The 57,671-nt window shown below is 44.2% G+C and carries 57 protein-coding genes and 1 pseudogene (1 of these 58 cut by a window edge); 21 read left to right on the top strand and 37 right to left on the bottom strand.

Going from position 1 to position 57,671, the window contains the following annotated elements:
* Positions 1–250: 250 nt before the first annotated feature.
* Entirely contained in the window at positions 251–1,027 is a 777-nt protein-coding gene (locus OH460_RS05220) for an AraC family transcriptional regulator (RefSeq protein ID WP_269995716.1), read from the top strand.
* On the opposite strand, the gene leuA is transcribed toward OH460_RS05220, so the two are convergent.
* Positions 1,024–2,706: a 2-isopropylmalate synthase gene (gene leuA, locus OH460_RS05215; RefSeq protein WP_269995714.1), complete on the bottom strand. Its 1,683-nt coding sequence runs from the start codon at positions 2,704–2,706 to the stop codon at positions 1,024–1,026. The genes OH460_RS05220 and leuA overlap by 4 nt on opposite strands.
* Before the next feature lie 950 nt (positions 2,707–3,656).
* Here leuA and OH460_RS05210 point away from each other — a divergent pair.
* A complete protein-coding gene (locus OH460_RS05210; RefSeq protein ID WP_269995913.1) occupies positions 3,657–4,013 on the top strand; it encodes a MerR family transcriptional regulator in 357 nt (118 codons plus the stop codon).
* Between the two features lie 52 nt (positions 4,014–4,065).
* Complete coding sequence (locus tag OH460_RS05205) at positions 4,066–4,863, top strand: SDR family NAD(P)-dependent oxidoreductase (RefSeq protein WP_269995712.1); 798 nt, start codon at positions 4,066–4,068, stop codon at positions 4,861–4,863.
* A gap of 181 nt (positions 4,864–5,044) precedes the next feature.
* Here the strand turns inward: OH460_RS05205 and OH460_RS05200 are convergent, their stop codons facing one another.
* The 3 genes from OH460_RS05200 to OH460_RS05190 all read right to left on the bottom strand — a co-directional run bounded on the left by OH460_RS05200 (position 5,045) and on the right by OH460_RS05190 (position 8,287).
* A complete protein-coding gene (locus OH460_RS05200; RefSeq protein WP_269995710.1) occupies positions 5,045–6,058 on the bottom strand; it encodes a manganese-dependent inorganic pyrophosphatase in 1,014 nt (337 codons plus the stop codon).
* 436 nt (positions 6,059–6,494) lie between these two features.
* On the bottom strand, positions 6,495–6,920 hold the full coding sequence (locus OH460_RS05195; RefSeq protein ID WP_443088675.1) for a septal ring lytic transglycosylase RlpA family protein: 426 nt from the start codon (positions 6,918–6,920) through the stop codon (positions 6,495–6,497).
* 467 nt (positions 6,921–7,387) lie between these two features.
* Entirely contained in the window at positions 7,388–8,287 is a 900-nt protein-coding gene (locus tag OH460_RS05190) for a LysR family transcriptional regulator (protein ID WP_269995706.1), read from the bottom strand.
* A gap of 114 nt (positions 8,288–8,401) precedes the next feature.
* Here OH460_RS05190 and OH460_RS05185 point away from each other — a divergent pair, with 114 nt between their 5' ends.
* Positions 8,402–9,721: a serine hydrolase domain-containing protein gene (locus tag OH460_RS05185; protein ID WP_269995704.1), complete on the top strand. Its 1,320-nt coding sequence runs from the start codon at positions 8,402–8,404 to the stop codon at positions 9,719–9,721.
* Between the two features lie 261 nt (positions 9,722–9,982).
* Here OH460_RS05185 and OH460_RS05180 read toward each other — a convergent pair whose 3' ends face one another.
* From OH460_RS05180 to OH460_RS05170, 3 genes are all read right to left on the bottom strand, one after another.
* Positions 9,983–10,474, bottom strand: coding sequence for a VOC family protein (locus tag OH460_RS05180; protein ID WP_046223770.1), 492 nt, complete (start codon positions 10,472–10,474; stop codon positions 9,983–9,985).
* Between the two features lie 245 nt (positions 10,475–10,719).
* Entirely contained in the window at positions 10,720–12,096 is a 1,377-nt protein-coding gene (locus OH460_RS05175; RefSeq protein WP_269995700.1) for a uracil-xanthine permease family protein, read from the bottom strand.
* Positions 12,097–12,375: 279 nt separating this feature from the next.
* A complete protein-coding gene (locus OH460_RS05170) occupies positions 12,376–12,867 on the bottom strand; it encodes a VOC family protein (protein WP_016798106.1) in 492 nt (163 codons plus the stop codon).
* Between the two features lie 472 nt (positions 12,868–13,339).
* Here OH460_RS05170 and ahpC point away from each other — a divergent pair, with 472 nt between their 5' ends.
* Both ahpC and ahpF read left to right on the top strand, forming a co-directional pair.
* Positions 13,340–13,897, top strand: a complete 558-nt coding sequence (ahpC, locus tag OH460_RS05165; RefSeq protein ID WP_016798107.1) for an alkyl hydroperoxide reductase subunit C — start codon at positions 13,340–13,342, stop codon at positions 13,895–13,897.
* Positions 13,898–14,109: 212 nt separating this feature from the next.
* Entirely contained in the window at positions 14,110–15,702 is a 1,593-nt protein-coding gene (ahpF, locus tag OH460_RS05160; protein WP_269995697.1) for an alkyl hydroperoxide reductase subunit F, read from the top strand.
* 136 nt (positions 15,703–15,838) lie between these two features.
* Here the strand turns inward: ahpF and OH460_RS05155 are convergent, their stop codons facing one another.
* The gene (locus tag OH460_RS05155; RefSeq protein WP_123283021.1) at positions 15,839–16,438 is read right to left on the bottom strand and encodes a LysE family translocator; all 600 of its coding nucleotides are present in this window, start codon (positions 16,436–16,438) and stop codon (positions 15,839–15,841) included.
* Between the two features lie 122 nt (positions 16,439–16,560).
* Here OH460_RS05155 and OH460_RS05150 point away from each other — a divergent pair, with 122 nt between their 5' ends.
* The gene (locus tag OH460_RS05150) at positions 16,561–17,046 is read left to right on the top strand and encodes an Lrp/AsnC family transcriptional regulator (RefSeq protein ID WP_019825927.1); all 486 of its coding nucleotides are present in this window, start codon (positions 16,561–16,563) and stop codon (positions 17,044–17,046) included.
* Between the two features lie 113 nt (positions 17,047–17,159).
* Here OH460_RS05150 and OH460_RS05145 read toward each other — a convergent pair whose 3' ends face one another.
* Both OH460_RS05145 and OH460_RS05140 read right to left on the bottom strand, forming a co-directional pair.
* Complete coding sequence (locus tag OH460_RS05145; protein ID WP_269995691.1) at positions 17,160–18,530, bottom strand: L-serine ammonia-lyase; 1,371 nt, start codon at positions 18,528–18,530, stop codon at positions 17,160–17,162.
* A 26-nt stretch (positions 18,531–18,556) separates the two neighbouring features.
* Complete coding sequence (locus tag OH460_RS05140; protein ID WP_269995689.1) at positions 18,557–20,098, bottom strand: sodium:solute symporter family transporter; 1,542 nt, start codon at positions 20,096–20,098, stop codon at positions 18,557–18,559.
* Between the two features lie 338 nt (positions 20,099–20,436).
* On the opposite strand from OH460_RS05140, the gene OH460_RS05135 reads away from it, so the two are divergent.
* From OH460_RS05135 to OH460_RS05120, 4 genes are all read left to right on the top strand, one after another.
* The gene (locus OH460_RS05135) at positions 20,437–21,732 is read left to right on the top strand and encodes an MFS transporter (RefSeq protein ID WP_269995686.1); all 1,296 of its coding nucleotides are present in this window, start codon (positions 20,437–20,439) and stop codon (positions 21,730–21,732) included.
* A 132-nt stretch (positions 21,733–21,864) separates the two neighbouring features.
* The gene (locus OH460_RS05130) at positions 21,865–22,881 is read left to right on the top strand and encodes a nuclear transport factor 2 family protein (protein ID WP_269995684.1); all 1,017 of its coding nucleotides are present in this window, start codon (positions 21,865–21,867) and stop codon (positions 22,879–22,881) included.
* Between the two features lie 199 nt (positions 22,882–23,080).
* Positions 23,081–24,166 carry a porin gene (locus tag OH460_RS05125; RefSeq protein WP_269995682.1) on the top strand — a complete coding sequence of 362 codons (1,086 nt, stop codon included), beginning with the start codon at positions 23,081–23,083 and terminating at the stop codon, positions 24,164–24,166.
* 220 nt (positions 24,167–24,386) lie between these two features.
* Positions 24,387–25,412 carry a LacI family DNA-binding transcriptional regulator gene (locus tag OH460_RS05120; RefSeq protein ID WP_269995680.1) on the top strand — a complete coding sequence of 342 codons (1,026 nt, stop codon included), beginning with the start codon at positions 24,387–24,389 and terminating at the stop codon, positions 25,410–25,412.
* 68 nt (positions 25,413–25,480) lie between these two features.
* Here the strand turns inward: OH460_RS05120 and OH460_RS05115 are convergent, their stop codons facing one another.
* The gene (locus tag OH460_RS05115) at positions 25,481–26,983 is read right to left on the bottom strand and encodes an arylsulfatase (RefSeq protein WP_269995678.1); all 1,503 of its coding nucleotides are present in this window, start codon (positions 26,981–26,983) and stop codon (positions 25,481–25,483) included.
* Between the two features lie 9 nt (positions 26,984–26,992).
* The gene (locus OH460_RS05110; protein ID WP_269995676.1) at positions 26,993–27,382 is read right to left on the bottom strand and encodes a DUF4345 domain-containing protein; all 390 of its coding nucleotides are present in this window, start codon (positions 27,380–27,382) and stop codon (positions 26,993–26,995) included.
* Between the two features lie 139 nt (positions 27,383–27,521).
* Between OH460_RS05110 and OH460_RS05105 the strand changes: the two genes are divergently transcribed.
* Both OH460_RS05105 and OH460_RS05100 read left to right on the top strand, forming a co-directional pair.
* A complete protein-coding gene (locus tag OH460_RS05105) occupies positions 27,522–28,292 on the top strand; it encodes a DUF481 domain-containing protein (RefSeq protein ID WP_269995674.1) in 771 nt (256 codons plus the stop codon).
* Positions 28,293–28,657: 365 nt separating this feature from the next.
* Positions 28,658–29,248, top strand: coding sequence for a hypothetical protein (locus OH460_RS05100; RefSeq protein WP_269995672.1), 591 nt, complete (start codon positions 28,658–28,660; stop codon positions 29,246–29,248).
* Between the two features lie 56 nt (positions 29,249–29,304).
* On the opposite strand, the gene OH460_RS05095 is transcribed toward OH460_RS05100, so the two are convergent.
* The 3 genes from OH460_RS05095 to OH460_RS05085 form a co-directional block, all read right to left on the bottom strand.
* Positions 29,305–29,706: a globin gene (locus OH460_RS05095; RefSeq protein WP_269995670.1), complete on the bottom strand. Its 402-nt coding sequence runs from the start codon at positions 29,704–29,706 to the stop codon at positions 29,305–29,307.
* Between the two features lie 119 nt (positions 29,707–29,825).
* Positions 29,826–30,206 (bottom strand): VOC family protein, encoded by a 381-nt coding sequence (locus OH460_RS05090; RefSeq protein ID WP_105059217.1) that lies wholly within the window; start codon positions 30,204–30,206, stop codon positions 29,826–29,828.
* A gap of 76 nt (positions 30,207–30,282) precedes the next feature.
* Complete coding sequence (locus OH460_RS05085; protein ID WP_004736382.1) at positions 30,283–31,167, bottom strand: LysR substrate-binding domain-containing protein; 885 nt, start codon at positions 31,165–31,167, stop codon at positions 30,283–30,285.
* A gap of 104 nt (positions 31,168–31,271) precedes the next feature.
* Here OH460_RS05085 and OH460_RS05080 point away from each other — a divergent pair, with 104 nt between their 5' ends.
* Both OH460_RS05080 and OH460_RS05075 read left to right on the top strand, forming a co-directional pair.
* Positions 31,272–32,600 carry a 6-phospho-beta-glucosidase gene (locus OH460_RS05080; RefSeq protein WP_269995665.1) on the top strand — a complete coding sequence of 443 codons (1,329 nt, stop codon included), beginning with the start codon at positions 31,272–31,274 and terminating at the stop codon, positions 32,598–32,600.
* 130 nt (positions 32,601–32,730) lie between these two features.
* Entirely contained in the window at positions 32,731–33,495 is a 765-nt protein-coding gene (locus OH460_RS05075; RefSeq protein ID WP_269995663.1) for a carbohydrate deacetylase, read from the top strand.
* 17 nt (positions 33,496–33,512) lie between these two features.
* Here OH460_RS05075 and soxR read toward each other — a convergent pair whose 3' ends face one another.
* The 5 genes and pseudogenes from soxR to OH460_RS05050 form a co-directional block, all read right to left on the bottom strand.
* On the bottom strand, positions 33,513–33,953 hold the full coding sequence (gene soxR, locus OH460_RS05070) for a redox-sensitive transcriptional activator SoxR (protein WP_269995661.1): 441 nt from the start codon (positions 33,951–33,953) through the stop codon (positions 33,513–33,515).
* Between the two features lie 165 nt (positions 33,954–34,118).
* Positions 34,119–34,639: pseudogene (locus tag OH460_RS05065) on the bottom strand (NADPH-dependent FMN reductase).
* A 19-nt stretch (positions 34,640–34,658) separates the two neighbouring features.
* Entirely contained in the window at positions 34,659–35,450 is a 792-nt protein-coding gene (locus OH460_RS05060; RefSeq protein ID WP_269995659.1) for an arylamine N-acetyltransferase family protein, read from the bottom strand.
* 274 nt (positions 35,451–35,724) lie between these two features.
* Positions 35,725–37,287: a glutamate synthase-related protein gene (locus tag OH460_RS05055; protein WP_269995657.1), complete on the bottom strand. Its 1,563-nt coding sequence runs from the start codon at positions 37,285–37,287 to the stop codon at positions 35,725–35,727.
* A 226-nt stretch (positions 37,288–37,513) separates the two neighbouring features.
* Entirely contained in the window at positions 37,514–38,071 is a 558-nt protein-coding gene (locus OH460_RS05050; RefSeq protein WP_105059207.1) for a DUF1439 domain-containing protein, read from the bottom strand.
* Positions 38,072–38,233: 162 nt separating this feature from the next.
* Between OH460_RS05050 and OH460_RS05045 the strand changes: the two genes are divergently transcribed.
* From OH460_RS05045 to OH460_RS05030, 4 genes are all read left to right on the top strand, one after another.
* Entirely contained in the window at positions 38,234–38,620 is a 387-nt protein-coding gene (locus tag OH460_RS05045) for a thiol-disulfide oxidoreductase DCC family protein (RefSeq protein WP_105059206.1), read from the top strand.
* 221 nt (positions 38,621–38,841) lie between these two features.
* A complete protein-coding gene (locus OH460_RS05040) occupies positions 38,842–40,185 on the top strand; it encodes an ABC1 kinase family protein (protein WP_269995653.1) in 1,344 nt (447 codons plus the stop codon).
* Between the two features lie 84 nt (positions 40,186–40,269).
* The gene (locus OH460_RS05035; protein WP_239939500.1) at positions 40,270–40,815 is read left to right on the top strand and encodes a glutathione peroxidase; all 546 of its coding nucleotides are present in this window, start codon (positions 40,270–40,272) and stop codon (positions 40,813–40,815) included.
* Positions 40,812–41,279, top strand: a complete 468-nt coding sequence (locus OH460_RS05030; protein WP_269995647.1) for a DUF3429 domain-containing protein — start codon at positions 40,812–40,814, stop codon at positions 41,277–41,279. The genes OH460_RS05035 and OH460_RS05030 overlap by 4 nt, the downstream gene beginning before the upstream one ends.
* Positions 41,280–41,334: 55 nt before the next feature.
* On the opposite strand, the gene OH460_RS05025 is transcribed toward OH460_RS05030, so the two are convergent.
* The 6 genes from OH460_RS05025 to OH460_RS05000 all read right to left on the bottom strand — a co-directional run bounded on the left by OH460_RS05025 (position 41,335) and on the right by OH460_RS05000 (position 46,147).
* On the bottom strand, positions 41,335–41,769 hold the full coding sequence (locus OH460_RS05025; RefSeq protein WP_061031867.1) for a GNAT family N-acetyltransferase: 435 nt from the start codon (positions 41,767–41,769) through the stop codon (positions 41,335–41,337).
* A 39-nt stretch (positions 41,770–41,808) separates the two neighbouring features.
* Positions 41,809–42,585 (bottom strand): phosphotransferase family protein, encoded by a 777-nt coding sequence (locus OH460_RS05020; protein WP_269995644.1) that lies wholly within the window; start codon positions 42,583–42,585, stop codon positions 41,809–41,811.
* Positions 42,586–42,634: 49 nt separating this feature from the next.
* On the bottom strand, positions 42,635–43,249 hold the full coding sequence (locus tag OH460_RS05015; protein WP_269995642.1) for a LysE family translocator: 615 nt from the start codon (positions 43,247–43,249) through the stop codon (positions 42,635–42,637).
* Positions 43,250–43,375: 126 nt separating this feature from the next.
* Complete coding sequence (locus tag OH460_RS05010; RefSeq protein ID WP_269995640.1) at positions 43,376–43,693, bottom strand: hypothetical protein; 318 nt, start codon at positions 43,691–43,693, stop codon at positions 43,376–43,378.
* Between the two features lie 74 nt (positions 43,694–43,767).
* Positions 43,768–45,204: a lipopolysaccharide biosynthesis protein gene (locus OH460_RS05005; protein ID WP_269995638.1), complete on the bottom strand. Its 1,437-nt coding sequence runs from the start codon at positions 45,202–45,204 to the stop codon at positions 43,768–43,770.
* Between the two features lie 16 nt (positions 45,205–45,220).
* Positions 45,221–46,147 (bottom strand): glycosyltransferase family 2 protein, encoded by a 927-nt coding sequence (locus OH460_RS05000; protein ID WP_269995636.1) that lies wholly within the window; start codon positions 46,145–46,147, stop codon positions 45,221–45,223.
* Positions 46,148–46,434: 287 nt separating this feature from the next.
* Here OH460_RS05000 and OH460_RS04995 point away from each other — a divergent pair, with 287 nt between their 5' ends.
* Positions 46,435–47,580 carry a glycosyltransferase family 4 protein gene (locus OH460_RS04995; protein ID WP_269995634.1) on the top strand — a complete coding sequence of 382 codons (1,146 nt, stop codon included), beginning with the start codon at positions 46,435–46,437 and terminating at the stop codon, positions 47,578–47,580.
* Positions 47,581–47,682: 102 nt separating this feature from the next.
* Here OH460_RS04995 and OH460_RS04990 read toward each other — a convergent pair whose 3' ends face one another.
* From OH460_RS04990 to OH460_RS04970, 5 genes are all read right to left on the bottom strand, one after another.
* Positions 47,683–48,465, bottom strand: a complete 783-nt coding sequence (locus OH460_RS04990; RefSeq protein WP_269995632.1) for a ribonuclease H family protein — start codon at positions 48,463–48,465, stop codon at positions 47,683–47,685.
* An 81-nt stretch (positions 48,466–48,546) separates the two neighbouring features.
* The gene (locus OH460_RS04985) at positions 48,547–48,852 is read right to left on the bottom strand and encodes an NIPSNAP family protein (protein ID WP_269995630.1); all 306 of its coding nucleotides are present in this window, start codon (positions 48,850–48,852) and stop codon (positions 48,547–48,549) included.
* 46 nt (positions 48,853–48,898) lie between these two features.
* Positions 48,899–49,228 (bottom strand): AzlD domain-containing protein, encoded by a 330-nt coding sequence (locus OH460_RS04980; RefSeq protein ID WP_269995628.1) that lies wholly within the window; start codon positions 49,226–49,228, stop codon positions 48,899–48,901.
* Positions 49,229–49,230: 2 nt separating this feature from the next.
* Positions 49,231–49,959, bottom strand: a complete 729-nt coding sequence (locus tag OH460_RS04975) for an AzlC family ABC transporter permease (protein ID WP_269995626.1) — start codon at positions 49,957–49,959, stop codon at positions 49,231–49,233.
* Between the two features lie 104 nt (positions 49,960–50,063).
* Positions 50,064–50,897, bottom strand: a complete 834-nt coding sequence (locus tag OH460_RS04970; protein ID WP_004739967.1) for an AraC family transcriptional regulator — start codon at positions 50,895–50,897, stop codon at positions 50,064–50,066.
* Positions 50,898–51,144: 247 nt separating this feature from the next.
* Here OH460_RS04970 and OH460_RS04965 point away from each other — a divergent pair, with 247 nt between their 5' ends.
* Positions 51,145–51,483, top strand: coding sequence for a hypothetical protein (locus OH460_RS04965; protein ID WP_269995623.1), 339 nt, complete (start codon positions 51,145–51,147; stop codon positions 51,481–51,483).
* Positions 51,484–51,864: 381 nt separating this feature from the next.
* Here OH460_RS04965 and OH460_RS04960 read toward each other — a convergent pair whose 3' ends face one another.
* The 6 genes in view from OH460_RS04960 to OH460_RS04935 are tightly spaced (at most 2 nt apart) and all read right to left on the bottom strand, a layout consistent with a single transcriptional unit that may run on beyond the window.
* Positions 51,865–52,743, bottom strand: coding sequence for a DUF6282 family protein (locus OH460_RS04960; protein WP_269995621.1), 879 nt, complete (start codon positions 52,741–52,743; stop codon positions 51,865–51,867).
* Positions 52,740–53,417 carry an RraA family protein gene (locus tag OH460_RS04955; RefSeq protein WP_269995619.1) on the bottom strand — a complete coding sequence of 226 codons (678 nt, stop codon included), beginning with the start codon at positions 53,415–53,417 and terminating at the stop codon, positions 52,740–52,742. Before OH460_RS04955 ends, OH460_RS04960 begins: the two co-directional genes overlap by 4 nt.
* Positions 53,411–55,588 carry an isocitrate/isopropylmalate dehydrogenase family protein gene (locus OH460_RS04950; protein WP_269995617.1) on the bottom strand — a complete coding sequence of 726 codons (2,178 nt, stop codon included), beginning with the start codon at positions 55,586–55,588 and terminating at the stop codon, positions 53,411–53,413. Before OH460_RS04950 ends, OH460_RS04955 begins: the two co-directional genes overlap by 7 nt.
* Positions 55,585–56,334: an alpha/beta fold hydrolase gene (locus OH460_RS04945; protein WP_269995615.1), complete on the bottom strand. Its 750-nt coding sequence runs from the start codon at positions 56,332–56,334 to the stop codon at positions 55,585–55,587. The genes OH460_RS04950 and OH460_RS04945 overlap by 4 nt, the downstream gene beginning before the upstream one ends.
* A 2-nt stretch (positions 56,335–56,336) precedes the next feature.
* Positions 56,337–57,269 (bottom strand): hypothetical protein, encoded by a 933-nt coding sequence (locus tag OH460_RS04940; RefSeq protein ID WP_269995613.1) that lies wholly within the window; start codon positions 57,267–57,269, stop codon positions 56,337–56,339.
* Positions 57,269–57,671, bottom strand: the final stretch of a protein-coding gene (locus tag OH460_RS04935) for a multidrug effflux MFS transporter (RefSeq protein ID WP_269995611.1). 809 nt of this gene lie beyond the right edge of the window; only the last 403 of its 1,212 coding nucleotides appear in the window; the start codon falls outside the window, past its right edge; the stop codon is at positions 57,269–57,271. The genes OH460_RS04940 and OH460_RS04935 overlap by 1 nt, the downstream gene beginning before the upstream one ends.

Genomic DNA, 57,671 nt, shown 5'->3' with positions numbered 1-57,671 from the left:
AGGGGGTTTGAGGTTGGGCTAATACGGATTTGCCCCATTTCAATTCAGCCCCCTCAGTCACGACGTGCCTGAGTATCGACGTTTGCCCTAATTTACCTAACGAATTAATACCAGTTTAGTTGTATCTGACAGGATAAATGTCCAAAGGACAATTCAGTGGAGAAACAGAGATTATCTTTCTTCTGGAGAATTCTGGATAAGTTCGTTACATTATTTTTTTCATTCGGTATAAGGATTTACTCGAGTATTTATGAAGTTTTGTGACGAAACGTTGGCGCCTCCAATACTGGCATATGCACACAATTATTCTCATGGGGATGTAGAACCACCCCATACTCATCAGTGCGCTCAGTTTTTACATGCTTTAAACGGTGTTATTCGAGTGGATACACAATCAGAGTCGTGGGTTGTGACAATGAATCAAGGGCTATGGATACCTGCAGGTATCTCACACGGCCTCAGAATTACGGGGGACGTTCGAGTTCGTACGCTTTTTGTTGATCCTATGGCTAGGGCAGACCTTCGCAATACCTGTGTGCTATCGAAAGTTTCGTCGTTGCTGACCAGTTTAATTGTTGAGGCCGTATCTCTACCCGATATTCGGATAGCAGGAACGCGAGAAGAACGAATATTTGAACTGATACTTGATGAATTACGTTTGCTAAACCCCATTGATTTTTATCTCCCCAACCCAAGAACCGAAGCATTGGTCATGCTCTGTAAAAACGTATCTGAGCGTCTTTCACACCCATGGACAGCTTCAGATGCTGCCAAGTATTTGGGCCAAAGTGAAAGAACTGTTTCTCGTCGGTTTCAGCAAGAGCTAGGTCTAACGTTCACAGAATGGCTGCGTCAGAAACGCTTACTACATGCGTCTGAACTTTTAGCCAGCGGGTGCAGTGTGTTAGATACTGCATTAGCGATTGGATATGACAGCCCTAGCGCATTTAGCGCGATGTTTAAAAGTCGAACGGGGCTGTCTCCGAGGGAATATTGTCCGATGATTAATCCATTAGAACAAGATTAAAGCGCTAAGTTAGTCTGTAGTAAATTAGAGTAGGCATTCAACAATGCTTGTAGAGATGCTTTTGTTGCATCTTCTTCAATTGCGACGCCAAAAAAGCTCACGTTAGAAATCGCAGACTGTAACTGCACATAACAGGCCGCTTTGCTTTGGGTTCGTGAACCGAGAGTATGCTCGTGATAGTCAACGATATTTACCTGCAGACCATATTGATCCATTAACCCTTTTAGCAACGCAGACATTAGACCATTCCCAGAACCAACACATCCTATCATTTTGTTGTTGTGATGAATTTTGGCTTCGATTTTTTGGCCAATCTCTGTTGTTTGGCTGTGATAGCTCTGCAAGCTTATGGTCGGGTTACTCACTAGACCATAAGACTGCCTGAATAGTTGCCATAATTCCGAAAGACTAATTTCACATCCCGATCTATTGGTATGATTTTTCACTTTTTTACTCAAATCGGCTTGGAGCATTTTAGGCAGTAACAATCCGTGGTTTTCTTGTAGTAACCATGCGACACCACTCTTACCTGATTGACTATTTACACGAATCACTTCTTCATAGTTACACCCTAAGTCCATAGGGTCTATCGGCAAATAAGGGATATCCCAAAAGGTCTTCAACTCGGAGCTATACGAAGAAAATCCTTTTTTAATGGCATCTTGATGAGAGCCCGAAAAGGCGGTGAAAACGAGCCTTCCAGCATATGGGTGACGTGGGTGAACAGGGATTTCGTTACACTGCTCGACGAGTTCAACCGTATGCCGAACGTCATGAAAGCGCAATTTAGGATCAATGCCTTGTGAATAAAGGTTTAGCGCGAGTGTGACCAAGTCAACATTGCCTGTACGTTCACCGTTCCCGAATAAACAACCTTCGACCCGAGTCGATCCTGCTAGCATGGCGAGTTCGGCACTAGCAACACCTGTACCTCGATCATTATGAGGATGAACACTGATTGTTACGTGCTCTAATGAACTAAATGTATTTATGAAGTGTTCAATCTGGTCTGCAAAAACGTTAGGAGTGTTACATTCAACGGTTGTTGGCAAGTTAATGATAAGCTGCCGTGTCTTACTTGGCTGCCATACTGACGCTACTGCTTCACAGATTTCAAGTGCAAACTCGGATTCCGTAAAATTGAATGTCTCTGGTGAATACTCAAGAGTCCATTCAGTTTCAGGTCGTTTTTCACATAAGGCTTTAATCTGTTTAGCCCCATTTACAGCAAGTTCTAGAGTAGACTGTTTATCCTGAGAAAAAACAATATCTCTAAAAGATGGAGCTGTAGCATTGTACAAATGGACGATGGCCTTAGACGCCCCTGTTAGAGAATCAATTGTTCGCTCAATCAAGTCCGATCTGGATTGCGTAATCGCCTGAATAGTAACATCACCTGGAATTAACTTGTTCTCGATCAGACATCGAACAAAGTCAAAATCCGTTTGCGATGCTGATGGGAATGCAACTTCAATCTCCTTGAATCCGCATTCAACTAAGTGGTGAAAGAACTTCAGTTTATTATCAATATTCATTGGGTTAGATAAAGACTGATTACCATCTCGTAAATCGGTTGAGCACCAACGAGGGGCTTTGTCTAATATCTTCGAAGGCCATGTTCTTTGTGGAAAGCTGATAACAGGAGCTGCTCGGTATTTTTCTGATGGCATTTCTAACATTATTAATTTGTCCTTTCTTTGTTGAGAAAAGTTCATGCTAGAAGACTATGTGAATGATATCTGAATAGTAGTTGACGAAAATCGTCGCGTTTTGGACAGCGGGGGGACATCATCAGTATGAGAAGAGGCACTTACCTGCCTATTTTCTAATAGTTTTTTGTTCACGGTGAGCACTTCTAGCTCAGAAATGCCCCATTCCGAGTTTGCGCAACAAAATCGTGAAAAATTTAATCGAATAGGTTTATGGGCGTATCCGAACGACTCAAGTGTTCAAGTGTTATCGAATAAATAGTTAGCATTGAGTATGTCAAAGACCTTCACAGGCTGAATTTCGACCTGACTAGTTACTCTTTATTTGACTCCATATTTTTGTCTCAAACTTGCGTCTTGCGTAGTTAGCAGTGCTTTGAGATAGAAGTAGGTTTTATAGCGGCATAATGTCGTATATGAAATGAGCCGCTATGTATAAGGCATTGATAAATATTAATTAAACCTTAGACAGTTGTCAGATTTTCAACAACCTTAGGCGGAGCTCATCTTTAACAAAGATGGTACCATTAAAACGTCAAATAACGTGAAATTTGAGTTAGGAGCGTAGCCATGACGAAGGCAGTAAAGACACACGTGAGCAATTTGGCAGGAGAGCAGCGGCTGTATGACGTAACGTTATCCAGATTTTGTCAAATGAACCATTAAATTCAACTAATGCTAATTTATGGGCATTTGAGTTGCCGGTTCACACTAAAAAAATTACGATTTCTATGATGTGGCACCCTCGTCTCCAATCAGATACTTCTCACATATGGCTAAGAGAACAAATAGAAAAAGTTTGTCAGAAAGCAATGGAAGATAGTCTATTTTAAAGGCTTTGTTGACGCGCTCATTAGTTCATCATTTTTGATTTGAGTGCTCTCCGCTACATGAAACGCAATACCCCAAAAGGCTTATTTATGAATATGCAGCAGTTTTCTAAAGAAGTAGGTTTGTCTTCTCATACTCTACGATATTATGAAAAGATAGGGTTACTAAAAAACATCCACAGAAACTCTAGTGGACATAGGTATTACAATGCTCAAGATGTTGCTTGGGTAATTTTTGTGAAACGCCTTAAAGAAACAGGAATGCGCCTAAATGAAATTCTAGAATACGTAAGGCTTTCTGATGGTGGTTCTGAAACCCTCCATGCTAGAGAAAGCATGCTATCAATGCATAGAGAGAGAGTTGTTGAACAAATATGCTTACTAGAAAGCCATCTTAAGGCCTTAGATTATAAAATTAATTTATACAAAAACGGTAAAGTATGTTGACTTAGAGCTTACTCTAACTGCTACCGTTGTTTCTCATAACCGAGGAGAAACAATGTTGAATATAAAATCTTCATATAAGGCAACAGATAATTTTTCATATATTTCCAGTCTCTGTGATTTTAATAATAAACTTTATTTGATCACTGGGGGGACTAGTGGCATTGGTTTAGCTACTGCTGAAGAGATGATACATCTCGGTGCTCGCGTTATTATCACTGGGCGTAATAGTAAAAAGCTGAGTGAGCTATCAAAAAAACATGGCTCCCGTATTATTCCTGTAAATATTGACTCTTCAAGCCCTGAATCTGGTAATGACCTCGTAGAGGTCGTTCGGAAAAACGGTATGCTTGATGGTTTATGGCTGAATGCTGCCATTGCACAGTTAGATAGCTTGAAAGACGTTAGTGCGGAAAAATACAGCCAGATCATGGATATCAATGTTAGAGGCCCAATACTCCAGCTAGCTGTATTAAGCGAATGCCTCAAGGAAAAATCATCTGTCATCGTCACCAGTTCAAGCTCTGTTTATGAGGGAGCAAAGCTGACTTCGTTATATGCAGCTTCAAAAGGTGCTCTCAGTGCTGCAGTTCGAGTGTGGAGTAGCGAGCTAGCATGCAAGGGGATTAGAGTGAATAGTTTGGCACTTGGCCCCGTTTCGACTAATTTCAGACGATTCTTATCCAGTGAGCAACAGACTGAATTTGAGAGTAGTGTTGTTGGTAAGCTACCCCTTGGTAGAGCCGCTTCTGCTCCTGAAATAGCTAACGTAGCCATTTTTCTTTTTTCACCTGCATCTTCATATATAACAGGTAGCGAAATTCCAGTTGATGGTGGGCTAATCAAGAGATAAGCGATTATCAAGCTTAACTAAAGTGGTCTACGAAGTTCGTATTACCTTGTTTGCTGTTATTGTGACTTTGTTAAACTAGAAAAGTCACTAACTCAGTTTTGTCCAAATCCTATTTAGACCCCCAAGAATCAAAAAAGGGATTGGTATCTCTACCAATCCCTCTACCAAGCTCTCTTAATACTTACAAGCTCTCAATTGCCTTTTGAACTGCAGGGCCAATCTGGCGCTTACGAGAAGTAACGCCTTCCAAAGTTAGCATGTCGCTGGTTGGTTCAGCGTTGAAAGCCGATTTGATAACTTGATAGTCGCTTTCATCAACCCAAAGTAAGTTTGCTTCTTTGTTTTTAGTGTCTGTGATTGAGAAGAACAGATGGTCTAAGTCGTTCTCTTCTTTATAAGACTTCATCGCTGCCAAAAGCTCGTCTTTGCGGTCAATCAGTTGTTGAGCCGTTAGCGTTTCAGCCACACCGATGCCCACCTGTTTGCCACCGTACTTAAAGTTCTTGTAGTCCAGAATCAGAATGGTTTCAGAAGAAAGGTGACTGAGATCCGACTTAGCAATCAGCATCTGTTGGCCGAAATCTTCGATATCTGAAATGCCTGCAACTCTTGCAAGTTTCTCTGCGTACTCACGATCATGCTCAGTCGTGGTCGATGATTGGAATACCACGGTATCAGAAAGGATTGCGCCTAAACCGACACAAGCAAGATGCTTAGGTAGGGTCACATCCAGCTTTTCAGCATTGTCAGCCAAAATTGTCGCAGCCGATCCCCAACCACGAATATCCATCTCAACCATTTGTGGTGTGTTAATCGGTGAGCCACCAATTGCGTGATGATCAACCACAGCAACAATAGATGCTTGGTCAATAGTTGGCGCTAGCTGAGTAACCTGATTGAAGTCCACCAGCCCTACTCGATATGAAGAGTAATCTGTCTCTACACGTGGTGATTCCGCATTACAGTAATTCAAGATAAACGTCGATTCAGGGTTGATAGGCTCAGGTACTGTAGCCGTACCGCCATAGATATGAGCCGCGAGCATCGCAGACATTACCGTGTCGCTATCTGGGCTAAGGTGCCCCGTCCATACGAGATCTTCACTGTTTTCATTGGCTGATTGTTGCAAGCTAAAAGCAAAACTTGCTGAGCTGAAAGACATGATTACGGCGGCAACGACAGGTGTTAGCTTCACGGGTATTTCCTTATTTGGATTCGTTTTAGAACCCCATAAGCTAGCCATCAAAAATTTCAGAACCGTTTCAGCGATGTTTCAGATTTACTTCAATGAGTAACGAAATGTAATTCGCCCTTCTTTTCCCATTGTTAACCAAGTTACACATCATTTGGGATTTGGTCAGCTTTTCATTATTTCACAATGAATTTTAATGAAGCTTGGTGAACCGACATATAAGCCACTGAATTAACGAGATACAAAAGACCCAATTCAAATTATAAGAATTAAATCATCTAACTAAAAAATGATATTAGAAAGGATCAATAAAGGCTGCGAAAGCAGCCTAATCAAGTAAGCATAAATGTACTGTACATTCATCAAGGTCGACGGTCAGCTCTTTCCATTGCAGGTAAGGGATCGGAGATGTAAACCAAGGGGAGGTTAGGAGGGGATTCTAGTGTTTGTATCGAAAGGTGTTGCTGTCATCAATAATCTCAATTTTGACTTTTACTACGCCTTTCTTAACGTCACCAATTTGAGAAAATGCTTTGTGGGAAAGGTCAATCACTCGGCCTTTTACATAAGGGCCTCTATCGTTAATTTTGACATCGACTGACTTGTTATTGGCTGTATTAGTCACTCTCACGATAGCCCCAAATGGCAAGGTTTTGTGAGCGGCTGTATAGGCGTTTTTATTATACGTTTCACCACTTGCCGTCAGTTTTCCATGGAATTTATCGCCATACCAAGAAGCCACTCCCACAAGCGCATGTGAATTGGCATAGCCCTTTGTTTTTGAAGTATCGACGGCCGCATGTGACGAGCATCCGGCAAGCAAAGTAATAAGAAAAGCGGCCAAGATAAGGTTTAGTTTTTTCATGCTATTTGAGTAGATCTTCTTCATGTAATGTTTATCTATTTTCATTGTAGTGCGGTTCAGCCGTATTAAGCTGAGTATTGTGAGTTCTCAGCGAGGGCTATCACCAGTGTGATTGCGCAATGTTTTCATGAAGCACGCTTGCTTCAGTCATATCCATGAAAGGTTTTATCTTCAAAACGTCAACTTTAACAACACCTTAAAGCTGTTGCTTTATTAACCTCATCATATGATGGAGCACTAAAAGCACACAAACAAAAAAGGATTGGTATCGCTACCAATCCTCTTTTGGGATATTTCGTTTTCTGCTTATGGTAGGTAGATAAAGCTATTCATCGTAATCAATCACCTAAGTATCTTAGTGTGTGTGCTTAAAATTCGAATAGCATGCCAGGCTTTAATACGAAATTCTGAATAGGCTCTCTGTTCTGAGCTAACACAGATTTTCACGATATCGTTAAGCCATGAGGTTATGAGAAACGGCCGTCAGCAAAAACAGCGGCGCATTCCTTGGCTATTTCAATAATTCGGCTTCGTGTTTTATTCATCTCTGAATGCAGCGGATAAAACAACACCATCTCTTGCCTCATGTTCACTAGTGTTTCCTTGACGTTTATCTTTCTCAACTTCCCTGTATCGACAAAGTCTTGCGCATTTGCAGTACTTAAGAGCGTCCAACCCTTTTTTTGAATCTTGTTTAGCAACATATCGTTATTCGAAACAAGGTGCTTTCGATTACTGATGTTCGCATATCTCATTTCATTCAATACAGAGTTTTCGGTCAGCAGAAAATCCTCAGTGGTTAACTCATTAAGATCGATAGCCTGATGGGAGATGCCAGATTCCATTGAAGTAAATGGAGCGTATTGGTAGGTGCCTAAATTAACGACTCCAACTTTAGTGTTCGGAAAGATCTGACCAATAGTCGGCATAATTGAAAATAGTGCATCACCCGCTTCGATATCTTTAAAGCTTGAACCTCGGTCTCTTTGCAGCCAATTTATCGAAATATCAGGAAACTCACGCTCAATCGCGTCATCGATATCGGACAGTAAACACAGTGGTATTAAATCATCATGGTGTAAGACGATGGAAGTGACATCAGTAGAAAAAGTAGACAAGGCAACGCTATAAAACTCTTTCGACTGCCTGATCAAGTTGTCAGCTCTAACATACAAATGTCTCGCGCTCTTAGTCGGGACCACTGTTTTACCCTGAATCTCAAATAGCTCAAAACCCAAAATATCTTCTAACGCTTTGACTCTTTCTCGAACCGTAGCTCTTGTTTTATCCGTTGATCTTGCGGCTTTACTGTAGCTATTAAGCTCGTATACCGCTTTAAAACAAGAGAGCTGCTCCAATGTGACCATAACTGCCCTTCAACACCAATGTATGGGTAATACGTACATTATGTATTCGTGTGTATCTTTTAACAAACATATTATGTGTCCAAAGATGATTAGGAATAAACAAGGGCTATAAATATGAAATTAAAATCGATCGCAATTTTGGCGTCCATCTCAGCATTCGCGGTATCTGCAAACGACAATGCGACTGCAATGTACTCTGTTTTAACGGATGCAAATGAGCAGGTGACATTAGGAAATTGGATGCACCCTGATTACAACCATTGGGCTTTCCAAAATATGGGGATTCACCCAACATTAATGGTCCCTCGTGATGGCAATGTTTCAGTATTACCAGAAAGACTAGACCAAAATATTGCTCAACTTCAGTTCCAATATGCTGAACAAAATTACACCGTCAAAGAAGCGATGTTAAATGACCGCACTGATGGTTATATCGTTATCAAAGACGGTCAAATTGTTGATGAAGAGTACTTTGGTACTTTTGGACCTAAAGATCACCACATGTGGGCATCAAGCACTAAATCACTCATTGGTCAGGCTATTGGTATTCTCGTTGAGCAAGGTAAGCTAGATCCCAATAAAACCGTTGAAAGCTATATTGAAGAATTACGCGGCAGTCATTTCGGGAAGCAAACCGTGAGAACTGTTCTGAACATGACATCAGCTCTAGACTACAGCGAAGACTATGCCAATATCACCCCTGGCACTATGCACTTTGAGTACTTTCGTCGCTTAGGCTTAGTACCTGCATATGACTTAATGATGCTTGATCCAACTAAGGACGATACCCCGAGAGGCGTATTAGAATTTGCTCCTGATTTTGAGCAAAATACAGATTTGGCGGTGAACCACAAATATGAATACCATTCACCTAATGTTGACGTTGCTGGGTGGCTCATAACTCGAGTATCGGGACAACCGCTACAAGATTTTATTGCTGAAAACATCTGGTACAAGCTTGGCGTTGAACACGATGCAACTCTTATGGCTGATATGACATTCACTCCAATTGCCACAGGTGGATTCGCAACGACGCTAAGAGACTTTGCTAGAGTCGGTATCGCTATTGCCAACGACGGAAGTTTCAATGGACAACAAGTCTTTTCCAAAGCATGGATAGAAGATACCTTCAATCTAACTGAAGATGAGAGAAAACATATGGATCGTAGTATTTACAAAGACAAAGATTCAGGTGTTTACGACCAGTGGCTTGAAGGGTACAAAAACTATTTGTGGGTTCATGATAGCGAAAAAGGAATCGCGACCTTTAGAGGTGTGTATGGTCAACACCTGTACATCAACCAAGAACAAAACCTTGTTATCGCGACGTATTCATCAGCACAATCAGCCTCAAATGCAGCAAGGTCAACCAACTTACCTCGTTTAGCCGCTTTTGAAGCAATCGCAAACCACTATGAAAAGGAAAACCGTTAAACAAGAGACGGTTACTAAGGGTTTGCTCGTAACCTGAATCAACTCTTTTGAATCACACAAAAGGGTTGATCGGTTACTGAGATGGGTATCCGCATTAAGCTCATTTCCACATGAAACTCAGGTCGAGCTTAGCATCGTCCGATAGTGGAGTAGACTCTTTAGTTCCTTAACCACCGCAAACAAAAAAAGGATTGGTATCTCTACCAATCCTCTTTAGGGGGTGTTTCGGTTTTTCTACCTTATGCCAGGTAGATAACGCAATTACTCGTAGTCAGTCGCGTACGTGTCTTCGTATGTGTGCGAGTAGAATTCGAATAGGTTGCCAAACGGGTCTTCTAGATAAACCATTTGCGCTTGTTTTAGTTCGTCTTCTGGGTGGTAACGCATGATGTCCATACGAACCTTACCGCCAAACTCTTCAACACGCTTAATCGCTGAATGAAACTGCTCTTTTGGAAGCTGTAGACAGAAGTGGAAGATACCTAGACGTGAGAAATCAACGTTATGACGCTCTTCACGGTCAACCATTTCGAACAGCTCAACACCGATACCATCAGATGTTACTAGGTGAGCAATGTTGAAACCTTTGAAGCCTTCACCGAACACAGCGATACACATGCGGCCGATTGCTGATTCGCGCTCTTCCATCACTTTGGTGTTGTTCATTACGACTCTTAGACCTAAAGCTTTCGTGTAAAACTCGACTGCTTTGTCCATGTCGCCAACCATGATGCCTACGTGATTCATTTTCATAACTTTCTCCAAATTCTCTTTAATTCTGTATTTTTCGAAGACTGCTTCGGTCTTCCGTTTCGATGGAGAGAGTATATGGAGATACGACGATTAACTGAAATTATCATAATTTATATTAATGATAATTTTATGTTATTTACCAAGTTAAGTGAGATGCCAACACGTCACACAATAAGTTAAAGTTCAGAGCCACATATGTCATGTGGCTCTAGTTAAACATCCTTAGTTCAGCATGAAGAAGCCCGTTACGCTTTACTGGTCTGTACGACGTTCGAAATCTGCTTGGCTTTTGTTTCAGGCACCAAAGACATCAACCCGGTAATCACAAGCGCGGCAATACCAGACATGGTTACAGGTGAGCCAAATATGCTTTGTACTAGCTTGGGTGCTTCTTTCAATAAATCCGGTACCAGCATGACACCAAGCCCTAAGCCTAGTGAGATGGCTATCGTCATGATTCTGCGGCGATCAAGCTTCTCATTGGCGATGATTTTGATGCCTGCCGCGGCAACCGTGCCGAACATCACTAATGTCGCCCCGCCCAAGACTGGCTTTGGAATCGTCATTAATACCGCACCTAAGATGGGAAATAGCCCTAACAGAAAAAGAGTCGCGGCAATGAAATAGCCGATGTAGCGACTCGCGATCCCCGTAAAATGGATCACACCGTTGTTCTGGCTGAAAGTCGTGTTCGGAAAAATATTGAATACCGCAGCGATAAGTGAGTTCACGCCGTCACCCAGCACGCCAGCCTTGAGTCGATTGAGGTATTTAGGCCCTTTAACCGGTTGCCCTGAAAACATACTGTTGGCGGTAAGGTCGCCCGTGGTTTCAATAACGGTAATCAAGTAAATAAAAGCGATAGGCAGGAAGGCTTGCCAATCAAAAGCGAAGCCATATTTAAATGGGACAGGAATACTCAATAGCGGTTGAGAAGCAAAAGAAACCATTGACGCTTTGCCCATCAAAATGGCCACGCCCCAGCCAACAACTAACCCAACTAAAATCGACGACAGCCTAACCATATTATTGTTACTCAGGTTAAGCGCGACTATGGTTCCGAGAACGATGGCACCCAACATCAGATTGCTTCCAGAGCCAAAATCTTCGGCACCAACACCACCAGCAATATCTGTGACGCCAACTTTAATCAAAGAGATACCAATCGTGGTAATAACGATTCCGGTCACAACGGGGGTGATCACCACTTTCAGCTTTTCGATAAAACGCGAGAGGACAATTTCGACAAACGCACCGAAGAAGCAGACACCGAAAATCGTGGCGAGCATTTCATTCGGACCACCGCCATTCGCTTTAACAAGGAAGCCCGCACCTAATACAGATCCTAAGAATGCAAAGCTGGTTCCTTGGACACAAATCATCCCTGCACCAACTGGCCCTATTTTTCTGGCTTGGATAAAGGTACCGACCCCAGACACCATCAGTGCCATGCTGATCAGATAAGGAATGTGTTCACCCAACCCTAAAACGCCACCGATAATAAGCGTGGGGGTGATAATGCCAACAAAGCTTGCTAATACATGCTGCAGCGCCGCGTAACTGGCTGCTTTGACTGATGGTCGATCGTCCAACCCGTAGATCAATTCACTGTTCTGTTCCATGTGACTTCCTTTATGTATTTTTTATTGTATACAATTTACATAAAGACAATAGAGCAACATATATGCCAATGGTTTAACATTATATTTATCAATCAGTTAAGTTTTCCATCAAGGATATGCTGCACTAAAGAGCAACATTGTCGGTTTGTTTTAGTGCAGCCGAGGTTTTCCCGATATTCCTAAATTAGGCCCTACAAACACAAAAAAGGATTGGTATCTCTACCAATCCTCTTTAGGGGGTGTTTCGGTTCTTCTAGCTTATGGAAGGTAGTAACGCGATTACTCGTAATCTGTCGCGTACGTATCTTCGTATGAGTGCGAGTAGAATTCGAACAGGTTGCCAAACGGGTCTTCTAGGTAAACCATTTGTGCTTGTTTTAGTTCGTCTTCTGGGTGGTAACGCATGATGTCCATACGAACCTTACCGCCAAACTCTTCAACACGCTTGATAGCTGAATGAAACTGCTCTTTTGGAAGCTGTAGGCAGAAGTGGAAGATACCTAGGCGAGAGAAATCAACTTCGTGACGCTCTTGGCGCTCTTTCATTTCGAACAGCTCAACACCGATACCATCAGATGTTACTAGGTGTGCAATGTTGAAGCCTTTAAAGCCTTCACCGAACACAGCGATACACATACGGCCGATTGCTGATTCGCGCTCTTCCATCACTTTAGTGTTGTTCATTACGATTCTTAGACCTAGCGCTTTCGTGTAAAACTCGACTGCTTGGTCCATGTCGCCAACCATGATGCCTACGTGATTCATTTTCATAACTTGCTCCAAATTCGTTTTAAATTCTGTGCTTTTCGAAGTCTAGCTTCGATGTTTCGTTTCGATGAAGAGAGTATATGGAGATACGACGATTAACTGAAATTATCATAATTTATATTAATGATAATATTTTGTTATTTACAGTTTGGTATAACAACTCAACTCACGTAAAGACACCATATCTACCCTTACCTACATAGACACATAGATACGCACGCCAATAGAGATAAGCCCAATAGAGAGAACAACCTAAAGAGCATAGCTACTCAAATTGAGGGCTGCTGATGTTTGATGGCTTTTGTTAATCGTTTTTGTTGATAGCTTTTACCGATAGCCTTTTCCTTTCGAAGATAGGATTTGCCTATTGAATCTATAGAAATGTCCGATTTCACTAATTTTCGGTGGCAATGCAATATATCTACATCGACGCGGGATAGCGTTAAACACTACAAATTAGAAAGAGAGTCAAATCATGATCAACACAGAAATCAAACCATTCAACGCAACAGCATTCAAAAACGGCGAATTCGTAGAAATCACTGAGCAAGACGTTAAAGGCAAGTGGGCTGTATTCTTCTTCTACCCAGCAGACTTCACATTTGTATGTCCAACTGAGCTAGTTGACCTACAAGACAAATACGCAGAGCTTCAATCTCGCGGCGTAGAAGTTTACTCAGTATCAACTGACACTCACTTCTCTCACAAAGCATGGCACGATACTTCTGACAAAATCGGCACTATCGAATACTTCATGGTAGGTGACCAAACGGGCAACATCACAAATAACTTCAATGTTATGCGTGAAGGTCAAGGCCTAGCAGACCGTGCTACGTTCCTAATCGACCCAGAAGGCGTTATCCAAGCAATGGAAATCACTGCTGAAGGTATCGGTCGTGACGCTGAAGACCTACTACGCAAGGTTAAAGCAGCACAATACGTAGCGGCTAACCCAGGTGAAGTATGCCCAGCTAAATGGAAAGAAGGCGAAGAGACACTAGCACCATCTCTAGACCTAGTAGGTAAGATTTAATCTAAGCCTATCTAACAAGAATAGCTAAAAAGAACAAATAAAACGGTTCTACAGGCGCGCTTCGGCCTCCCTCCTAAAGGGCAGTTGCGCGCCACCCTTTCAAACCATCAAAACCACAATATTTGCCGACTTGCGCCCCCTTTTTATTTTCCTTTTTCAGCAAGAAGGTATTGGTCAATACCAAGACACAGAATTTAAGAGCAGGCACGATTATGTTAGATCAAGCAATGAAGCAGCAGCTAAAAGCATACCTAGAAAACCTAAAAACCAATGTTCAGTTAGTGCTGAGCCTAGATGACAGCGATACCGCAAACAAACTCAAAAACCTAGCAAACGACATCGCGTCTTTAACGGACAAAATTGAAGTAACACGCGATGATAGCGCAAGCACGCGCAGCCCTATCATGCAGGTAGTGAACGAAGAGAAAGGCACAGCGATCGGTTTCGCCGGTTTGCCAATGGGTCACGAGTTCACGTCTCTTGTACTGGCACTGCTTCACAGTGGCGGTCACCCAATCAAGCTTGAAGCTGACGTAATCGAGCAAATTAAAGAATTAGATCAAGAGCTGAATGTAGAAATTTTCATCTCACTATCGTGCCAGAACTGTCCAGAAGTGGTTCAGGCATTCAACATGATGTCAGCGATTAACCCGTTGATTAAGACCACCATGATTGATGGCGCAGCATTCCAAGAGGAAGTGAAATCTCGCGATATCATGGCAGTACCAAGCGTGTTCATTAATGGTGAACTATTCGGTCAAGGCCGTATGTCACTGGCTGAGATCCTTAATAAAGTAGACTCAGGTGCAGCGGAAAAGAAAGCAGCAAACCTAAATCAACAAGCACCATTTGACGTGTTAGTTGTGGGTGGTGGCCCAGCAGGTTCTTCAGCAGCAATTTATGCAGCACGTAAAGGCATTCGTACAGGTGTGGTTGCTGACCGATTTGGTGGTCAGGTAATGGATACCATGGCAATTGAGAACTTTATCTCAGTGAAAGCAACAACAGGTCCTAAGCTAGTGGCTAGCTTAGAAGAGCACGTAAAAGAGTACGGTGTTGAAGTAATGACTGAGCAGCGCGCTGCCAACATCATTGCTGCAGAAGACACGAAAGACGGCTACATCCACGTTGAATTAGAGAGTGGCGCAATACTACGAGCTCGCTCTGTTATCACCAGTACAGGTGCACGCTGGCGTGAAATGAACGTTCCGGGTGAACAAGAATACCGCAACAAAGGCGTGGCTTACTGCCCACACTGTGACGGCCCGCTGTTCAAAGGCAAGAAAACAGCCGTTATCGGCGGTGGTAACTCAGGTATTGAAGCCGCTATTGACCTAGCAGGCATTGTGGAACACGTAACCGTACTTGAATTTGCAGACACTCTACGCGCTGACCAAGTACTTATTGATAAAGCGAACGCAACACCAAACATCGAAATCATCAAAATGGCTCAAACGACACAAGTGTTGGGTGATGGCAACCGCGTAACCGGTCTGGAATACAAAGACCGTAACACGGATGAACTGAAACAAATTGAACTCGCGGGTATCTTCGTTCAAATCGGTCTAATGCCGAACAGCGAATGGTTGAAAGGTTCGAAGGTTGAGCTTTCACCACGCGGTGAGATTGAGATTAACGCTCATGGCGCAACATCAATGAAAGGTGTATTTGCAGCAGGTGACGTAACAACCGTACCTTACAAACAGATCATCATTGCGATGGGAGAAGGTGCTAAAGCAAGTCTAGGCGCATTTGACCACCTAATCCGTAACTCAGCTCCAGTTAAAGAAGCTGAAACCGCTTAACCTTTACACTGAAAAGCTTAAAGCTTTTAACTCAAGTTCCTTAAATATTTGTTAACTTAATTCTTTACTGTTAACGACTTAGTCGACATTTAGACGCCACTCCTATGGATTTAGGAGTGGTTTTTTTCTTTGTAATTTATGCCGGTTGATAAAGCATAAAGGCAACCACCATCGCTAAGCTTCCACCCAAGCAACGGTTCACAAACATCATCTGTTTTGGTGATTGCAGCAACTTTTTAAGCATGGTGCCGCAATACGCCCACACCAACATGCACGGTACACCGGTAATCACCATACCCGCAATAATGGTCACCACTTGAATCAGATAGTCTGCGTTCGGAGTGATGAACTGAGAAAACACAGTTAACGAAGCAATCCAACCTTTGGGGTTCAACACCTGAACCAACACACCTGACACAAAGCCCGAACGGTTATCGGTAGTACTCTCTTCGATTTGCATATTGGCAATCGACCACGCCATGAACAACAAATAAGCCGCACCTGCGTACTTCAAAATGTTGTATAGCTCTGGGTAAAGAGTGAACAGGCTCACCAAACCGACACTGGATCCCGCCAGTACGATGATGATGCCAAAAGCGTTCCCAGAGATAAAAGGCAAAGTTGCAGCAAACCCGTAACGACTTGAAATCCCAAGTAATGCGATATTTCCTGCCCCAGGTGTAATTGCAATCGATGTTGAAAATAGCAAAAACGCCAGCATTAATTGAGAGCTCATTTCCTCTCACTCCTAATAAGTAAAGTATTGATAGGGAGAGAGTTTACAGATTCGACTAGGAATTAAATTGCTATATAGGCTAATATTAATGCAAATTTGAGCAAAATTTTCCCAAAACAACCATGAAACAGAAAGAATCCACCAAAGAAGTGTTAGATGACACAGATATCGCTATCTTAGGACATATTCAACAAGACGGGCGCATGAGTAACAGTAAGCTCGCCGAGAAGGTAAACCTCAGCGAAACCCCTTGCTGGCGCCGATGGAAACGTATGGAAGAGACAGGCTATATAGACGGTTACGCCGCCAAGCTTAATCGTAAGAAGTTAGGCTTTCATGTGGCAGGTTTTACCTTAGTCACGCTCGGAAACCACGAAGTTGAAAACACAGAACCGTTCGAAGAGTTTGTTGCAGTCACTGATTGGATTCCGATGTGTCACTGCATTGCAGGCGGTGCCGACTACATGGTGCAAGTGTTAGCAAAAGATTTAGAAGAGTACTTTGAGCGTATTAGCTCAATAAGACGAGTGAAAGGTGTGAGCGCGATTCAATCCAACATCTCAGTAAAAGAACTGAAAAACAGCTATCAGCTTCCTCTTGAGGACTAGTTCACTTCTTTTGACAGCCCTTTTCTTTCAGCAAAACAAAAGCCCAACATCCTAGGTTTCTGAAACTTAGGGGCTGGGCTTTGTTTGAAACGAATATCGTTTAATTACGCTTTCTATTCACAGGGGTGAGCTAAATGAATCAGCGCTAAGCCTCCGAGAGACGTTTCACGATACTTCTTATTCATGTCTTTACCCGTTTGATACATGGTCGCAATGACCTTATCTAACGAGATCAAAGATTTACTGTTACGTTTCAATGCCATGCGAGACGCATTAATCGCCTTCATCGCACCCATTGCATTTCGTTCAATACACGGTACTTGTACTAGACCACCAATTGGGTCACACGTCATACCCAACGAGTGTTCCATCGCGATTTCCGCCGCAATGCAGATCTGCTCATTACTGCCACCACGAAGTGCCGTTAAACCAGCCGCTGCCATAGAAGATGAAACGCCCACCTCTCCTTGGCACCCTACTTCGGCACCAGAGATCGAAGCGTTGGTTTTGTACAAAATACCAATCGCGCCCGATACCGCTAAGAAGTCTTTCAGCTGCTTAGTATCTAACTGTTTAATGAAGCGATGGTAGTACATCAACACAGCAGGAATAACGCCCGCCGCACCATTGGTTGGTGATGTTACCACTTGGCCACCTGCGGCATTTTCTTCGCTAACCGCAAACGCAAACAAGTTAATCCAATCCATGATTTCCATTGGGTCGTTTTCAACCGCCGCGTTCGCTTCTAACTTTTTCAGTAGGTTAGGCGCACGACGAGTTACGTTCAAACCACCATCAAGAATGCCTTCGGTTTCAAAGCCGCGTTCCATACAACGACTCATCACTCGCCAGATTTGATCCGCTTTCTCTGAAATAATGTCAGCGCCTTCGAACTCCACTTCATTTTTTAGAATCATGCCACCGAGGCTCATCCCACTATTGTCAGCTTGTTGAAGCATTTCATCGGCGTTTTTGAACGGGAAAGGAACTTCTACCACTTGGGTTTGAGTACCATTTTGCAGTTCGTCAGCGGTTGCGATAAAACCGCCGCCAATTGAATAGTAGGTTTCATCGATAATCACGTTTCCAGCGTTATCAAACGCCGTGATCATCATACCGTTCTCATGCAGTGGCAGATTATCCTCATGAAACAGCATGTCTGTTTGGTAGTTGAAACCGATAGTGTGGCGACCACTCAGCTGCATTTCACCACTGTCGATTGCGCGGCGCATCGCTTCATTCGCACTGGAGATTTTTATCGTGTCCGGCTTATTGCCCAGCAAACCTAAAATGGTGGCTCTATCAGTGTGGTGTCCGATTCCGGTCAGCGACAGTGAACCATAAAGGTCGACCTGTACTCGAACCACATCCGTGATTCTCTCCTCAACTAATTGAGTGAAATGAAAACCCGCAATCATTGGGCCGTTGGTGTGAGAGCTTGATGGCCCTACACCAATTTTGTAGATATCAAAGATCGATAACATAGATATACCAGTAAAAAATCGGTCAATTAAGAAAGAACGGCATAGAGCCAATCAGGAATAACAGTACAAGCTGCAACTGTCACCACAGCGAAGACCAACAAACCATAATGACTTGCCGTCGGCTTGGCGAACAAATGCTTTTGCTTGGCGATAAATTCGTTTTGTTGCTGTGTAACCTCTCCCCAGAAGCGGCTGACAAGCACGCCCAACAATAAGAACACCACTGTGCCAATTAGGGCAAACCACGGCCAAGAGATACCACTGTATTTAGCAATAAACACCACAACCACACTACCAATACTGCCCGCTATCACCCCTTTTTCATTCGCCTGTTTAAAGAACAGACCAAGAATGAAAGAGCCAAGACGAATACCAACAAAAATCGAAGTTAAGCTGGCAATGGTTTTCAACACCGATTCGTTAGAAACGGCCAACAAAGCAGGTACCACCACCGAAGCGGCGGCAACAAGGCTCATTTTTCTCGCCACCGATTCGTAATGCGCATCGGAGGCTTGCTTACGAAAAAATCGCTTATAGAAATCAAAGGTCGCAACGGTCGCCATTGAGTTATAGGTTGAGTCCAGCGTCGACATAGCGGCCGCTGAAAATGCTGCTATCACCAAACCCACAATGATTGAATTCGTATGGTTAAACACGAAATCGAGAATCACTTCGTTGCTGTTCTCAAAACTGCTGTCTTGATAAAAAACGCTCAGTAACACGCCCATCACAGCAAAGAACAGATAAACAAAGAACGCGCCATAGCCGCAAAGCAGCATCGACTTTTGTGCGGTTTTAACACACTTAGTCGCGAGTGTTCTTTGAATAATCAATTGGTTAGTACCATATACACTCAGGTGTAAGAAGCTCACAGCAACTAAACCTGCCCATAATGTGGTGTCGACACCTAAATCGAATTCGAGGTTAATAATATTCAGGTGCTCGGGAGACAAAACCTCGCCCGCATCAATCTTCATCAGCAACAAAGCAAAGATCGCAATGCTACCGATAATCAGCACCGCCGACTGCAGCATATCGGTCCATATTACCGTTGAGATACCACCCGCATATGTATACAAAGCAGTAAACAAGCTGATGTAAATGATCGCCTCTGAAATATCGATAGGCAGCACTTGCACCAGAATCAAAGCAACGGCATAGAGAATGACGCCCGCTGAAATGCATTGAACGACAAGAAACACGATTGAATTGATCGTACGAGCAACAATGCCAAAACGGTGCTCTAGGTATTCATAAATCGAAGTCAGTCCCAGTTTGTAAAACACTGGCACAAAGAAAATCACCGCAAAAAAGATCACGATTGGGTAATTCAAATGCACGCTCATTGCTTCCATACCTGAACTGTAAACCCAGCCCGGCATGCCCACGAACGTCATCGCACTGATGTAGGTTGCAAGAATCGACACACCTGCCGTAAACCAACCAAATTGTTTTCCACCAGTTGAAAAATCGCCACCTACGCTATAACGCTTGTTTACTAAGTAGCTGATAAATATTGTAGTTAGCACATAAAGAGCAATTACCACAAAACTTGAGTACGTAACCATTTTGAGATTCCGTTTATTGTATTCTTCTAATCATTCGCCGCCAATATTACTGAAAATTGTCTTTATTCCCTCAAGAACCCACAATAACTGTGACTATTATCACTAAGATAGACGAATAAACGCTCAAATTGGCCAAAATCGCCCTTTAATGAGATCTAGATCACCAAAACAGACAAATTGGGTACGCACTCATTTTAAAATTGACTTCGATCACGGATCTAATATCCACAAAAATTCTATTATCTCTACCGAAACGAAGACAGTGTGCTAGATATTAATCATACCCACACTGTAATCAAAACTATAAACACCCTATATGAAATAAAGGTTTATCGGTCATGACTACCAGAAAACACATGAGCGAAGTTCCTATGATTCAAAGGGTAGCTGCCTATCTAGCGATACTGGTTGGTTACTTTTTCTATTGTTATAACTTTGTAATTATTGACTACGTACGCCCATACATTGTTGAAGCGTATGATGGTATTAGCCTGTCAGACACTGCCCAGTTCTATACATGGCAGTCGGTTGGTGCACTTATTGGTGCTTTGAGCTGTGCTTGGTTCGCAACAAAATTTGGTAAGAAATCCACTCTTATTGCCATCACAGCCTTAAACGGTGGTGCAACCATCGTCAACATGATGTTCACCGACTACGCAACTTGGGCTGCAATGCGTTTTATCATTGGTTTGTCGCTGGGTGGTTACTTCACAGTAGCAGTAAGCCTGATGATCGGCCTATTCACACCGAATGTGCGTGGTAAGTTGACCGCATTTGCATCTTCTATGTTCTCTGTTGCTCTGATGGTAATGGGTGCGTATGCAGCATTCATTTCAAGCATCGATGCGCCATGGGAAAGCCTAATGCTTGTAGGTGGTATCCCACCGTTGGCAGCAGCAGTAGTGATGATCTTTGTTCTACCAAGCGATAGTAAAGTGATCGCTTACGGTGAAGAAGAGCAAGCAAAAGCTGAAGCTACAGATGCGCCAGCAAAGAAAGGTTCTTGGGGCGAAATGCTCAGCAAGTCTTACCGTAAGATCACATTAACGTGTCTATTACTGGCTGGCCTTAACTTCTATGGTTTCCAATTCTTCGGTGGCTTTGTAACTACTTACCTACGTGATGTACGTATGTTCGACGGTGCAACCATCGGTCTTATCTTCTCTATCTCAGCGTTTGGTTCACTGTTTGGTGCATGGTTCTGGGGTTGGGCGGCTGACAAATACGGTCGTAAGGTGAACGCATTTGGTTTCATCCTGGCGGGCATCATGGTTTCAATCTTCTTTGTTGCGCCTGGCGACATGGTGATTGGCGGCCTAAACATGCTGGCTCTACTTGGCCTGATTTACAACTTCGGTCTGTCTTCTTCAGCGGTATGGGGTGGTTACTTCTCAGAACTATTCCCAGCACATCTACGTAGCTACGGTGCAGCTCTATTCCACGGTGGTCGTATCCTGGGTATGTGGGCGCCAATGGTACTTATCTTCATTCAAGAGCGTACCGACCTACAAACTGCGATGTGGGGTTCACCAATCGTCTGGATTCTTGCTGGTCTTCTATGGCTAACACTGCCAGAGACATTGAAAGGCGGCATCTTCGATAAAAGCAAGAAAACTGAAGCAGCGAAAGCTTAATTCTTAATTCGCACGCTGAAATTCAGAGATTCAAATACGAGAAATTAAAGCCGGCTGACAAGTCAGCCGGCATCAAAATCCAAATCGAGTCCTGTTCCGAAAGTTGACTCGACAACACAAAGAGAAATGATTATGTCTAAATATCAAGAAGCTAAGCGCATTGTTCGCGAATACTTTGATGCAATGGAAAACGCAACTCACGAGAACGTTGCTGAAGTACTAAAAGCACACACTTCTGAAGATTACTTGTGGCGTGGTGTCTACCCATTCCGTGAGCAAGAAGGCGCTCAAGCTGCTGCTGACGTATTTTGGGCTCCAATGATGAAATCAATGACTCGCATGCAGCGTCGTCAAGATATCTTCATCGGTGGTAACAACGAAATCAATCCAGATGAAATTTGGGTAATGAGCATGGGTCACTTCATGGGTCTATTCGACGCTGAATACCTAGGCATGCGCCCTACTGGTAAAATCATGAACGTTCGCTACGCAGAATTTAACTGTGTTGTTGACGGCAAGATCACTAAGACTGGCCTATTCCTAGACCTACTAGGCATGATGGATCAAGCGGGTTGCTACCCACTACCACCATCAACAGGTAAGCACTTCGTTTACCCTGGTCCACGTAACCACGACGGTCTACTATTCGAAGATGCAGCTCCAGAAGAAGGCGTTGCAACACTTGCTCTTGTAAACAAGATGGTTGATGACCTATCTGCACTTAACGACAGCGGCGCAATGGGTTGCCCACCAGAAGTACTAGAGAAGAGCTGGTCTAAAGACATGATCTGGTACGGCCCTTGTGGTATCGGTGCGTCTTACACTATCCCTCGTTACCAACAACAGCACCAACTTCCTTTCCGTAACAACCTGAAAGATAAGAAGTTTAACGGTCACGTTTGTCGCTTCGCTGAAGGTAACTTCTCTTGCTTCTTCGGTTGGCCAAACCTATCAAACACACCAGCTGGTGGTTTCCTTGGTATGACGGGTGGTGAAGTACGTGCAGACATGCAAGTAGTTGACGTTTACTACCGTGACGGTGACAAGCTATCTGAAAACTGGGTACTGATCGACCTTCCTTTCTGGCTAAAACAGCAAGGTCTAGATGTATTCGAGCGCACTGCTTCAATCCTGAACCCAACACTGTAACCGTGTCCTATTGTCTATCTAGTCCATACCTACACTAGATAAACATGACTGCCGAGGGCTCCTTCTCGCCCTCGGCAACTTGCTCCACCCAAGATAATCAATTTGTGCCTCACGGATGGGCACCCCCTGCCAAACCATTACTAATATAACGGGCTTGAAAGCACGGTAGCTTTCTACGGCCTGAATAAAGAGAATTACAATGAAAAAGTCGATTCTTTCTGCAGTGATCTTAACAGCACTTACTTCGGGCTCTGCTTTTGCAGCGCACACCTTTACCAATGACGCGGGCGATAGCCTAACACTGGATGGTCGTTTTGATGTTCGTTACCAAGATAAAGGCGGCGATCATAACGGAGAATGGAACAGCGGTAGCTCTCGTTTCGGCCTCAAAGGTCAAATGGGCCTAGATAACGGCTGGACCGGTTTTGGTCATGCCGAATGGGGTTACAATTCAGGTGCTAACGGCGACAATATTTACGACCGACTTCTATACGCTGGCGTAGAGCACGACAAATACGGCAAGATTGCTGCAGGTACTAAGCAGTGGTCTACTTTCTACGATGTAGCATGGTACACCGACTTAGGCCGTGTCTTTGGTACTCGTGGCTCAGGTGTTTACAACCTGTCTGATTGGGGTATTGCTTCAGGTACAGGTCGTGCTGAAAACTCCATCACTTACCGCAATTCAATCAACGACCAAGTAAGCTACGGCTTCACTTACCAAACGACACGTGAAGACGTTGCACTAGCAAGTAATGGGACAGCTTCATTGAAAAACGGTCTGGGTGCGTCGATCACTTACAAGCCTGTTGATGGTATAACACTTGGTGCAGCTTACCACCAAAATGAAGTTGCTGACTTAGATGCAGGCGTAATTGGCGTGAAAGACGGCGACAACATGCGCATCATGCTGTTGGGCGCGAACTACAGCAACGGTGGCTTCTACGCTGGTGCGACTTTCCATGTTGGCGAAAACTGGGAAGCGGTGAGCCAAGGCGGCACCGATGTAATGTTCGATACCCTAGGTGGTGAAATCTACACATACTACCACTTCGAAAATGGCCTACGCCCTACGTTGAACTACAACTACATGGAAGACCGTGGTGACGAGACAGAAGGTTATGAGCGTAACTTACTTATTCCTGGCGTTGAATACCATTTCCAGAAAAACAAGTTCCTAGTTTGGACTGAGTACCAATTCGACCTAGGCAAAGATCAGCTTGTTGGTAACACATTCGAAAACCGTGATGACCAGTTCGCTGCAGGTATTCGTTACTACTTCTAATCTCTGGTTCTCACGACCAGATCTTATAACCACTGCCTAAATAAAGCTCTGCCGCGTTATCCCATTAACGAAGCAGAGCTTTTTGGGTTATACCCAGATTACAACCCAATTACATCACCTAAGCCTTATTTAACATAGAACTTGGGTGCATTGTTTTTTTGAATACGTACCTACTTATGATACTCTACACGCCATTAATTCGGCTTAAAATGCATGGTCTATGAACTCTCCAAAACACTCCTCGGTACCCAAAGCAACCGTAACTTCAAAAGATGTCGCTAAACTGGCTGGCGTTTCTCAATCTACTGTTTCTCGTGTATTTGTCCCGGGCAGTTCAGTGTCTGAAAAGACCAAGCAGAAAGTGTTCGATGCAGCAAAATCGTTGAATTATCGTCCCAATGCCTTTGCCCGCAGTCTGACGACAAATGAGTCCAAATTGATTGGCTTAGTTTTCCCAGATGCCGACTACCCTATCCACATGAAAACTCTGCAGCTTATCTCTACTGAGCTACAAAAGCAGGGTTACTCTGCGGTATTGATTCCTTGGCAAGTTGATGGAAACGACAACCACTCGATTCCTAATATCTTCCAATACCGAGTTGATGGCGTAATTGCTGCTTCGGCGACCTTTAATAAGTCGCTTTATGAAGAGTGTGAAGAGTTCGACATCCCTATTGTCCAGTTTGCACGTGTTGTTGAAGGGACTAAGAGTAGCCATGTGGTGAGTGACAACTACGCCGCAGGCCAAGTCGCCGCTCAGCATTTACATAGCGTAGGAACAAAGTCAGCGGTTTACCTGACAGGTAACGTACCAACCTACACCAACGGCGAGCGTGAATCGGGCTTTTGCTCTGAATTCGAAGAGCTAACGGGCAAGCAAGCTCGCGTGATTGAAGCTGACTATGACTACCTTGATGCTCTAGATACCATTCGGACTCTGTTTTCAGAACCCACACATCCTCAAGCGATTTTCTGTGCGACAGATAACCTCGCGATGGCGGTAATGGATGTGGCGCGCTTAGAGTTCAACCTGCGTATTCCAGAAGATCTTCAAGTGATTGGTTTTGATGATATCCCGCAGACTCAATGGCTGAACTACCAACTCACTACCTTTAAGCAAGATTTCAGACGCCTTGCGCGTGAATCAGTGAAAATTGTCGTTAGCCAGATTCAAGAGCAAGACACAAGCTTGGTTAAGCTGATGGTGCCAGTGAAGTTTATTGAACGAAACACGACGCTAAAATAGAACCAACGTTAAGACGCATTCAAATAAAAATCCCGCTCAGTGTGAGCGGGATTTTTTATGATATTTAACTAGTTACCTACACCACCGGTCTTCTCTGCCGGAGAATCAGGCGTCACTGGAGGCCACTCTTGGAAGGTTGCTAGATGTTGTTGGACAGCAGCTTGTGCAGGACCAAATGCCCACATTTTTTGCCCCATCCACTTCAAGTACATGCCCGACTCTTCCGCCGCTCGCTCGTATGGGTCACGACGTAAGTTAAACAGTAATGGGGCGTTTAGCTCTTCTTTAGGACCACTCCAACCGTGATTTTGCACGATGAAGTGCGCCTTCCAATCTCCTACTCGAACCGCTTGTAGCTTATCTCGTTCGTAGTAGTAGATCTCTTTACGGTTTGACTCGCCTTTCTCAGTCAGCATATCCACTTGGTTGTAACCATCAAGGTGTGCTTTAAAGCCATCGTGACCTTTTAGCATTTTCTCTTTCAGATCGGCAGGGCCCCCCGCAGCTGCAACAAGTGTCGGTAGCCAGTCCATACCATCAAAGATGCCGTTACCCACACTACCCGCTGGAATCTTACCTGGCCAACTAACGAGAGCTGGAGCACGAACGCCACCTTCCCAAGTCGTGCCTTTCTCACCGTGGTATGGTGTCATACCACCATCAGGCCAAGTCATGATTTCGGGGCCATTATCAGCCGTGAAAATAATGATGGTGTTATCAGCAATGCCGAGCTCCTCCATTTTCGCCATCATCTCGCCAACATGATCATCAAGATCTTTCATCACCACTTCTTGAAGTCCCCACCCATTCTGACCAAGCATGGCTTCGTATTCAGGTGAAAGGTGCGTCCAAACGTGACCACGTGATGGACAGTACCAAGTGAAGAATGGCTTATCCGCTTCAACCGCCCTTTCGATGAAGTTGATCGCGTGTTTATTTACTTCATCATCTAGTGTGCGCATACGCTCGATAGTTAGCGTGCCATCGTCTTCAATGGTTTGTCCGCCTTTACCATCGGATTTCGCGTAAATCACATTGCGAGGCGCAAAAGCATCTAACGAACCGTCTTTTGGCCAGTCTGGATCTTCGGTGTATTCCATCGCATTCAGGTGATACAACCAGCCCCAATACTCATCGAAGCCGTGCATTGTTGGTAAGAACTCATCACGGTCACCTAAGTGGTTTTTACCAAACTGACCTGTCACGTAGCCCATGGTTTTGAGGATTTCTGGTAGTGTTGGCGTATCCGCATGCAGCCCAACAGGCCCACCCGGTAAGCCCACCGTGTGCATACCCGTTCGCACTGGTAACTGCCCCGTTAAGAATGCAGAGCGCCCAGCCGTACACGATGGCTGCGCATAATAATCTGTCAGTAGCATTCCCTTCTCGGCAATGCTGTCGATGTTTGGTGTTTCACTACTCATCACACCATTGTGATAAGCACTCAGGTTTGAGATCCCAATATCATCCGTGAAGATAACAAAAATATTCGGTTGCTCTTGTGCTGACCATGCCGATAGTGAAAAGCTACTCAACACACTCATCACAACAAGGTGGAAAATCCTTTTCATAGAATGTCCTTATTCTGTTTCAGATTGCTCTTTGTGAACCATTTTTATTCCTACCAAACCAAAGCCAAGCTCCAATAGTAAATAGACGACAAGTAGCCAGTGAGGCATGCCATCTATCAACAAGCTAATGACTCGGCCGGCAGCCAAACCCAACATGAAGACCACCAAACTGTAGAGTGCTGGTAGTCGGTATTTCTTTAGTAACGCCCCTGCTATCCAAAACAGAGCCAACGCTAAGTACAACCCCATCACAGCACGAAAGATATGAGTGACATTGATAGGGCTAGCATCAATTCCGAAAAGATAATCAAGGGAGACAACGGGGGCATAACCGTACGACAACGCAATCGGTGTTAAACCCAAAACAGCGACGATCAAAAAAACGCTTTGTGGCTTCATATCCTTACTCTTTTAATTTGGCTCTTTTCAAAAAACATAGTCTACAATCAGCAATATACAAGTTGCATATATGAAAAATGGATAGTTAGAACACACATTCACATTTGTGCTATTTCACATCGAAGATAAGGATATCAATATGGCTAAATGGCGTTACCTACTTGCATCAGCATTGGCTGCCAGTTCAACCGTAAATGCTCAGGAAGCAAGTGAACAAGCGGACACAAAAAAGTGGCAACATAGCTTCGAAATTTACGCGCTTGCGCTCAATATCCGTGGGGACAGTACCATTGGTGGCTTGTCAGCAGATGTCGATGTTGATCCTGCATTCATCATGGATCATCTTGATATGACCGCAATGGTGCGATTAGAAGGTATCTATGATAATCAGTGGGGCTATTACATTGACTACAGCTTCATGAAGTTAAGCGGAAAAGCAAACTCAGTGTTAGGTAGCAACCTAGAGATATTGAAAGGCAACCTTGATATCCGACAAGGTGTTTTAGATGTAAAGGGGTTTAAGCGCTACCAATACGATTTTGGCACGATTGATTATCTGTTTGGACTTCGTTGGTGGGATAACGACATTGATGCCAAGCTTTACGGTTCAGGTGGTAATCTAAGTGTAGACCGATCACTCGATGAAGATTGGGTTGATTACCAAATAGGTGTGAGATGGATAACGCAGATCAATAAGGATTGGAAGTTTCACGCAACCATTGATGCAGGGCTTGGTAGTGACACAAACTTTACCTCATCTCTGTTAACTGGCGTGCGATACCAGATAAACAGTTGGTCGGACTTGAATGTTGCCTACAAATCGACCTGGGTTGATTACGAAAATAAGGGCACCTTTGAATACGATACTGCATCGCAAGGCTTCCTGATTGGTTGGGCTGCTCACTTTTAATCCGATTCTCGTAACGTGTTAGGACCTAGGCCAACCCAATATTGCTCATTTGGATTTAATTTCTATTAAAACGTAAGCCTCAAATGATTCATACCTCTGGTGGTGCTCTCCATTGCCAGAGGTTTTTCTTCGTGAAATATCCACTGCCCTCCCTCATAGAAAACCTATTAAATCATAGGGTAACCCTCGCGTAACGCGCATTTAATCCATCTAAAAAATTGTAATTTTAGATCATGGAAATACAGGTTTATATCTTGAGATATTTAATCTTTATTTAATCCTTCCCGCCCCATTCGAACAGTGTTTTTTATTTTGAAAATATCGCTAGAATCCTCTCCCGAAATTTACAAACCAGAGTGGAAACAATGAAAAAAATAATCTTAGCGGCTCTTACGATTGCCTCAGTTACCGGCATCGCATCAACTTCAGCTTTTGCATCAAATGAAATGTACGCACTAGGCGGTTTCGGGATGGATGATGGCGATGTCGGTGGCCAGTTCACATTTGGTAGCCAAGTCATGCAAAGCAACTGGTATGTTGAATCAACGCTGCTTGTTATCAGCGTCGATGACAAATCTAGTTACTTTGATTACAGCCACAACGAGACAAAACACCGAAAAGAAGAGTTCGATACCTTAATGCTCTCGTTGACGCCAGTGTACAAACACAGTTTCAGTGAAAATTTTGCTATTTTGGGTAAGTTCGGCGCTTTCTATTCACACTCAGATACAAAGATGGTGATCAGCTCTAGCAACGAGACTAAAGTTGATAAAGGTTCGCATGGTGATCTTGGCTTAACTTACGGTATCGGCGCTGAATACAAGTCAGCAAAGCCGATCTTTGGCAACTCTAAGCTACTGACTCGCGTAGGGTTTGATTGGTATGAGTTCGGTGGTTCAAGTAGCTGGTACACCAAGGATTCAGCATTGGGTATTCAAACTGGCTTTACCTTCTAATCTAGTCACCGATAACACTAAAGTAAGCCACATATGATTCGTGGCTTACTTTGGATTCAGACTACGCACTCTTTCTTCATGATTGATAAGCCGGCCTCGAGCGTTTCTGTCCATGCTTGTTCGACGCTTTCATCGTAGTGAGGATCGTATTTTTTAACCGTATTGAGCAACGAATTGAACCACTCGTTGAGTTCTTGCTCAGAGATATCCATTCCTAAATCTTTATGTCGCTTCCCAAGCTTTTTCACCGAGTTTCGTACGCTCGGTAGACCAGCAGAGTTATAGATAAGGATGATCGAAGCTTTAAGCATCTTGGTTTGCTGCTCTAACCCTATCTTTTCAAAACGTTCTGAAAATCTTGGATTATGCTCGCAAAAATCCGCCAGAAAGCTCTCCAAAAATTCTTGGTCAATCCGGCAGCGCTCAAAGCTTTCATAAAACAGTTCATTCGATTTCATCTAGCCAGTCCTTTGCAAAATATTGAGTCTTCGGGAAGCTAACAAGTTCAGAGCCGCGACTTCGCCAACTCCGAACCATCAATATGATCTAAGCATACGCCACTATGGCATAACATATACTACGGCATAAAGTGAGTTGCACAGATCTTGTTTCCATCAGGATCTCGCAAATAAGCCATGTACAAACGACGCTCGTCAGAACCTCTCGCTCCGGGGCCGTTTTCAATACTGGTGCCGCCATTTTCGACGCCAACTCGATGCCATTCGTCCACCAGTTCAGGAGAAGACGCTAGGAAGCCGATCGTCATACCATTGCCGTGCGTTGCAGGCTGACCATCAATCGGTTTGGTTAAACCTAATACACCAGTTTGGCTAACGTAAACACAGCGCCCTTTAGGGTCAACGGAACCTTCACTGTAACCAAGCACTTTCATGATTGGGTCATAAAAAGCCTTCGCGCGTTCAATATCTTCGGTACCGAGAAAAACATGGCTGAACATAACTAACCTCTTCTTTTATTGAAAGAACCACCTACACTAGACCTATCGTTTGTGTTTGTCTAGGCACGCAATTCGGTCACAACTGTTGCTTAACCCATTGAGCAAACACCTGAAACTTAGTTCGTTGCTCCATGCCTTTCGGACACACTAAATCATATCCTTTGCCCGATTCAATGCTCATAAGAGGTGCGACCAACAAGCCTTGTTCAATCTGCGGTGTCATGAACTCTAACCGCCCTAGAGCTAGCCCCATCGATAATATCGCCGCATCCATCGCCAAGCGGTTATCGCTGTAATAGTCACACTGAAGCGCGCAGTTGGTATCACTTTGAGCTTCATACAACCAACGTTGCCAGGCAGTGATATCGCCACTGTGAATGAAACGAACATCGTCTAAGTGTTGAATGCCTTGGTCTAGTTTGAAGCGTTTCGCGTATTCAGGGCTGCACACTGGGGTTCTTACTCCACTGAATAATCGCTCGCTGTAATGGTTTGGGTAATGGCCTTCGCTATAGAAAATTGCCACGTCATAAGGTTCAAACTGGAAGTCTGACTGGCTCTGTTTGGTTTGCAGTTTGATGCTTAGATTCGGATACAAGCGTCTGAATTCGGGCAAACGCGGCATCAACCACGAGGAAGCGAAATAAGGCGATGTCGCGATGTACAACTCCCCGCTTAGCTCACCCGTTTGAATATCCATGAGTTCGGAAAAGATAGACTCAAACGACACGTTCAACATGGATAACACGCGCTGACCTTCTGGCGTCAGTTCGAGCTTTCTTGTCTTGCGCACAAACAGATTGAACTTCAGTTGTTGTTCGAGTTTTTTGATGCGATGGCTGACCCCTCCCTGAGTTAAGAAGAGCTCATCGGCGGCAAGTGTAAAACTTAGATGTTTAGCCGCAACACTGAAGGTGTGTAGCAGTGAAAGAGTTTGTTGGCGATTTTCGAATAGCCCCATGCATTAACCTCACTAATTCATAAGTCGTCACAACTGGTTTGTCGGTGTATGTAACCATCATATAAATTAAACCAAGTAATCTACAACATTAAATGATGAACAGCATGCAACAGAATCAAAAACTCAAAGTAACTGTGATTGGTGGTGGCTCAAGTTACACCCCAGAGCTCGTTGAAGGACTGCTCAAGCGCCATCACGAATTACCTATCTCTGATCTGTGGTTAGTCGATATCGAACAAGGCATGGAAAAAGCAGAGATAATCGCGGCGCTCACCAAGCGAATGATAAACAAATCGGGCTGTGAGATTAATGTTCACCTCACCACAGATCGAAAAGCAGCCCTGAAGGACGCGGATTTTGTCTGCTCACAGTTTCGCGCAGGAAGAATAGAAGCAAGATTACGTGACGAGAGGATTGCTCTGAAATATCGCATGATCGGCCAAGAGACCAATGGTTTAGGTGGCTTCTCTAATGCTTGCCGAACCATTCCGATTGCACTCGAGATAGCGAAAGAGATGGAAGTGTTGTGTCCAAATGCGTGGTTACTCAACTTCACCAACCCATCAGGCATGGTAACGGAAGCACTGATTAAGCACTCAACCATTAAAACCGTTGGTCTATGTAACGTTCCCGTCAACATGGAGCTAGGCGCGGCGAAAATGCTTGGTGCAGAACGTAAAGATATGACGATGCAAATCGCCGGATTAAACCACCTAGTTTGGGCTCGTAAGGTGCTTCATAAAGGAGAAGATAAATTGGGAGAACTCATCGAGCAACTCCTCGGTGGTAACGATCAAATGATGCCAAAGAACATCCCTCCCTTTGAATGGGACGCTGAATTGATTCGTTCTCTGAACATCGTTCCTTGTGCTTACCTACGTTACTACTACCAATCCAGAGACATCTTAGACAAAGAATTTACTGCGTCTGAAAACAGCACCAATCGCGCAGACTTAGTTGCCAAGGTTGAACATCAGTTGTTAGAGGTCTACAAAGATCCCATGCTCGATACCAAGCCTAAATTGTTAGAAGAACGAGGTGGTGCTTACTACTCTGAAGCGGCCTGTGAGCTCATGAGCAGTATCCACAATAACAAACGTTCTATCATGCACGTCAACACTCGCAACAATGGTGCGATTCAAGGGTTACCCCATGACTGCGCGGTAGAAGTAAGTTCGGTAATCACCAGCAGTGCGATCCTGCCACTGAACGTTGAACCTTTTGATAGCGACACGCTGCGCTTGATACAACAGATGAAAGAGTTTGAAACTCTGACCGTTAAAGCAGCGATGACGGGTGACATCGCAACAGCAAAACGTGCTCTGATCTTAAACCCTATCGTTGATAGTGGTTCGCATATCGACGAGGCTTTGCAAGAAACCATTCGCGAGAACTTAGACTTCATGCCTGCGTTCGCTTATCGACTCGCTTAATGTAGCCTTTGTTAGCAGCCAATAAGCTCGGTGATAACAGCTAATAAGCTCAGTGATAACAGTAAGTGAGCTCAGTGACAGCAGAGCTCATTCAAGATATTGAACACAAATCTTTTAATAAGAGGTCATGATGAAATTAATACTCAACGCCGATGATTTCGGCCTCACTGAAAGCGTGAACCACGGCATCGTCGACTGCTTTAAGGCGGGTTTGGTTAAGTCGACCACCATCATGATGAATCAACCGGGTACACAGCACGCGATTGAGCTCTATCATCAAGGTTTGGTCCCTGAAGTTGGCTTGCACTTTACGGTCACCGCAGGCAAACCATTGACGTCACGAGAGTTAGTTCCGAGCTTAGTCGACGAATACGGCCACTTCTTTAGCAATATTACTCTGTTCGATAAATCAGATGTGAATGAAGATGAGGTGGTGCTTGAACTCAACGCGCAATATCAAGCCGCCCTCGATGCAGGTTTAGAGATCAACCATATCGACAGTCATCACTTTGGTGGTGTGTTTAAACCTCTAAAAGCAGCGTTTACCCGCACAGTGAATCGTATTGGTCTTCCAGTCAGACGAATCGATAACATCTTGAGTGGCCAAGATACACTGCAAGTGCCAACGCCGGATGCTTTCGACATGCGTTTCTTTGACCAAGGCGTATCGCTGAATGGCCTGAAAGATTTATTACTGAGTTACCAAGCTATGATGCCTAACGGTGTACTTGAGTTAATGTGTCACCCTTCATCAGTGGCAAGTGAACAGCTTAAGTCCCTATCAAGTTACAGTGATAAACGAGTCGAAGAGCATCAACTGCTCACTAGCCCTGCGCTAAAACAGTGGTTGGCTGACCATCAGATTGAGTGCATTGGGTTCGACGATCTCAGATAGGGAACCTTAAGTCAGGGCTAATCAACGATCCGTTGTGCGCCCTGCCCTTGGTCATGCAAGATATCATCAGGATTTAACAAGTTGCACTTTTGCATACTCAAGCACCCGCAACCGATACAGCCGGTTAAGTTCTCTTGTAGTGATTTAATCTGCGCCATTTTGCTGTCGAGTTGACCCTGCCACTTCTTAGCAACGCGCTCCCAATCTCGCTTAGTCGCGGTATGGTTCATCGGCAGTGTCGATAATTCTTCGGTGATCTCTTCCAGCGTGAAGCCTATCGACTGCGCAACTTGGATCAACGCAATTCGTCTCAACATCGCCGACTGATAACGGCGCTGATTTCCGTTAGTACGAATCGAAGCAATCAACCCCTTGGTTTCGTAAAAGCGTAAGGCCGAAGGAGCCACGCCACTGCGTTCTGCCAACTGGCCAATGCTCAGGTATACGATGTTTCTCATTGTTACGCTATCCTTGAGATCATAAAATATTTAAAGCTTACTTTAACTTTAGAATAGCGACCTATTGTTACCTTAACCAATTAATGTCCTTAAACTTTGACAACGGGCGCAATGAAAAGCAATCGTGAACATGGCTGCTTTGTTTTATTGTGGTGTTCTCGCTCTCTAAATCTGACTCATGATCGATTTCAGGCTCTCGGCCATTTCGGCATTGATGATCTCACCCGTTTCTACATTAAAGTTGTCATAGAAACTTGGCACCGACATCGACCCCTTCACATCAGCATCAAAGTAAGGTGCCGAATTTACCGCAGACGAAAAACAGAGCTTGCGCCGCCAGGGCCTGGTGACGTGGAGAGCATAACAACAGGTTTGCCTTGGTACACTTTCATGTCGATTCGTGATGTCCAATCAAACACATTCTTAAAGGCTGCGGTGTATGAACCGTTGTACTCTGCAAAAGAGATGACCACAGCATCAGCTTCGCCAATCTTGCTAAAAAAACGCAGCGCGTGTTGATGAACGCCAGACTCTTTTTCTCTATCTTCACTGTAAATGGGCATCTCGAAATCATTAAGATCGAGCACCTCTACTTGCGCACCCTCGGCTAAGCTTGCGGTGTACGCTGCCAATTGTTGGTTAATCGATGCTTTACTGTTGGTTGCGCCAATTGCTAATACTTTCATTGTTGATCCTCGAATTTGGTTAGAAACATTTCTCTAAAGTTTGAAAAGGCACATTTGGCGCTAAACCAAAGTACGTTTGTAATGCAGCAAGGTACGTAGGCTCGTCTTCAAGTAACCACTCTTCTGTTGAGCCATTTTTGCTAATTTTAATTTTCTGGTTAAGCAGCGTGACAATCCCACCTTCAATCGGCAGTGCCGCAATACAGTTTGATGTAAAAATGGATTTCGGACTGTTTGAAGTGAAGAAGTTGCTCGACTCTAGGTCGTTGGCACCCACATACGTCATGTCTAAGCTGTACACGTTCATCCACTCTTCACCCTGCTTTATCTGCAGTAAGAAGCCATATCGTTCATCTTCGATAAAACGAAAAGTTTGTAAGTCATTAGACTGCTCAATATTGGTTTCAATCAGCAATGGAGCACGAGGGGTAAAGGTGCCAAAGCCCGAATCCACTAACCACTTTTTGCCTTCAATCGTCACCAATGTCACTCGATGGCTACGCCCTGTCGGCTCGCCAGCTAGGTGAACTCGGCCAAGTAAACTTCTCGTTTCAAAGCCCATATGAGTTAACACATTCAACAACAACCCATTAAGTTCTTGGCAATAACCCCCTCGCTGATTAACCACCAGCTTTTCATGCAATGCCTCTTGAGACAGTTGAATAGGCAGCCCCTGAACCACATCAAAATTCTCGAACGGAATGGTTCGGTGTTGATGCTTATGGATCGCTATTAGGTTTTCGATTGTGGTATCGCTCGGTTGAGATAAACCAATTCTTGAAAAATATTCGGTGACTTGACGCTGTTCCATACCTAACCCCTGATTTGTTTTCATCACATAATGACTGACGTCTTCCAAGCTGACAACGCTCAAAAATGACAAGGTGATGGTTTATGTTTTTAGATTGGGGATGATGATAAAACCTCAAGTTAACTTGAGGTAAAGCGATATTTTCAAAAAACAGGAAATAATTTAAAAATACTTATAAAGCAGTTAATTACGAAGGGTTAAACATAGTTTGGCATTGCACAGGCAATAATAAGCACACTCAAAATACAGTGAGTGTGCTTTATCGAAGTATTATTTACTTAAGTTGGTTTAATGGACTGACCCCAGAGTAAGCGACCCCGGATAGCTCGGCCATTTCGCGATTCCATGTTGCTAGATCGTGAGGGTTAAACTGATTCAAATGATCATGACCACAAGCTCTCGCCATCACTTGCATCAATTCAGTCGAAGCTTCGAAAAAGTTCTTCAATTGATTCGATGCCTTCTCAACATTTAACCGTTGGCGTAAATCGGCTTTTTGAGTCGCGATACCCGCTGGGCAATTATTGGTGTTACACATTCGGGCGGCAACACAACCTATCGACTGCATGGCACTGTTCGAGATAGCGACTCCATCAGCGCCAAGCGCCATCGCTTTTACGAAGTCCATCGGAACACGAAGCCCACCAGTAATGATTAAGGTGACTCTGTCACTTACGCCTTGCTTGTCTAGATAGGCTCTGGCACGAGCAAGCGCTGGAATGGTCGGCACACTAATATGGTCACGGAACATTTCTGGCGCCGCCCCAGTACCACCGCCTCGACCATCCAAAATGATGTAATCGGCACTGGCATCAAGCGCAAACTGAACATCCTCTTCAATATGATTGGCACTCAACTTAAAGCCAATCGGGATCCCGCCCGTCACATCTCGAACTCGGTCGGCGAAATTTTTGAAATCCTCGACGGTTTTTAGATCAACAAAGGTGGGTGGGGAAATCGCGGCGGTACCCGCTTCAATGCCACGCACCTCTGCTATCTTGCCAATGTTCTTCGCACCCGGTAGGTGACCGCCTGTTCCGGTTTTGGCACCCTGCCCACCTTTAAAATGGAAGGCTTGGACATTTTTGAGCTTAGATTCATCGTAACCAAATTGTGCACTGGCTAGTTCGTAAAAGTAACGTGAGTTCGCCGCTTGCTCTTCGGGCAGCATACCACCCTCACCCGAGCAGATGCCTGTTCCTGCAAGTTCAGCGCCTTTCGCCAAGGAGACTTTTGCTTCTTCAGAGAGCGAGCCAAAACTCATGTCCGACACAAACAAAGAGATGTCCAATTTGAGCGGCTTTTTCGCTTTTGGCCCAATAATCAGTTCAGTGCCAACCGGCACGTTTTCCAATAAAGGCTTGGTCGCCATTTGTGCAACCATCACTTGAATATCATCCCAGTGAGGTAATAGATGTCTTGGGACGCCCATTGAAGTCATTGGCCCATGGTGACCCACTTTGGACAAGCCATCACGCGCCAGTTGGTGAATAAACTCCACGGTAGGCTCTTCTTTGGTTGCGCTTGCTGCAGGAGATAAATCAGGGGCTGTCGCTTGAATGTGAACTTCAGGGCCTTCTTGCCCAACTTGCTCTGTAGTGAACTGTTTATGAGTTCCATCGCAAAAAGGGAGGTTGTTCGAATACTTACAGCGGCACAGGTAAGCGTCGCCGGTTTCCTCGGCCACGAAACTCTTTGGTTTGAAGCCCGTTCCTGCATGAGAACCATCACAAAACGGTTGGTTTTTCGATTTGCCACAGGTACAGAAGTAATACTCCTCGCCCTCGGTTAGCTCGACCTTAGCGGGCTTGTTATCCGCTATTACTGGATTCTTCATAGTTCGTTCACCTTTTCTTTATTATGATTTGATGACTGAAGCGATGACTTGCTCACAAGAGTAAAGTAAAGGTGAGATACGCGGCGAATTCAATAAATGAACCAGTGAAAACAAGCATAATAGACAGCCTAAAAACAGAAGTATTGCTTGTTCAACACAAACAAAAATGGCCACCAAATCGGCAGCCATTGTGTTTTAAATCTGAGTCCAAGCTAAACGGGAAGGGTTAATCAAATAACTCGATGACCAGCTTGTTGTCTTTAATCACTAGATTAGGTTCCGATGACTTGATCAATGACTCTTGAACCTTGTTGCTGTCCAATTTGTAAACCGGTGACTGGGACAAAGCAAAACCAATCATAGAAACGGCAGGCTTAAGTAACTTCTCTATCTCAGGAGAAAGCTGCTTTCCCTTTTCCTCAAAGCGTTCTAGACGCAGAGACTTTAAGTAGACCTCACCACTCTCTTTGTCGTATTCGGGAATCGCGCTGAATTCGATATCCAGATCTAGCCCCATGTTTGGCATGTTAAACACTTGAACCTTTGCATTGGTATTCGCCAGAACAGACACTCGCTCGGCATCAGCTCGACCAATTTGTACCGCTAAGTCATCAACTGCCACTTGTGCGTACATCACACTTTGTACACCAACCTCTTGTTCGAGCATGACTGAGTCAGCAAGATATTCTGTCATCTCTTGCTCGGTAATGCTGTAGCTGACACAGCCACTCAGAATGAGTGCTGTACAGGTGAGGATCAAACGGTTGATTAACTTTGTTGTCATGTAAATTCGACTCTTAATTTCTAATTGCATGGAACGGATGTTACCTCGAGATGATATCGTAAAACAGTCGTCACACTGACAGTGTCGGATATGTAGGCAGAATGATCCACCTAATCAACATTCGCGTATAGTTTGAAAATGGCAAAAATAGTAAAGAAATCAATGACTGAATTAACGATATTTTATGACGGAACGTGTCCACTGTGTGCCAAAGAGATGGCTGCGCTCGCCAAGTACGACACTGAGGGGAAGATCCAGACTATCGATATCTACAGCGAAGCGTTTGCCAACTATCCTCAGATTGATGCGGATGCGGCCAACACAGTGCTGCATGCTCTTGATGAGAACGGAAAGCTACTACTTGGGTTAGATGTGACCTACCAAGCATGGAACCTAGTAGGAAAAGGTTGGCTTTATGCGCCATTACGTTGGGCAATATTTAAGCCGTTTGCAGACTGGTGCTACCTGAGGTTCGCCAAGAATCGATATAAGATTTCATTCTGGCTAACTGGAAAATCACGTTGCAACGGAAACAGCTGTACGAAATAGTATTGAGTTAAGACATACCACTGGCGACTTTGTAGTAAACGATGCCAAACAGTGCAGCAAATACTAGTACGGTAAGAACGACTTTCAACCAAATAAACTTCATGCTTTGTCCTTTTCAATCGAGTTACTGATTCAGGCGACAAGTTATCACAACAAGACATAAGGTTGTGTAATGATTGATAGAACTTTGTAGTGAACCCTGATTCCCAGAGAGAGACTTTATGTCGGCAAAAGAGAGAAACCTTCCCACTCATAGACTTTCTAGATTCAGCAAGTTCGCCTCGCTGGCGACAAGAGTCGCAGGTAACGTGCTAACAGAAGGCACCAAGCAAATTGCACGAGGCAACAGGCCCAAGGCAAAAGATTTACTGTTAACGCCACAGAACATAGCTCGCCTGACCGACCAGCTCGCGCACCTGCGTGGAGCTGCGATGAAATTGGGGCAGATGCTTTCAATGGATGCGGGGGATGTCTTAGAGCCAGAGTTAGCCGACATTCTTTCTCGCCTGCGCTCAGACGCTGACCCATTGCCAACAAAGCAGCTCAATCAAGTCTTAGAAAGCTCACTCGGAAACCATTGGAAAACCGAATTCCTTTCCTTTAACTTCAAACCGATTGCCAGTGCATCTATAGGACAAGTCCATCAAGCGTACAGCGATGCCGGGGACAAGCTCGCCGTCAAAGTCCAATATCCAGGCATTCGAAAAAGCATCGACAGTGATGTAGATAACGTCGGCACACTACTCAATATCGTTGGGTTGATACCGAAGTCGGTCGACTACAAAGGCTTGCTAGAAGAGGCAAAGAAACAGCTCCATGATGAAGCAGACTATGCTCGCGAGGCTGACTACGCGACTCGTTACCATGACGCATTAAAAGAGCATTCGCACTTCGTCGTACCCAAGATTCATCCGCAAGTCTCTTCAGAATCCGTGCTCGCCATGGACTTCATTGAGGGCGTCTCAATAGAACAGATAGAAAGCTACGACCAAAGCACCCGTGACTTTGTGATGCACAGCCTGCTTGAGCTCCTATTCAGAGAGTTGTTCGACTTTAAGATGGTGCAAACCGACCCTAATTTCGCCAACTACCTTTACGTTGAAAACACCCGAAAAATCGGCTTGTTAGATTTCGGAGCAACCCGTGAATACAGTGACCGCTTTAGCGAGGGTTATCGCTTGGCTTTTTCCTCTGTCATTAACAACGATGAGCAAGGGCTCAATCAAGCGTTAGAGCAGATTGGATTCTTTAGCGAGACAATTCTCCCTGATCAACGCCAAGCGATTCTAAACCTAGTGAAGATGGCTTGCGAGCCGATGTTGGTAGACGAAGACTACGACTTCAAAGCAAGTGGTTTGGCACAACGTCTTCGTGAAGCTGGCACCATTCTGAGCATGGAACAAGAGTATTGGCACACCCCACCCGCCGATGCGCTGTTCCTACATCGAAAAATTGGTGGTATGTATCTATTAGCAGCTCGCCTTGGTGCAAAAGTGAATATCAGTCGTTTGGTCGCTCCCTATCTTATGTCAGAGCGCAAAAGCACAACTCAAAACGCGAGTTAAAGAGACAGTAAATAATACGCAAAGTGATCATTTCATCGTGCTCAAGAGTAATAACCATTACGCCAACTAAAATGAGCCAACCCCATGAAATGTTCACTACTTTGCTCAACCGTACTGATTACAAGCCTCACGAGTTCCATCGCCTTTGCAGCGAGCTGCCCAGAGATACTCAATGGCAAACAGCGCTTATTAAATTCGACCGAAGAAATTGCGCTTTGCGATGAGTTTAAAGGCAAAACTCTATTGGTGGTAAACACCGCTAGCCAATGTGGCTTCACTCCGCAGTTTGAGCAGCTCGAACAACTTCATCAAACCTACAAAGATCAAGACTTCACCGTTATCGGTTTCCCAAGTAATGATTTTCGCCAAGACAAAGGAAGCGAAGAGAAAACGGCAAAAGTCTGTTACCTCGACTATGGCGTTACCTTCCCGATGATGGCGCGAGCTTCACTGTCTGGTAGCGACGCCAACCCGGTATTTGCAGAGATACAACAGCAAGCTGGCGTAACGCCTAAATGGAACTTTTACAAATTCTTGATCAGTAAAGAAGGCAAAGTCGTCGCCACCTTCCCTAGCTCCACATCACCAGTGAGCGCTACGCTCAAAAACGCGATCGAGCAACAGCTATGAGGGTGGATTACATGGCAACAACTCAAACCCGTAACACCATGGCCAAACTTGGGTACATGGGGTTAATCCCGTTTCTATTCGGTCTACTCCTCTCGCTCACCGACAGCCAACTAATGGGGATAAGTGGAGAAACGCTGTTCATCACTTACAGCGTGGCTATTCTGAGCTTTCTTTCAGGAATCTTGTGGGCAAATGGCATCGAAAATTTTGAAAGCCAATCAAGTAACAAAGCGCTATTGCTAAGTAACGCGATAGTGCTCGTCGCATGGCTGGCAGTATTGCTTGGTGAACAAAAAGAACTGGTGGCAACTCTGATTCTTATCCTTGGTTATATTGCGGTTTGGCGAGCTGAAAGGACGATAAGAGAAGAGAACCAGAGCCAAGGCCCCGATGGCTACTTTGATATGAGAACTCGGCTCACCTCTAGCGTAGTATTAATGCACGGTATCGTGATGCTGACCTAGAGCTACGAGACTGTCTTTGAACTGTGAGCCTTCGATTAAAACCGTTAGCAACAATCTAGATGATGAGCTGCATCACTAACCTCGGCTCATCATCACCAAAGTAGTTTTCTTCTTGTTTGATCGTAGAAAACCCCATTGACGCGTAGAGCGCGCAAGCGGATGTGTTATTTGGATCTACAGTGAGCAAAAGCCTAGCGTCCCGCGGCAACTGCTCAACCGCATGTTGCATCAATTTCCGGCCAATTCCCATACCACGATAATTCGGGTCTACCGCTAATGATAGGACCCAAAACTCATTCTGCGTGTCCGTGGTTGTCGTTAAGGCATAGCCCGCAATCTTTGAGTCTTGCTTAGCAACTAATAAGCCTTTTCCCCAGCAATCAAATGCCTGACGAATGAAAAATTGCGGATAGGCATGGTCACCAAACAAAGCATGTTCAAGCTGGTAAATTTCAGCCAGTTCCTGTTTTTCCGCACAGACAATATTCATAGATAGACCTTTATAGATATGACTACAACTACCCTTCAGCTAAAGTCTGCCTTCAACTAAAGACAACCAGGTAGGTATTTGTTCTCTGTACCACTGGATGTATTTCGAAGCTTCAGGGTTATTACGCGAGACTAATATATTCGTGACTTCGACAACGATCCAGCTTTTCGCGATGATCAATTGCCTTATTAAATCTTCTCGGGAAATCAGATTGTTATGAGGTAAGTACTGGTCAACAATAAACTCATAGTCGGACAAAGTCCCCATACGAGAAACGAGCGGTGCCAAATCGATAGCTGGGCTGCCATAACCAAAACGCTCCCAATCAAATAACACCAGCTGACCGTTATCTCTTCTTCCCCAATTTCCCTCGTTCGCATCGCCAGAGATCAAGGTTTTCTGGTCGAACAAAGCACCACTCAATTGCTGGATACGCAGTAAACTGTCTTGAGTCACTTGAGGTAAGTTCAGAGATATTAGTGCAGCTTCAGTGGAACAGGTACTCCATCTATGCTCTTTCACTGCAAAACTCGGCGAGTATTGAGACTGATGAATACGAGATAGTTGCTGATACACCTCTGAAGTCGTTTGAAGCTCATTTAGTGTTAAAGAGTGAGGAATGTGCTCGATGAACAGAGTATCTCCTTCCACTACCAACAACGTAGGGCTATGTACACCAGATAAATGTTGCGCAGCATGTTGGTAAAAAGAAATTTCAACCTCACCTGCCCCTTGCTTTCGAATACAAGGTACGCCATTAAGATTTACAAGAGTTACCTTAGCCGACCCCATTTTAGATAGATCTTTGTTACTCATTGAATACCGTCCTCACTCTGTCCACAACAACTGCTCTAAATTCCGAGAACTACTGACGACTCACCAACAGATTAGCACCGGATAGAGCAAGAAAAACCGAGCACGCTTTGTTGAAACGCTTAGCCATTTGCGGCTTGGAGAACCAGTTTCTGAGGTATAAACCAAAGGCAGCGTAGATAGATATCGCGAGCAGCTCTAACACTAAGAACGTGACACCTAGAATGAAGAACTGTGTGTTTACATTGGCTGAAACATCAACGAATTGAGGCAGAAATGCGGTAAAGATAAGTATCGCTTTGGGGTTACCAGCGGCAAGGGCAAACTCTTGTTTAACTAGACCAAACCAGTTTTTATTGCGCTCGATGTCCGCGACAGGGCTGGCTTGTGAACGCCATAAGTTGAACGCAATCCAAAGCAAATACATGGCACCAAACAACTTGATAAGAAAGAACAAGGTCTCAGAAGTATAAAGCACCACGGCCAAGCCAGACGCCGCCAACGCAATCATTCCTGAGAAAGCAACGATTCTACCTAACCCTGCTATAAATGCGGCTTTAAAGCCATAGCAACGGGCATTATTCATCGACAAAAGATTGTTTGGGCCAGGCGTCATGTTCAGCGCAAAGCACGCTGGAATAAACAGCAGCAACTTCCATATTTCCATCGGGGTGTCCTAGTCGTCATGTATTACGTAATTGAATCATAAAATGCGATAGAAGCTTTTATAACAGTATTTTATGTACTTTGTAATAGGACAAAAAAGCGCCTCTCGGTATATATAACCTCTCAGCTAGTTCTCAAATAATTTTTCATATTCTGGAGTCGATAGGTTTTCAGCAACGCCCATTTCACCCAAGAAGTAGATTGCGCTGGTTATCGTATCTATCGTTGGGTTCGATTCGCGTTCAGGAAAATCCCCCGCAGAAGAAACTGATTGTGGTTCGGATATTGAACTACAGACAAGGCTGCTACAAACGCTGTGTTGCGTTTCCAGAGATGAGAGCTCTGGGGCATCAAAATGGTGAGACAATAAATCTTGGCTGACAAGCTCAGCAGAAGCATACGATAAAGTTGAGCAAAACGCTGAAAATACAATCCACTTATTCATATATCTTTCCATAGTTAGCATTCATTGAATTTATAAATACTATCTAACCCAGCCAATAATGAACAGTGTTTTATTTAGTTTGCGTGCGAATGCTTTCCGGGTGTGAGCTTATCAAGTAGAGCCTGGGGGATAACGATCACCGAGTATTTCACAAAGACCACCAGCGTGATTAAACCAACAGCAGTACCCAGAATAAAGTCATGAACATCAACCAAAACCAACCCCAAAAGTTGATCACTAACTATCGCCACTAATGCGATACTGACTGCCATGACCCACTTGCTATGCTCGTAAGGCAACGGTTCCATCATTTGGCTTACAATATACAAAAGCATGAGTCGCACAATATAAGTGACGCAAAGAACAGTGATAACACCCCACACTCCATAAATAGGCGCTACCGCAAAATAGCCTATGGCAGCCAATACCGCACAACTACTTTGTATCCACATCTGTGATTGACTTGAGTCTCCACTGAAACAGCCTAAGTTGAGGTAGTCTCCCGCACTTTTAATAACAGTAATCGCTAGCAGTGAGACCACAATAACCCCAGCCTGATGATAGCTGCTTGGTAAAATAAGAGAAATGAAGCCCGGAACAGTTAAGATCATCAAGCCCCCTAACACTATGGCTAGGTTAACTCCGACTAAGGCTCTGTCTGCACACATTTTTCTGCCGCCGGGTTGCTGAAGCATGGCGACTCGGTTTGGAAACCACCAAAGCGCATAAGGTTGCAGCAGCAAGCCTAGAATTAGCGCAAACTTACCACTAACCGCATAAACGGCTAACTCCTCAACCCCAACAAAACTTGCCATCACCCAGCGATCTAGCCCGGTGATCATGTAAATAGAGGCACCGCCAACCAAGGTTGGTAACCCAAATTTCAAGATCTTTGCTGAATATTGAAAACAACCTAAGCTGCCCATCTGCTGCCATTGATAGCTAACGAGACACAGCATCAATAGTACACTGGAAGCAGCAGCAGAAATCAGCACGCCATCAATGCCATAACCCGCTTCAAGCAGTACAAACGTCATAATCGCCTGAACACCGGCTTTCAATACGTTAAGTTGGCAAAAACGCTTTGCCATTGCGTTCATGCGCATCAAAGTAAGCGGGATGGATATTGCCCCGTCGAGCATCGTAGGGATGAGTAGAAGAACGATCTGATAAGGCTTGAATTCAACAGGCAACGTCAGCAGCAACAGAGGCATGCTGAGCGCAATAAGCACGCCACCAAGTAAACACACCACTAAGCTAAGCGTGAAGCAGTTAGATATCAGCTTTCGCTTTTCATCGCCTTCCGCGACGCCAACGTAACGATACATCGATTCAACAATACCAAAGCTGAATAAGATCGTACCGATGTCAGCCAGTAAGACAATCGCTTCTAATGATCCATATTCTGCCAACGTCATTTTGTGAGTAATGTAAGGGATCATCACCAAAGAAATCCCTTTCATCATCAATATGCCAATAGCGTAATAGGCTGACTGTTTTAACGAACCCATACGAGTCACCGATCCCTTACCATGCAGGCTTTAGGAAACTCTTACAGTCACCTATCAAATGTCGCAATGTACGTTTTTGAGGAGCCATCACCAAAGAGCGGAAACTGTAGGCAATAGCCTGTCTATTCTGTTGTAAGCCTCGATAATAGTCTGCATAGCCCTCTAATATTCTGGCCTTTGCAACTTTAAAACTAGACTGAGGTAAATTCCATCGCTGGCTGTTGTTTTGATAACGCTGAAGAATGGTCTCTATAGAAGCTAGGTTTCTGAGCTTGAGGTCTTCAGTTTGAGTCACAGATGTTGCTCTCATTAAGTAACCCACCTCAACAGAGTTCAACACACCAATCTGATGGTTTTCGCTCATTCGAAGCCACAACTCCCAATCTTCACCATATTTGATGTCTGCATTAAAGCTATCGGTTTGCGAAAACACATCGGCTTTCACCATGACGGTTGACGTACCAATCACATTGTTTTCAATGATGAACTCTAGTGGGTTATCGATGTTGATGAACTGCTCTTCTCGATTTTGAAATTGCGACCAATAGCTAAAGCAATCAACGATGACTTCATAGTCTTCTGTTAGGTGCTCGTAGTTAGTGAAACTCATTGCCATTTCAGGGTATCGTTGGTGGAACTCGAGTTGGCGATCAATTTTTTCAGGGAACCAAAAATCATCTGCGTCTAAAAAGGCGATAAACTCCCCTGTTGCTTTCTCTATACCCAGGTTTCTTGCTTGTGGTGCCCCCACTCCCAAGGTTGATAACTTAACGATCCGGTGATCTTGAATCGACGCGAGATAAGTCGAGGTTCCATCATTGCTATTATCATCAATAATGATCAATTCGATATCTTGATGGGTCTGCTTAAGCACGCTACCAATGGCCTTTGGTAGATAGTCCAAACAGTTGTAGGTAGGGATAACAACACTTACTTTAGCCATAATGACGCTCTCACATTTGTACGTTGTACAGCTTGTACTGCATGTTCTGTGCCGTATTCCATGACCTACTGGATCGCTTTCATATCAGCCACCTATGTGCCCTTTTGCAAAATGACAAATAGCATTGAAGCATGCTCAATTCGAAATTGATTTCCATTTTGAGAAAAACAGGGTTAACCGTCGTATAAGATCAAGAAAAGCATCAAAAAGCCTCTCCCAAAAGAGCTTTAATCTTGGTTCGCATCTTGCTTAGTTAGCTGTAGTGACCTTCGTCAAGGGAGAGAAAAATGAAGAAAGTAGCGTTCGTTGCGCCGACATACCCGGTACTTAGCGAAACTTTTATCCAAACGGAAGTGGAATCCGTGAAAGCTTGTGGACACGACGTCTGCGTAATGACATTCAAAATTGAAAGCAGCGAAAAATCGTTCGACTACGACATTGTTAAAATCGGCCAAGATGTTCGTATGGGCAAAATAACCCACATTAATTGGTTAGGATTTGTCAAAGCACTGTCATTTGTCTCAAGACAAAACAGCATGCCCAAGAAGTCTCTTTTCGGGTATGGGTTTAAGCTAGCTTTACAACTGGCAGAAAAAGACATTGACCACGTACATGCGCACTTCTGCCAACACACTACTGCACATGCTATTGTCGCTGCCAAGCTGCTTAACATTACCTGCTCATTTGTCGCTCATGGGCATGATGTTTACGAGTTTGCTTATGACATTGAACACAAAATATCTTCAAGTGATTTCGTGGTCGCTGTGTGCAAAGACATGCTTAACGACTTCAACAACATGGCGAAAGGCAACGTTAAATTGTTGCACTGTGGTGTGAACACCAAGCAGTTTAAACAGCAGGTCAAAAGTGAGACTAGGCTCTTGCGTTTAGTGTTCCTCGGACGACTTGTCGAACAAAAAGGCGTGCATCACTTGATCGATGCACTAGCTCCCATTGCACAACCGCTCAATATTCATTTAGATATCATCGGAACTGGCGACTTAGAATCTCAACTCAAGATGCAAGTAGAGCATCAGGAACTTACCCGAAACGTTACTTTCCACGGGGCTCAAACACACGAATGGGTGAAAAAGAATTTGCCCAAGTACGACACTTTAGTAGCGCCGTTCTGTTTTTCAGAAACAGGCTGCGTCGATACCGGCCCCTTAGTTCTGAAAGAGGCCATGGCGGTTGGCGTACCCGTGATCACCACAAACATCATGGGCTGCAAGGAGATTGTCACTCCAGAGACTGGCTTTTTAGTGAATGAGAAAAGCGTAGAGGAATTAAGAGAAACCATCGAGCGACTGGCTCAACTAAGCAGTGACGAAAGAGCAGAAATGGGGATGAGAGCCAGAGCACGAGTTGAGACTATGTTTAACTCCCTTAAGCAAGCCCAGCAGTTATCTAACTGGATAGAGAACCCCGCTTAGTACCTGCTAAGGCTGTCGAGTAGAATAGAAAATAAAACAAAGCGTTACATTGCTCAAAGCGGTAACGCTCTAGATAATTCGTACTCTCACGAGCAGTGCTTGTTAACCCGCGCGCAATGCTAAGATCTCTGCAAGATCGTCCGTTTCGGTATAACGGCTCAAACCTTGCTCTTTCGAAGAGACCGCCACAATAGACATTCGGTCAGCAAGCTCATTGCCCTCAATACCGACGTGACCGTTCACATGGTAGATAGTGACTTGAGAAGCGAGATCTTGATAAAGTGAGTAAGCGGCTTTAATGATATCGAGGTTTTTTATCTCACCACCAGATTTAGTCCAACCCTTTTTCTCCCAGCCTGATGCCCACTTAGTAATGCAGTCTATCGAATATTTTGAGTCGCTATAAATCGCCACAGACAGCCCAGCTTTCAGCTTCTCTTTCGCGAGAATAAAGGCCTGTTCTAAACCTTGTAGCTCAGCAGTATTATTAGTCCCCATCGGTTGGTACAAGCCATACCATAGCTCAGTGAGATCATTATTCAAATAAACCGCTAAACCCGTTCCCGCTTCGCCTGGGTTAGGCTCGCATGCACCATCAGTAAAGATTTTAATATCAAATGGCATGTCAGTAATTTGCTGCTGAGAAAGAGGTGGAGTCTTTGACTTGTTTGCACCACTGGACTTCGGAAATGCAGACTTAGAACCTGAGGTAGACTTAGTCGCAAAAGACGAGCTACCACCAAAGGCTGATTCAGCTTCTCCCAGTGTTGGAAACGATTTATATCTCGCGCCCACAAAACCATCGACTTGCGCTTTACACTCATTCCAAGTGGTAAAGATACCTGGTTTACGACCTTTCCAAACCACATAATATTTCTTAGCCAAATTAACTCCTTACCAAAAACTGACGACACAAACGGTGAATCAATACATTAGAAGTCACCGAGCCACGTGTTGCAAGGTCAATCACTCAAAAACGGGTCTAAAGAAGCTACGCTCATAACTCACAATACAGTCAACTTCATCCGCATATTCAAAGGCTCGAATACACTCCGGGTCTTTCAAAGATAAGGTTCGATACTCTTCATAAGCCGCTAAACTATCAAATGAAAACAGTGCCATCGCAATATTGTTCACGCCTTCAGATGGTAGAAAATAGCCATTGTGCTGACCACCAAATTTAGCCACCAAAGGAATCCACATTTTTGCGTAGGTCTCAAACTCCTTAATCTTTTTAGGATCAATTACATATCGAACATAACAAGTAATCATATACCACCCTCAAATACTGAATAACACACCAAATTTAGATTAGCTATCAAGAGAAAAAGAAATCAATCGCCACAAGATTGTAGAACAAAAACACAGCCATACTGACACCAATGGTTAGCAGCACGTTGCCTGTTTTCCAAATCAGCAAGCCTGTCACCACCGCGCCTATCAAGTAAGGATTTTCAAAACTTGGCCAAAATGTCTGCTCTGGAGCAAACACAATCGGCCCCCAGATCGCAGTAAGCACCGCTGGGCTTGAATAGCGTAATAAACGTCGCGCCGTTTGGTTGAGTCGAAGCGGAATAGCAGGTTCAAGAAACAGATACCGACTAAAGAAAACAATCGCAGTCATGAGGAATATCGTTAACCAAATCATCTCTATTTCCCCTCCACGATTGTCTTGTTACCGTTGGTTCGCTCTTGGAACGATTCGCTGAAAAAGCCCGCTAACATACCAGCGATCGCTGCAATCATTAGCCCACCCTCAATATTGTTAACCGACATGGCAACCGAAGTGACCAGTGAAACCACAACGCACACAACAACAGGCAATGTTCGTATTAAGGGAAAAACCAACGCGATAAACGTCGCGGCTACCGCGAAGTCAAGACCGATTTCATTAAGTAACGGGATTTGGCTTCCCGCGACAATGCCGACGAAACTCGCGATGTTCCAAACCAGATAGAAACCGCCGCCCACACCCGCTGCGTACCAACGATTAAACTCTTGCTGAGACTGCCCACTACAAATCGCAAACAGTTCATCTGTTAACCAAAAACCAAGTAATAAACGCCAACGAGCTGGAAGGTGACTGATTTTATCGCGCATCGACACACTGTATAAAAAGTGCCTTGAGGTGATGAACAATGTGGTCAACAACATAGTGCCAAGACCAATGCCCGCTTTGAACATACCTGCCGCGACCAGTTGTGCGGAGCCGGCAAACAAAATCGCCGACATCGCTTGTGCTTGAAGTTGATTCAATCCAGCATCAATCGCGTATGAGCCGGCTAAAATTCCCCACGGTATCACGGCGATACTCAGAGGCATTCCCGCTAAAACGCCCTTCCACAACTGCGTGCGTCTATCCATCTTTTGATTATCCATATTGTTCTTTTCTCTCTTCACATTGGCTATTCAATGTAAAAACACGTGAGTGGATTCGATTGTACAAACTTGCTCGATTAAGCGACCGTATTTTTCGCCTACGCTCAAAGCATCTTAATGTATTGCCCCGGTGTGTAGCCATTGGCCTTTTTAAAGTGTCGATGAAAATGGCTTTGGTCGTGAAAACCACACTCTTGGGCAGTATCTGAAATGGTATGCCCTTGCTTCAACAGTTTGCGAGACAGCCTCAAACGAGACTGGATCTGATAAGCATGAGGAGGAAGGCCAAACTCTTTCTGAAATGATCGAACTAAATGAAAAGGACTTAAGGCTGCCAATTTAGATAACTCTTCCAAAGAGACATCGGCCTGCGGAAAATCATCTAAAAACTCTTTAACCAGAACAAGTTGGCGCTGAGTTTTACTATCCAACTGAGGTTTGAGGCTCGACTTGCCATGCCGACTAATCAGCTTAACCAACATCCCATACATCAAGGTTTCGCGGAGCAGTCGATTATCCGATTCATCAATCGCATTAAACACCAGCCTCAATTGATTGGCGAGTTCAGGATCTTCAACAACCGCCCTAGGGAAATAAGGGGCGCCATAATTAGGAAGGTTAAGTTCTTGAGTAATTTTGGCCAGTTGCTCTGGGAGCGGATACATCGCACGATAAGCCCAACCGCCTTCAGTTGCCGAATGACCGCTATGTACCTCATCGGCATTGACCAGAATAATGGCGTCTTGGGGAGCGATATGATGACCACCCGTTCGATAGAAACGTTGAGCACCCTGCTCTATAACCCCAAGCGTGTAACCCTCATGACTATGACGTGAGAAGTTCTGCTTTTCGTACTCAGCATTAAGGATTTCAATACCTCCGAGCTCCTCAGCGACTTTATATTCGGCCTTTTCTTTAGAACGTTTCTTGTTCTCCATAACAATTCCCAAGCCTGTTAATTATCGAGCGACTTATCAGTCTACTCTATAGGCTCTTTTAGCTTTTGTACAAAATTGCGCTTTTGGCGGTTAATACATTTTTTGACCTAGGAATTAAACGGATCAATAACGTGCTCTAATTGCGAGCAAGATCGTGCTCTTTAAGCAGTTAGCGAAGAATTGACAAATCAACGACTTAATCATGCTCATAATCCCCGCCAATTATTAGTAACTGTTCAGAGATATGATGAAGAAAGCCTTAGCATTGATCTTTTTCTTGAGCCTTACGGGTTGCACGCATAATCAGTCCAAAGCACTAAGCATGAACTCATCGTCGGTTAATACATACCCACAATCGATGTCGAACCTACAACTATGCGACACCTTGTATTACGGGCGCTCGAGCAATCAAACACTGGCCGCGATTGGCAGTGAATTTAATCGAAGAGGATTATCAAAGAGTTGGTGTGATACCGAAACCAATAAACTATATTTAACTAAGACAATTGATTGGGTTACTGAACAAGTAGACGACAAAGAAGATTCAGAGGAAGAAGCGTCGGCTGTTGTGCTGCCTGCGAATTAAGAAAACTTGAACGTTTTTGAACAAGAAAAAGGCAAACTGCAGATAGCAAAAAGCCGCTCATAAAGAGCGGCTTTTTTAAGGTGATGCTTGCAAGATAAGTCAGCATAACGAGAACCAACTATCAACGAGTTAAAATACTATTTGCACAATAAGTTCGCATAACATTGCATCAAAAGTCTGCAAATTTAAACAACGACTAAAATTCAACGTAGTAAAATTACCACACTCCGGTCAACTCTTCGAAATACATCATGTACATATGTGTAACACACTTTTAGACAAGAATGAGCTAGAGGCTTGCTCTAGCTTTGATAGTTTAAATGAGGAAGGTTGATACTCCATTCCATAGTCAACCCAAAATATCAACGCCCTAAACTCCAATTAAGGCGCCAGCATTGTTAGTGGCGTATGGAGACAAATATCTTTCTGACGTGATTTCGATAGCCCTATCTTCTCGAACCACATCTTGGATTGCTTAAGCCATTCAGGAATGTCTATCTGACAGGATTGCCCCAAATCTGAACTGTAAAGTAGGTTTGGGACAGAAGATAATACCACTGAAAAATCCTCAAAGCTCTGATAGCCTAACAGAACGGTCAGAGCCGTTTGCTCTATATATAACCAATCATGGTGCCCCAACGATATAAGCTCTTCAGCAACCATTCCTGTTATCGGGTTAGCTGGCTGATTGAGCATCACACGACACCCCCCTCCCATTTTATCTACTTGTTCAAGCAAGCTATATATCTCCTCGCGAGAGGCATGTCCAGTGGAAATGACAATATCCTGTTCTTGAGAAAAGTGGAGCAATGACTGTAAAGCAGGAAGCAGTTTACCGTCATTACCAACGATTCTCAGTGGTACTTGCGCAAAATTTTCCACACTATTGTTAGCCATTTTCCGGCTCATAACGCTACGGTGGGAAGATGTGACTACAGTCGGCAGATGCACCAACAGTCTTCCCTGATGTGGAAACTGATACTGACATAACGCTTGTTTAATTGGCTGAGTACAGATCCCCCCGGCAATTTCATTGAGTACAATGGAACCAAATACAGGTAGCTCCATCTGCTGACAAATACTTGCTAGAGCCGTTACGCTACCTAAATGATTTTTAAGCACACACCCTCCACCATAACGCGCGTATAATCGGCCTGCTTCTACAGCATGATAACGTCGCTCAAAGCTATCTGGGGAGGCGTGATAATGGACATCAACAAAACGTAGTCTGCTTTTCCAATATTGCTCAAATTCACTCATTCCTTTGAAACCTCCCACGGAGTCGAATAACTATATTGCGCACGTGCCGCTTCTAGAGTTTCACCTGAATTTATAGCGTCTAAGATTTTTTTTTCCGTTTGTTCTGTATTCTCGGCACGATAGAGAGTTTCTTCCAGTTGGTCTTTTGGTATCACCACAACACCATTGTCATCCCCAAAGAGCCAATCTCCTGGGTAAATTGAAACACCATGAATTTCTATGCAAACTTGCCTGTGGGCGACTATCGCTCGATTTTTCCCAGAGACCATATATATACCTGTAGAAAAAAGCGGATAGTTGGCGTTTTGGATTTCACGGATATCTCTGCCCGAGCCATAAATAACGGTTCCAGCAATATTTTTTCTCTGTGCTTTCGAAGTCAAAATCCCTCCCCAGCTCGTACAGTCCAGGCGACCTTGATTATCGACCAATACCACATATCCTTCAGGTACTTCATCGATATAGTTGCCAGCATTGAGAAACGTAGCAGTATCACGCTCGATCGGTGCATACTGAACTGTATAGACTGGGCCTGCCATTATGGTTCCCGGTGTCCTTGGTTTAATGCCCTGCAATCCACCAACTAAAGAAAGGCTGTCTAGCGCATCGCATACACTAGCCGTATCTATACGATTCAAACGTTCTTTTATCTCGAGTTCTTTTAAAGTCAGCATGGTAAAACCTCTCGTTGATTTATTTGTTTCAAGGCAAACCAAGCAGCATACTCTTGAATAAACAGTTCTATTTCGGGACCGCGACAAGGGAAATGAATGTCACTCGACTCTCCCTCTGAGGTCACACAACGTAATGTTGCTACTCCTTGATATTGCTTCTTATCCGAAATCTCTTGGAGAGGGGGATCGAGTGTCAAATGGATTGCCGCCTGTGGCTCCCCAACTGAGTTACCTCCCCATTGTTCTACAATATTCTGGAGTTTTTCATCTTCACCAGACCATTGTATAAAAGCAGTAGCAACAGCTAGTTTTTCACCCGCTGTAGTGTGATCTCTGCTTACAAGGAAAGTCTTCAAAATACCTTCAAGATCATCAATGACCGACTGTGGAGGCTCGTTGCTTTCATCAAATACAGCTTCTATTTGAACATAAGGATATTTCCACAGATAATGAATGTCACCATGATAGCTTGCTAAATGCTGTTCGATAACCGAGCCTGCTTCGCTTTCACTGATACCTAACAGCATCCATTGACACCGCTTTCGGGCATTCTGGACACAATCACGTGGGTAAATCGCATTTTGCAAAATAGCTGTCGCTTCGCTAGGTGGACCTGGCAAAACGATAATATGAGTGTTATTGAGAGAAAGAGAAAAGCCTGCCGCTGTGCCACGTGTATTCTCTAGGATCTTTGAGTGCTCAGGAAACAGTGCTTGGACGCGATTCGACTCATCGACGGGTACACCAAATCCGTTCAGCCTCTTTTGGATATATTGCCAAGTTGGTTCATTATGTACTAGAGGCTGACCACAAGCCTTAGCTATCGCATAACGTGTTCTGTCATCAGATGTCGGGCCCAACCCACCACAAACAACCACTAAATCTGTGTCGCCAATTAATCTATTGAGACTCTCTTCAATATCACTGGATGAATCAGCACAAACGGACTGATTAGCAACCTCATAACCATTCTTCACCAGTATTTTACTCAGGTCGGTTAAGTTCGTATTGACACACTTACCCGCCAACAGTTCATCCCCTATAGTGATCAGTGCAGCTCGGTTGGATGTCTGTTTGTCAGTTAACGAGCGGATTACAGCTTCAGCAACTTCCCGAGTCGAAGCACTCCCACCAAAGTCGTAACTAATCTGCTTTCTCTCACGCATAACATGTTTGACCGCCTTTTCAACACGCGCTGCTTCAGTATTAAAACCAAGGTATTCCAACATAAGAGCTATAGTTAAGAACATGGCACAAGGATTCGCTTTGTTCTTCCCTGCCATTTTTGGTGCACTCCCGTGTACGGGCTCAAAATAAGCGATATCAGAACCAACATTGGCGCTCGGTGCCAGACCTAACCCCCCCATAACTCCTGCCGCCAAATCAGATAGAATATCACCAAACATGTTCTCAGCTACAATGACGCCAAATTCATGAGGCTTTTTCACTAGCCATAATGCCACTGCGTCGACATTATGGATATCCGCCTCGATAGAAGGATAACGGTCCGCAATATCAAAGAAAATCTCTTTAGCAAATTGTCCACTTTCACGCATCACATTAGGTTTATCTGCAAACGTTACGCGTCGCATGCTGTGCTTTATCGCATAATTGAAGGCTTGTTCAAACAACCTCTCTAATCCATAACGAGTCTGAAGCCTAACACTCCAAGCAGCTTGATCTGGTCCATGATATGCCAAGTTTTCATGTATTAGCCAGTCTTGAGCATGTTCCGGTATACCAAGATAATCAAACCCCGCATAAAGCCCTTCAGTGTTTTCTCGTATTACACACAAATTGAAAGGTTTTCGGTCACCGGTAACATAACGTATCGGTCTGATATTTGCGTATAAACCAAGCTTCTGTCTAAGTTGGATAACAGGTGATATGTAAGGGTGTCCCTTACCTTGTAACGAAATTGGTAGTGCTTTCTCCGCCTCAAATTTTCCTTTACTGGTAACTGCACCCAACAAGACAGCATCTGATTGACGGATCTGAGACCACGTTTCTTCGGGAACAGTATTGCCTTCTTTTTCCCAACACCGCCAACCAATATCACCATACGATAGTTCAATCGGTAAGTTGAGCTTATTCAAAATAGGTAAAGTGGTATCGCAGACTTCCTGACCAATACCATCACCAGGCAAGACCAGTATTTGTATTTTTTTCATAGTGAAATCCATTGGGTTAAATATTTAGCGACCTGTTTTGGATTGTCTGCCCATGGGCGCATCCCTGCATTATGAATAGAAACAATCTCATACCCCTCTCTCTCAATACAGATTTGATTAGAGGCCGTGACCATCTGAGATTTATCGCCAACCATCAATAAGCATCGGCCTTTAAACGCCTCTAGATGATTCCTAGAATTTAGCCTTCGGAGCAATGTGAAGCCATTCAACATCCTTTGTGTAGCTAATTCATGATCGCACGCAGCTGGTGCAGGAATCATCTCAACAAACGTGCCAGTTGGAGCCACCCATTGGCCAAGCTGGGCAAGGGCGTCAGGAAGCTCACAATTACGGAGTTTTGCGATCAATTCACCTAGCTTGGTAGTTAGTTCTATTGTCTGCTGCCCCGGACCAGAGACCGAGAACAAGTGACTCACTGAAGGTAGATGAGCAGCAACACACTGAGCTAAAGCCCCTCCAAGCGCAAAACCACACAGTAGGAGCTCTGAGTTAGCAGACACCTTCAAAATTGCTTGCTTTATCTCTTCGATGGATGTGTTCGCTTCATCAGTGGTACAAACCGACAAGGTGTCGATTACAGCGACACAATAGCCTGCCTGATTCAAATGTTGTGTTAGGGGTAAGCAAAACTCTCCTTTGTCCCAAACTGGCATAACCGGCGATAGAACAACAGCCTGCTTTAGCAGGGAAGAACTCACTTCAGGAGAAAAATATACAACGTTCATGACTAAACCTTCTGTAATTCGCCAGCGACTCGCAAAGCGAAACCAATATCACGAATGTTATTAAGGTCCGGGTGAGATTTGTATTCCACACTAAGGTTTTTCATTCCAAGAATCATATCTAGAATACAGTGCTCTGAACTTGAAAAGCTCTGATCGGATTTCAGACCTTCGAGTTGCTCGAAGATATGCTCTAGAATATATCTGTTATCCGAATTGAGATTATTTATGTAAGAAATCCAGCTTTCTAGACTCAGATTACCTGAACCTTTACCCATACCATCTAGAGAACTGTCAATAAACCTTGCCCCCGCTTTATATGCTGCAATGCTGTTTGACATCGCTAAAGACAAGTTATCATGGGCATGAAAACCAATCTGCATGTTGGTCGTATTATTTAGTGTCGAGACGTAGTTAGTGACCGATTCTGGCGTCATACTTCCATTAGAGTCAGCGAGGTAGAACACATCCGCTCCAGCCATCTCAGCTTTCCAAGCTAATTCAACTAAACTTGTTATTGACAATTGGCTGACACGGGTCGCGTTAACGCATACTTTGAAACCTCTTTGCTTAGCGTACTGAACATAGTCATACGTTGCTTCAGCACTACTAGCGTTGAGACATAAACGTAGCATACCTACACCTGCCTCTTTCATTTCATCTATATCCTGATATGAAATGTTATGAGCATGGGCAATCATACAAATATTAGCATGTGGTACAGCATTGTGAATCTCACGTATATATTCGTTTTCTCCTCGCCCGGTTATTCCGATATTCGAGATAGGTTTAAAAGATCCATTCCTGTAGCCTATTTCAATCCATTCGATTTGACTATCCGCGACCCTTTTTACATGGGTAATCGCATATTGTAAGGAAAAGTTAAAATTATTCTGGTAACCGCCATCACGCAGTGTGACATCAATGTTATTAATCATTATTTTATATTACCTTTTGTTTGTAGCTGTAGATTGAACTGAAGCTGTCCTAGTTGATATATGACAAAACCAAGCAGGGATACCCCTCCAATGATCAGTCCAGTGGTGTGTAAGTCGTGATTCGAAAACTGTCCAATATAATGTGATGCAATTGCTGCAGAACCGAGTTGTAAGCTGCCCATCACACCAGAGGCTGTACCGGATAGTTCAGGTTTAGCTGCAATTGCATTAGCAGTACCCAGTGGTAAAAGAAAGCCATTTCCGAAGGTCAGTATGGAAATTGATAGTATGCTGGTGACAATAGGTGAAGGACTGATCAACATCTGGAGAGCAAACATGAACCCACCCAGCATAAAAATTAGATAACCTTTCTGAATGGTACGCTCAGTCCCAATTTTTCGA

The sequence above is a fragment of the Vibrio sp. Makdt genome, assembly GCF_027587015.1.
In the GTDB taxonomy this organism is placed as follows: Bacteria; Pseudomonadota; Gammaproteobacteria; order Enterobacterales; family Vibrionaceae; genus Vibrio; species Vibrio chagasii_B.
Note: the sequence above shows the minus strand (reverse complement) of the source record. Positions and strands in the feature narration are given on the sequence as shown.

Bases quoted from the DNA above. Each gene is read 5' to 3' on its own strand.
- OH460_RS05010 (WP_269995640.1), bottom strand. From the start codon at position 43,693: ATGAATAAGTGGATTGTATTTTCAGCGTTTTGCTCAACTTTATCGTAT.
- OH460_RS05140 (WP_269995689.1), bottom strand. From the start codon at position 20,098: ATGGTTACGTACTCAAGTTTTGTGGTAATTGCTCTTTATGTGCTAACT.
- OH460_RS05060 (WP_269995659.1), bottom strand. From the start codon at position 35,450: ATGGAACAGCGTCAAGTCACCGAATATTTTTCAAGAATTGGTTTATCT.
- OH460_RS04940 (WP_269995613.1), bottom strand. From the start codon at position 57,269: ATGATTAATAACATTGATGTCACACTGCGTGATGGCGGTTACCAGAAT.
- OH460_RS05005 (WP_269995638.1), bottom strand. From the start codon at position 45,204: ATGGGTTCGTTAAAACAGTCAGCCTATTACGCTATTGGCATATTGATG.
- OH460_RS05130 (WP_269995684.1), top strand. From the start codon at position 21,865: ATGTCTAAATATCAAGAAGCTAAGCGCATTGTTCGCGAATACTTTGAT.
- OH460_RS05025 (WP_061031867.1), bottom strand. From the start codon at position 41,769: ATGAATATTGTCTGTGCGGAAAAACAGGAACTGGCTGAAATTTACCAG.
- OH460_RS05115 (WP_269995678.1), bottom strand. From the start codon at position 26,983: ATGAAAAGGATTTTCCACCTTGTTGTGATGAGTGTGTTGAGTAGCTTT.
- OH460_RS04955 (WP_269995619.1), bottom strand. From the start codon at position 53,417: ATGCTGACTTTAAAAGAACTCGAGATAAAAGAACGTTTGAATCGTATA.
- OH460_RS05040 (WP_269995653.1), top strand. From the start codon at position 38,842: ATGTCGGCAAAAGAGAGAAACCTTCCCACTCATAGACTTTCTAGATTC.
- OH460_RS05080 (WP_269995665.1), top strand. From the start codon at position 31,272: ATGCAACAGAATCAAAAACTCAAAGTAACTGTGATTGGTGGTGGCTCA.
- OH460_RS05180 (WP_046223770.1), bottom strand. From the start codon at position 10,474: ATGAAAATGAATCACGTAGGCATCATGGTTGGCGACATGGACAAAGCA.
- OH460_RS05120 (WP_269995680.1), top strand. From the start codon at position 24,387: ATGAACTCTCCAAAACACTCCTCGGTACCCAAAGCAACCGTAACTTCA.
- OH460_RS05205 (WP_269995712.1), top strand. From the start codon at position 4,066: ATGTTGAATATAAAATCTTCATATAAGGCAACAGATAATTTTTCATAT.
- OH460_RS05155 (WP_123283021.1), bottom strand. From the start codon at position 16,438: ATGAGCTCTCAATTAATGCTGGCGTTTTTGCTATTTTCAACATCGATT.
- OH460_RS05085 (WP_004736382.1), bottom strand. From the start codon at position 31,167: ATGGGGCTATTCGAAAATCGCCAACAAACTCTTTCACTGCTACACACC.
- OH460_RS05220 (WP_269995716.1), top strand. From the start codon at position 251: ATGAAGTTTTGTGACGAAACGTTGGCGCCTCCAATACTGGCATATGCA.
- OH460_RS04975 (WP_269995626.1), bottom strand. From the start codon at position 49,959: ATGGATAATCAAAAGATGGATAGACGCACGCAGTTGTGGAAGGGCGTT.
- OH460_RS04950 (WP_269995617.1), bottom strand. From the start codon at position 55,588: ATGAAAAAAATACAAATACTGGTCTTGCCTGGTGATGGTATTGGTCAG.
- OH460_RS05055 (WP_269995657.1), bottom strand. From the start codon at position 37,287: ATGAAGAATCCAGTAATAGCGGATAACAAGCCCGCTAAGGTCGAGCTA.
- OH460_RS05050 (WP_105059207.1), bottom strand. From the start codon at position 38,071: ATGACAACAAAGTTAATCAACCGTTTGATCCTCACCTGTACAGCACTC.
- OH460_RS05045 (WP_105059206.1), top strand. From the start codon at position 38,234: ATGACTGAATTAACGATATTTTATGACGGAACGTGTCCACTGTGTGCC.
- OH460_RS04985 (WP_269995630.1), bottom strand. From the start codon at position 48,852: ATGATTACTTGTTATGTTCGATATGTAATTGATCCTAAAAAGATTAAG.
- OH460_RS04945 (WP_269995615.1), bottom strand. From the start codon at position 56,334: ATGAACGTTGTATATTTTTCTCCTGAAGTGAGTTCTTCCCTGCTAAAG.
- OH460_RS04980 (WP_269995628.1), bottom strand. From the start codon at position 49,228: ATGATTTGGTTAACGATATTCCTCATGACTGCGATTGTTTTCTTTAGT.
- OH460_RS05075 (WP_269995663.1), top strand. From the start codon at position 32,731: ATGAAATTAATACTCAACGCCGATGATTTCGGCCTCACTGAAAGCGTG.
- OH460_RS05190 (WP_269995706.1), bottom strand. From the start codon at position 8,287: ATGGTCACATTGGAGCAGCTCTCTTGTTTTAAAGCGGTATACGAGCTT.
- OH460_RS04995 (WP_269995634.1), top strand. From the start codon at position 46,435: ATGAAGAAAGTAGCGTTCGTTGCGCCGACATACCCGGTACTTAGCGAA.
- OH460_RS04960 (WP_269995621.1), bottom strand. From the start codon at position 52,743: ATGAGTGAATTTGAGCAATATTGGAAAAGCAGACTACGTTTTGTTGAT.
- OH460_RS05100 (WP_269995672.1), top strand. From the start codon at position 28,658: ATGAAAAAAATAATCTTAGCGGCTCTTACGATTGCCTCAGTTACCGGC.
- OH460_RS05035 (WP_239939500.1), top strand. From the start codon at position 40,270: ATGAAATGTTCACTACTTTGCTCAACCGTACTGATTACAAGCCTCACG.
- OH460_RS04970 (WP_004739967.1), bottom strand. From the start codon at position 50,897: ATGGAGAACAAGAAACGTTCTAAAGAAAAGGCCGAATATAAAGTCGCT.
- OH460_RS05000 (WP_269995636.1), bottom strand. From the start codon at position 46,147: ATGGCTAAAGTAAGTGTTGTTATCCCTACCTACAACTGTTTGGACTAT.
- leuA (WP_269995714.1), bottom strand. From the start codon at position 2,706: ATGTTAGAAATGCCATCAGAAAAATACCGAGCAGCTCCTGTTATCAGC.
- OH460_RS05030 (WP_269995647.1), top strand. From the start codon at position 40,812: ATGAGGGTGGATTACATGGCAACAACTCAAACCCGTAACACCATGGCC.
- OH460_RS05210 (WP_269995913.1), top strand. From the start codon at position 3,657: ATGAATATGCAGCAGTTTTCTAAAGAAGTAGGTTTGTCTTCTCATACT.
- OH460_RS05135 (WP_269995686.1), top strand. From the start codon at position 20,437: ATGACTACCAGAAAACACATGAGCGAAGTTCCTATGATTCAAAGGGTA.
- OH460_RS05150 (WP_019825927.1), top strand. From the start codon at position 16,561: ATGAAACAGAAAGAATCCACCAAAGAAGTGTTAGATGACACAGATATC.
- OH460_RS05110 (WP_269995676.1), bottom strand. From the start codon at position 27,382: ATGAAGCCACAAAGCGTTTTTTTGATCGTCGCTGTTTTGGGTTTAACA.
- soxR (WP_269995661.1), bottom strand. From the start codon at position 33,953: ATGAGAAACATCGTATACCTGAGCATTGGCCAGTTGGCAGAACGCAGT.
- OH460_RS05095 (WP_269995670.1), bottom strand. From the start codon at position 29,706: ATGAAATCGAATGAACTGTTTTATGAAAGCTTTGAGCGCTGCCGGATT.
- OH460_RS04965 (WP_269995623.1), top strand. From the start codon at position 51,145: ATGAAGAAAGCCTTAGCATTGATCTTTTTCTTGAGCCTTACGGGTTGC.
- OH460_RS05145 (WP_269995691.1), bottom strand. From the start codon at position 18,530: ATGTTATCGATCTTTGATATCTACAAAATTGGTGTAGGGCCATCAAGC.
- OH460_RS05175 (WP_269995700.1), bottom strand. From the start codon at position 12,096: ATGGAACAGAACAGTGAATTGATCTACGGGTTGGACGATCGACCATCA.
- OH460_RS05125 (WP_269995682.1), top strand. From the start codon at position 23,081: ATGAAAAAGTCGATTCTTTCTGCAGTGATCTTAACAGCACTTACTTCG.
- OH460_RS05015 (WP_269995642.1), bottom strand. From the start codon at position 43,249: ATGGAAATATGGAAGTTGCTGCTGTTTATTCCAGCGTGCTTTGCGCTG.
- OH460_RS05090 (WP_105059217.1), bottom strand. From the start codon at position 30,206: ATGTTCAGCCATGTTTTTCTCGGTACCGAAGATATTGAACGCGCGAAG.
- OH460_RS05195 (WP_443088675.1), bottom strand. From the start codon at position 6,920: ATGAAAAAACTAAACCTTATCTTGGCCGCTTTTCTTATTACTTTGCTT.
- OH460_RS05185 (WP_269995704.1), top strand. From the start codon at position 8,402: ATGAAATTAAAATCGATCGCAATTTTGGCGTCCATCTCAGCATTCGCG.
- ahpC (WP_016798107.1), top strand. From the start codon at position 13,340: ATGATCAACACAGAAATCAAACCATTCAACGCAACAGCATTCAAAAAC.
- OH460_RS05020 (WP_269995644.1), bottom strand. From the start codon at position 42,585: ATGAGTAACAAAGATCTATCTAAAATGGGGTCGGCTAAGGTAACTCTT.
- OH460_RS05170 (WP_016798106.1), bottom strand. From the start codon at position 12,867: ATGAAAATGAATCACGTAGGCATCATGGTTGGCGACATGGACCAAGCA.
- OH460_RS05105 (WP_269995674.1), top strand. From the start codon at position 27,522: ATGGCTAAATGGCGTTACCTACTTGCATCAGCATTGGCTGCCAGTTCA.
- ahpF (WP_269995697.1), top strand. From the start codon at position 14,110: ATGTTAGATCAAGCAATGAAGCAGCAGCTAAAAGCATACCTAGAAAAC.